Genomic DNA, 54,903 nt, shown 5'->3' with positions numbered 1-54,903 from the left:
GGGTAGCAGAACGCCAATGCCACCGCGCCGAACGACAGCCATACCGTGCGGGTATTGGTGCACAGCACGAGCAGGAAACTCACTCCCACCAGGATCGCGAACAGCATCAGCGCTTCGCGAGGCCTTACCCGGCCGCTGGCCAGCGGCCTGTCGGCGGTGCGTTTGACATGGCCATCGACCTTGCGGTCGGCGAAGTCGTTGATGCAGCAGCCGGCGGCACGCATCAGTACCACGCCCAGGCCGAAGATCAGCACATTGGCCAGCGTCGGCGAGCCGTTGCCGGCGATCCACACTGCAGAAAGGGTGGGCCACAGCAGCAGGTAGATGCCGATCGGGCGGTCCATGCGGCTGAGCTGGATGAAGTCCCAGGCCCGGGGATGCAGGCGGTTGAACGACTTGAGCAGTTGCAGGTACATCAGCGGATATCCTCCTTGGCCGCTTGCCACAGGGCCGGCAGGAACACCTCGGCCACCAGCAGGTCAAGGCCATCGCGGGCAAACCGCGAACGCCGCCCCCACAGGTTGGCATGGCGCGCTTCGGGCGGCAGCCAAGCCTGTGGATAACTGCACACTTCGATGGGGTGACGGGTGAAGGCCTGGTCGCAGAACAATAGCTCGCCCAGCGAGCGGCTGCCCAACGTCTCGAGGTCCAGGCCACCTCGCTCCAGGGCGCTGCGCCCGGCCACGCTGCGGGCGAACACCCAGGGTTGGTCATGGCCGCGCAAGTAGACTTCGCGCACCCAGCCTTCTTCGCCAGGAGCCAGGCCCAAGGCTTGGCATTCGTCATCGCGCAGGGGCTGCCAGCCCTCGAACAGGGGGGTGACGGCGAAATGGTCACGGGAGAGGTGGGTCAGGCGGCGGGTCAGGGAGCCTTGATCGAAGAGCCAGTCGAGAATCGACGGTTCGATGCCGGCAGCCAGCTGTGAATACGGCAGCCACGCGACAGCGGCTGCTTGCGGGGTTTCGTACGGCACGTCGGTATGCTTGTTACAGCCAGAGAGGCGGCGAGCTTAACATGTTTGCCGCTGTTGCTTGCATACTGCTGGAAGGGCCAGTACAAAGCCCCTGCGGTACCGCCGCGCCTGATCTAGATGAGGAAGAACGAGATGAAGAAGTGGCAATGCATTGTCTGTGGCCTGATCTACGACGAGGCCGAAGGCTGGCCGGATGACGGCATCGCCCCGGGCACCCGCTGGGAAGACGTGCCGGAAGACTGGCTGTGCCCCGACTGTGGTGTCGGCAAGAGTGATTTCGAAATGATCGCCATCGGCTGATCACACCTGTTCAACGAGAGGAGCATGACATGACGTCCCCCGTGGTGATCATCGGTACCGGCCTTGCGGGCTACAATCTGGCCCGGGAGTTTCGCAAGCTCGACAGCGATACGCCGCTGTTGCTGATCACTGCCGACGATGGCCGTTCCTACTCCAAGCCCATGCTTTCCACCGGCTTTGCCAAGCAGAAGGATGCCGACGGCCTGTGCATGGCCGAGCCGGGCGCCATGGCCGAACAGCTCAAGGCCGAAATCCGCACCCATACTCCCATCAGTGGCATCGATCCTGGCCACAAGCGTCTGTGGATCGGTGAAGAGGCGGTCGAGTACCGCGATCTCATCCTGGCGTGGGGTGCACAGACGGTCCAAGTGCCGATCGAGGGCGATGCGGCTGACCTGGTCTTCCCCATCAATGATCTTGAAGATTATGGGCGCTTTCGGGCCGCGGCGGCAGGCAAACACGGGGTGCTGATCCTCGGCGCTGGCCTGATCGGGTGCGAGTTCGCCAACGACATGAGCCTTGGCGGCTTCGAAGTCGATGTGGTCGCCCCTTGTGAGCAAGTGATGCCAACCCTACTGCACCCTGCTGCGGCCAGTGCGGTACAGGCGGGCCTGGAGGGGCTTGGGGTCCGCTTTCATCTGGGGCCGGTGCTGACCCGCCTGCAGCGCGATGAACAAGGCCTGGAGGCACACCTGTCCGATGGCCGCGTGATCGCCTGTGACCTGGTGGTCTCGGCCATCGGCCTGCGCCCGCGCACGGACCTTGCCGCTGCCGCGGGCTTGCAGACAAACCGGGGTGTGGTGGTGGACCGGCAGTTGCGCACCTCCCACGCCAATATCTTCGCCCTGGGCGATTGCGCCGAGGTCGATGGAATCAACCTGCTCTATGTCATGCCGCTGATGACCTGCGCCCGTGCTTTGGCCCAGACGCTCGCTGGCAACCCTACCGCTGTCGCCTATGGGCCGATGCCAGTGACCGTTAAAACCCCAGCGTGCCCGCTGGTGGTGTCCCCGCCCCCACTTGGGCGCGAAGGTGTCTGGCAGGTCGAGGGGCAGGGCGCCGACCTCAAGGTGCTCTGCCGCGATGCCTCTGGCCAGCTGCTGGGCTATGCGTTGACCGGCACGGCGGTGATGGAAAAGCTGGCGCTCAATCGGCAGTTGCCACCCCTGATGGCGTAAATAGCGGGCGCTCTGTCGGGTATGTCCTGTTCTTGAAGCGACAATGGCCACCCAAGTACTGGCGCGGCTTCGGTGAGCGTGCCATTCTCACTCCCGTCTGCCGCAGATTAGAGCCTGCGGTGCCTTGAACGCTGCTTCGCGAAGCAGCACGGCAATAACAACAAGAAATCCCGTATAAGAGGCTTCACTATGCGTAAACCAGAACTCGCCGCTGTTATCGCCGAAAAGGCCGACTTGACCAAGGAAAAGGCCAACCAGGTCTTGAATGCGATCCTCGACAGCATCACCGGTGCGCTGGACAAGGACACGGTCACCCTGGTCGGTTTCGGTACTTTTGAAAAACGTCATCGTGGCGCCCGCACCGGCAAGAACCCGCAGACCGGCCAGCCCGTCAAGATCAAAGCCAGCAACACTGTTGCCTTCAAGCCCGGCAAGAACCTGCGCGACAGCGTCAACCAACCCGCCAAGCCTGCGAAAAAAGGCAAATGACCCTTCATCGATAACAGTGGTTATCCAAACGGGCGCCCTGGGCGCCCGTTGTGCATTCAGGTACCTGTAAAATCATCGAAACAGCAGATTTGCATTGAGCGACCAATAAAAGGATAAACTGCGCCGCTCAGTCACTTTTTAGTCGAGGCGTGTTGATGAAGTTTCGCTTCCTGCTCTGGGCCATGGGCCTGTTGATGGCCAGGGCCAGCCGCAACAATCCGGCGTTCCAGCAACAATTGCGTGACAAGGATCTGGTGTTCCAGATGCAGACCCTCGATGGCCGGATTGGCCGGCATTTCATCGTCAGCGGCGAGCGCATCAGCAGTAAAGGGGGCCTGCACCCGCAGCCGGCCTTCGCCATTGCCTTCAAGGACGCAGCCTTTGGCTTCGCCACGCTCCAGGCCAGCAACAAGCAGCTGGCCTTCATGCAAGGCATTCAGGACAAGAGTATCCAGATCAAGGGCAATCCGGCGCTGGTGATCTGGTTCCAGGGCCTGATGAAATACCTCAAGCCCAAGAAGAAGGGTTGATACGGGGAGCGGCTTTTCCTGTTGTCTTCTCGGCGGGTAAGCCGCGACCCTCTAGGGGTCACGGGTTTACCTGAGCAGGCCGGTGCACAAGACGGTTGCTCCCACAGCTGCTCACCGCTTAATGCGGGGCATGGAACTGCGAGGCCAGTTCGCGCAGCAACGCCTCGGCCTCCAGCACCTTGTTCACGACATCGTCGGCCTTTTCCCGGGTCAGGCTCAGCCGTTCCAGCAAGGCCTCGGGAATCTCCTCCTGAGGCCCTGAGCCGATACCGCGGGCCCGCAACAGGCGAATCGCCAGGCACACCAGGTTGGGGAACGCCGAATTCTCCCCCTCATAGCTCGGGTCGTGCTGGAAGCGCAGCGCGGTGCACAGCTCTTCAGGCATGTCCCACAGCTTCATCAGCCAGGCGCCGATCTGTTCGCGGCTGATGCCCAGCAGGTGTTGCTCCACGTAGGTGTGACACAGGTGCGGATTGACCTCCAGATGGCGGCAGATCAGCGAGAAGTGCGGCGGAAACACGTGCGCCAGCAGCAAATACCCGAAATTGTGCAGAAGGCCCGCCAGGTAGGTCAGGCCGGCCTCAGGTCGCTCGGCTCGGGGCATGGCACGGGTCAGGCCTTCGATAACCGCAGCGGTGTAGATCGATTGCTGCCAGTAAGGCGTGGTTTGCTGAGGGTGGTCCTTGGGCAGGCTCAAGGTCTTGCCTAGCGCCAGACCCAAGGCCAGGTTGATCACCAGGTCGAAGCCCAGTACGCGCACGATGGCATCCTCCACCGAACGGATCTTGCCGGGCGAGGCGTAGTAAGGCGAGGCTGCCCAACTGACCACCTGAGCGGCCAGGGCCGGGTCGGTTTCCACGACACCGGTGATGTCATCGATGCTGGCATTGGGGTCGACGCGCAGTTTAATGATTTTCTGTGCGGTGTCCGCCAGCGGAGGAATCTCGATGGTCTGCTCGAGGCGTTGCTGGATGCGTCGTGCGGTGAAGGCCTGGACGGCGCGGGTGATTTCCTGGGGGTCATCGTGCGGGCGGTCGAGGTTGGGCCGGATGTCGTGGGTCTGTTCGCCGAAGTTACCCGCGCTGGCTTTGCTCAACATGCCTTTGAACGCTTCGCGTGGGATCTCAAGCAGCAAGCCGGGCTCACCGGACTGGATCAGCAGATTGTCGACTTTCAGCAGGCTGGCTTCGTAGAGGCAGGGGTAGCTGGTCAGTGCCGGGATCCCCGGCAGGGTCTTGAGGGCATGCTTGTCGAGCATGTGCGCAAGGCGTGCGACCGGCACGGCCACCAGCTTGCGACCGGTAAGCTCGGTCAGGCGGTTCAAGTCCAGCAATTGGCTCTGTGGGAACAGCACCATCAAAGCGCCGACTTCGTCGTCGAGAAGGATCGCCTGGACTCGAGCGTTGACCGGTAGCTGCGCATGCTCGGGCACTTCGCGGTAGGGCACGCCGAGCTTGTCGAGCAACAGCCGAATGACAGAGGGTGCGTGTGGGGTCGAAGTATCCAGGGCAACTTCAGTCATGGTCTGAGTCCAAGGTTTTCTTTTAAACGCGAAGTATAACCACCCGGCGCGATAACTGGATCCATTATGCTTCGATGGTGGCCCAGGCAGCGTGAGGCTGCAAAACAGGCCTCTAGGTTTGGGTGCATTTCGTGATCGGTATCACACCTGTCCGTACTGTTGGCCATGGCGCAGCCAGCGGTCCAACAGTGGGCTGACATGGTCGGGCCAACGGGCCAGCAGCGCCTGGGCTGCATCACGCACGGCAGGGAGCAGGTCTGCGTCACGCATCAGATCCGCTACCTTGAACTGCAGCAGACCGGTCTGGCGGGTGCCGAGCATTTCGCCGGGGCCGCGCAGCTCCAGGTCTTTCTCGGCGATGACGAAGCCGTCATTGGTTTCGCGCATGATACCCAGGCGTTCACGGCCGATCTGCGACAGGGGCGGATGATAGAGCAGCACGCAATGGCTGACCGCGCTGCCCCGGCCCACCCGACCGCGCAGCTGGTGCAACTGGGCAAGGCCCAGGCGCTCGGGGTTCTCGATGATCATCAGGCTGGCATTGGGCACATCCACGCCCACCTCGATCACGGTGGTCGCCACCAGCAACTGGAGATTGCCGGCCTTGAACTCGGCCATCACCGCGGCTTTTTCCGCCGGTTTCATGCGTCCGTGGATCAGGCCCACACGCAGTTCGCCCAGGGCGCTGCCCAGCTCTTCGAAGGTGCTTTCTGCCGCCTGGCAGGTCAGTTCTTCCGACTCTTCGATCAGGGTACAGACCCAATACGCCTGGCGCCCTTCGGCGCAGGCCGCGCGTACCCGCTCGACCACTTCGAAGCGCCGGCTGTCGGCCACCAGCACGGTGTTCACCGGGGTACGGCCAGGGGGCAACTCGTCGAGGATGGAGGTGTCCAGGTCGGCGTAGGCGCTCATCGCCAGCGTCCGCGGAATCGGGGTGGCGGTCATGATCAACTGGTGCGGGCACAGCGCGCCGTCCACGCCTTTCTGGCGTAAGGCCAAACGCTGCTGTACGCCAAACCGGTGCTGCTCGTCGATGATCGCCAGGGCCAGGCGGCGAAACTTCACTTCTTCCTGGAACAGCGCATGGGTGCCGACCACCATCGGCACACCGCTGGCGATCTGCTCCAAGGCGCTGGCGCGCGCCTTGCCTTTGAGCTTGCCCGCCAGCCAGGCCACCTCGATGCCTAAGGGCTCGAGCCAGCGTTTGAAGGTCAGGTAATGCTGTTCGGCGAGGATCTCGGTAGGCGCCATGAGGGCCACCTGGTAGCCGGCTTCCAAGGCCTGCAAGGCGGCAAGGGCCGCGACTACCGTCTTGCCTGCGCCGACATCGCCCTGCACCAGGCGCATCATCGGCTCGGGCTGGCTGAGGTCGTAGGCGATTTCGTTGCCGACTCGCTGCTGGGCGCCGGTGGGGCTGAAGCCCAGGTTGGCCAGGTATTGCGCTGGCAGGCGGCTGGCCTTGGGCAATACCGGGGCTCGCAGGGCGCGCAGGCTTTCGCGCAGGCGCTGTTGGGAGAGCTGATGGGTCAGCAGCTCTTCGAAGGCCAGGCGATGCTGGGCCCAGTGCTGGCCTTCGGCGAGTTCGTCGAGGTCGGCGTCGGCCGGTGGGTTGTGCAGGTAGCGGATCGCATCGTCCAGCGGCGCCAGGTGGTAATCCCGGGCCAGTTCTTCGGGCAGCCAGTCCGGCAGGCTGCGCGGGCCGAGCATGGCCAGGCTCTGCTGGCACAACAGGCGCAGGCGTTGCTGTGTCAGGCCTTCGGTACTCGGATAGATGGGCGTCAGGGTCTGTTCGACTGGTGGCGCCGGTTCGTTGCCATTGAGCGCCCGGTACTCCGGGTGATAGATCTCAAGCCCCGACGCACCGGGGCGGGCCTCGCCGTAGCAGCGCAAATGGGTGCCACGCTTGAGGCCTTCTTTCTGGGCATTGCTGAAATGATAGAAACGCAGGCTCAGCACGCCGGTTCCATCTCCCAGGCGCACCACCAGGCTGCGGCGCTTGCCCATGGTCACGTCGGCGCCGCTGACCACACCTTCGATCACCGCGTCCTGACCGGGACGCAAAGCCCCGATGGGCACCACGCGGGTGCGATCCTGATAGCGCAGCGGCAGGTGGAACAGCAGATCTTGCAGGTTCTCCAAGCCGACCTTGGCCAGTTTCTCGGCCATGGCTTCGCCAACACCCTTGAGGGCGGTCACCGGGACAGTCGACAGCTCGGTCATGGGTCAGGCCGATTTTTGCGCAGGCGGCTTGGCGACCGAGCAGAGGCGGATCGAGTCGGCGAGGATCTCGATGGCCTTGGGCCGCGGGAAGCTGGCGCGCCAGGCGATGGCGACGGTACGGAAAGGCGAAGGCGCCGTGAGTGGGCGCACCTCGATCACGCCTGGGGCGTAATGGTGGCTGTGTACGGCCGACAGCGGCAGGATCGACACGCCAAGGCCGGAGGCGACCATGTGGCGGATGGTTTCCAGCGAGCTGGATTCGACCGTGGTGTGCTTGGAGCCTTCGCCGCCCTTGTTGATGGTCGGGCAGGCCTCCAGCACTTGATCACGGAAGCAGTGGCCCTCGCCGAGCAGCAACAGGCTCTTGTCATTGAGCATGGCGGTGTCGATGGTCTTCTTGGCGGTCCAAGGGTGATCGGCGGGCATCAGCGCGTAGAAGGGCTCGTCGTACAGCGGCAGCGTCAGCACGTCCGCCTCGTTGAACGGCAGGGCGATGATCACCGCGTCCAGCTCGCCGTTGCGCAGTTTTTCGCGCAGTACGTGGGTGAAGTTCTCTTCGATGTACAGCGGCATCTGCGGGGCGACCCGGTGCAGCTGAGGAATGAGGTGCGGGAAGAGATAGGGGCCGACGGTATAGATGGCACCGACCTTGAGCGGCGCGGTGAGTTGGTTCTTGCCGGCCTGGGCCAGTTCGCGAATACCTTGGGCCTGCTCCAGAACCTTCTGCGCCTGGGCGACGATGCTTTCGCCGACCGGGGTCAGGCGCACCGCGCTCTTGCTGCGCTCGAAGATCAGCACGCCAAGCTCGTCCTCGAGTTTCTTCACACCGACCGACAGGGTCGGCTGGCTGACATGGCAACGCTCGGCGGCGTGGCCGAAATGCTGCTCCTGGGCGAGTGTGACGATGTAGCGTAATTCTGTGAGGGTCATAACGTGCGTCCATGAAGTTGCGGCCCCAGCATAGCGGCTGCAATCGATAGACGCACGTTATCAGACTTGCTGTTTTGTGACAGAAACAAAAGTATCAGCGACGGTCCAGCGAGTAGACGAACGGCGCCACGACTTCGATCTGGCCATTGTTCAGCAATTCCTTCGGCGGCTTGGGTACTGGCTGCGCCCGGCGGATCATTTCCAGGGTCGCTCGGTCCAGCGCCGCACTGCCCGAACCACCGGCCAGCGAGAACGACAACACCTTGCCTTCGGCGTCTACCACGAAGCGCAGCCTGTTGATGCCTTGCAGACCACGGCGGCGAGCGTCTTCCGGATACCGCTTGTACTTGGCCAGGTGGCGCAGCAAGTCGCTCTGCCACGTCGGCAGCGCATTGCTATTGGACGCGATGCTCGGCGCTGGTGCCGCCGATTTCTGCGGTGGCGTGTTGCTGGGCGGCGTGTCCGCGACCTGTTCCTTGGCCGGTGGCAAATCCTTCGGCGGCTCAGGTTTTTTCTCAGGCTTGGGCGGTTGAGGCTTGGCCTTGGGCTTGGGTGGTTTGGCGATGGCGATCTTCGGCTTGGGCGCCTCTACCAGCTTGGGTAGCGGAGGCTCTTCGACCGGTGCCGGAGGCTGCGGTGCGGCCTTGGGCGGTGGTGGCGGTGCCGGTGCGGGCAGCGGCGCCAGCTCGACCATCATGGCTGCCGGTGGTAGCTCGACGGCCTGGGGCACGGACCAGTTCAGGGTCAGTAGCACCGCCAGCACATGCACGCCCAGCACGATCGCCAGGCTGACGCCGTAGCGCGCCAGGTTGGACCGTGTCGTTGTCATTGCTTGGCTGCCGTTTCGAGACCGACCAGGCCGACCTTGAGGTAGCCGGCGGCGCGCATGGTGTTCATCACTTCCATCAGGTCGCCGTAATCAACCCCTTTGTCGGCCTGGAAGAAGATCGTGGTTTCCTTGTCACCCTTGGTCTTGGCATCGAGCATTGCGCCAAGCTGGTCGCGCTGGGCCACCTCGTCATCGCCGACATAGAGTTTCTTGTCGGTCTTGACGCTGACGAACACCGGCTTCTCGGGCCTCGGCGCCGGCTTGGCGGTCGAGGCTGGTAGGTCGACCTTGATGTCGACGGTAGCCAGCGGGGCGGCGACCATGAAGATGATCAGCAGCACCAGCATGACGTCGATGAAAGGCGTGACGTTGATTTCGTGGTTTTCGGCGAGGTCGTCGCCACCTTCGTTCAGATGCAGGCCCATGGCTTACCCCACTTTCACCATGTGCGGGGCAACGCGCTCGCCACCCTGGTGGTCCAGGTCGCGGCTCACCAGCAGCAGTACCTGGGCCGAGGCGTCGGAGACCTGGGCCTTGTAGCCGGCAATCGAGCGGGCGAAGACGTTATAGATGACCACGGCCGGAATGGCCGCGACCAGGCCCAGGGCGGTGGCCAGCAGGGCTTCGGCGATGCCGGGGGCGACTACGGCCAGGTTGGTGGTCTGGGTCTTGGCGATGCCGATGAAGCTGTTCATGATGCCCCAGACGGTACCGAACAGACCGACGAAAGGCGCAGTGGAACCGATGGTGGCAAGCATGCCGGTGCCGCTGCTCATGCTGCGGCCGCTGGCGGCGACCAGGCGCTCCAAGCGGAAGCTGACGCGCTCTTTGATGCCTTCCTTCTCACGGGCATTGACCGAGAGGCGCATTTCGTCCAGCGCATCATGGACCAAGGTGTGGGCCAGGGTGCCTGCCTTGTTGGCGGCGTCGCTCGCTTCCTTGAGGCTGGCTGCTTTCTTCAGCAAGGCGATTTCGCCACGCAGTCGGCGCTTGGCACCCATCAGCTCGAAGCCCTTGGCGATCCAGATGGTCCAGGTGATCAGCGAGGCGATGGCCAGGCCGATCATCACGGCTTTGACGACGACGTCGGCGTTCTTATACATGCCCCAGGGAGAAAGATCGTGTGCCATGCCCAGAGAGGTGTCTTCGACCAGGGCCTGGACGTTCTCGTCCGCAGGTGCCTGGGCATTGGGGGTAGCAGCGGGGGCCTGGGTTTCACCGGTTGGAGCCGGGGCGGCAGGTGCTGCAGCGGCAGCGGGGGCGCTGGTGGCTGCGGTGGTAGGCTCATCGGCCATGGCGGCCGGGGCCAGCACCAGGCTGAGGGTCAGCGCGGCGATGGCGCGCCATGCGCGCGACGTGGTTGGCGAAGCGGAGGATTGTGTACGTGTCATGCTGGCCGGACCTGATGAAGATAAAAAGGTGACGTTCTCCAAGGCCTCGAGGCGGGCCGAGAACAGATAGGGCGCCATTATTGCAAGTAATTCTTGTTAGCAGAAGTAATAAAGTTGCCTTTTTTAACCATCGTCTAGCCGCCTATCGATTAATCCGGTTAGCCTGAACCTTTGCCTGTGGAGCGATTGAAATGTCCGAACCCTGCGTGATGATCGTTGGCTGCGGTGATGTAGGCGGTCGTCTAGCTCGCCAGTTGCTGGCGCTGGGCTGGCAGGTCAGTGGCTTGCGACGCTCGGTCGAGCACCTGCCTGCGGGCGTCGTGCCGATCGCCGCCGACCTCTCCGAGCCCGCGATACCGGCAGCCTGGCCCCAGCGTTCGCCCGACTATTTGGTGTACTGCGTGGCCGCCAGCCAACACGATGAGGCGGGATACCAGGCCGCTTATGTCGACGGTCTGCGTCATGTACTCGATTGGCTAAAGGCGCGTGGACAGCAGCCCCGGCGGCTGCTGTTCGTGTCCAGCAGCAGTGTGTATGCGCAGGCGCAGGGCGAGTGGGTCGACGAAGACGCGGTGACCGAACCTCAAAGCTATTCGGGCCGCGTGATGCTGCAGGCCGAGCATTTGGCGCTGCACAGCGGGCTGCCCGCAACGCTCGTGCGCCTGACTGGCATCTATGGCCCGGGTCGGGAATGGCTGCTCAGCCAGGTGCGTCAGGGTTATCGGGTGGCCGAGGAGCCGCCGCTGTATGGCAACCGCATCCACGCCGAGGATGCGGCAGGTTTGCTGGCCTTCCTGCTCCAGGCCGACGCCCGGGACGTGGCGCTGGACGCATGCTATATCGGCGTTGATGACGACCCTGCACCCTTGGCCGAGGTAGTGGACTGGCTGCGCCAGTACATGGGCGTGAGCGAATGGTCGGACGAGCAACGCGTTCGGCGTACCGGCAGCAAGCGCTGCAGCAATGCACGAGCACGTGCGCTGGGATGGGCGCCACAGTATCCAAGCTACAGGGAAGGGTACACCGCGATCTTGAAAGGGTAGACCGCAATCAAGGCTGCTTCTTGCAGGACCGCCTCGGGTTTTCGCAGCTAAACCCGTCCCACAGGCACCGTGGCGTTATCGAGGGTGCCGCGGTGCCTGTGGGAGCGAGGGACTTGCGAGGTCGAATCAGTCGCGCTCAAGCACCCACTGCCGGGCGCCGGGGGCCAGCTGCGGCTTTTCGTCTGGCTGGGCACGATTGACCGCTTGATGGATCTCCAGCGTGTCGCCGTCGCGCTTGAATATCCACGGCGCGCCTCGTTGGTTGCGCTCCAACCACAGGCTGTCGTTGTCGCCGCCCATGTCGGCGCAATCACCCGCCAGGCAGAGTGCGTAGCGATCCAGATTCGGCAGGCCGGTCACGCTGCCGTTGTCGGCGAAGCGCACCGTCGCACCCTTGCCCGGGCCCTCGACGATCTTCCACTCGCCACCCAGATAGGCGGTATACAGGGCCTTTTCAAAACTGCCGCCAAGCGGTGTGTTGGCGGAGGCCGTCGGTACCTTCACGAAGGTCTGCTTGTTGCCGTTTTGCGAGGTGACGCGCAGTTTGTCGCCACTGAGGTCCAGTTGCTCGGTCTGGCCGCCGGTGAAGCTGGCCTGCCACTGGTCTTCCTTCGCGCTCAGGTAACCATCCACTGCCTCGAAGCCGTTGCTGTAGCTGGCTTGCTGGTTGGCGGTGTCGATTTTCCATTCGAGTACGGGCCCTTTTTTGCTCAGGGCCTGGTGCAGGCTGCTGCCGTCGGCGGCATCGATGGCGTCCTGGTTGATCCAGGTGCCGTTGTAGTCTTCAGGTTTGTGACTGGCACAGCCGCCCAGGAGCAGGGCTGCCAGTGCAAGGGGCAGGGCATGGCGCATGGCGTAAAACCTTGGGGCAGGAAAGGTGACGGGCAGGGCGCCCGCCACCGGAGGCATCACTCGATGACCAGGATCGCGTCCATCTCGACCTGGGAGCCTTTCGGCAGAGCGGCAACGCCGATAGCGGCGCGCGCTGGGTAAGGCTGCTCGAAGTAACGACCCATGATCTCGTTGACCTTGGCGAAGTGGCTCAGGTCGGTGAGGAAGATGTTCAGCTTGACGATGTCTTTGAACGAACCGCCAGCGGCCTCGGCAACGGCCTTGAGGTTTTCGAAGACCTGGACGGTCTGGGCTTCGAAGCCTTCGACCAGTTCCATGGTTTTCGGATCCAGCGGGATCTGGCCGGACATGTAGACGGTGTTGCCGGCCTTGATCGCCTGGGAGTAGGTGCCGATGGCGGCTGGGGCCTTGTCGCTGTTGATGACGGTCTTGGTCATGATGACTCCTTGGTTGACGGACTACGTACGCATGCGGGTGATGCGGACCACGCCGGTCAGGGTACGCAACTTCTTGATCACGCGGGCCAGGTGCACGCGATCATGCACGCTGACCACCAGTTGGACCACGCTGATACGGCCGTCGCGTTCGTCCATGCTGATTTTTTCGATATTGCCGTCGGCGGCATTGACGCTGCTGGCCAACAAGGCGATCAGGCCGCGCTGGTGCTCCAGCTCGACACGCAGTTCGACATTGAACTCACCGGTGATGTCCTTGGCCCAGGAGAGCTGCACGCATTTTTCCGGGTTGTGGCGGATTTCACTGATGTTGCGGCAGTTTTCCAGGTGCACGACCATGCCTTTGCCCGCCGACAGGTGCCCGACGATCGGGTCGCCGGGGATCGGGGTGCAGCACTTGGCGTAGCTGAGCACCAGGCCTTCGGTGCCGCGGATGGCCAGTGGGCCTTCCGGTGCGGGCAGTTGCTCGCCTTCGGCGGACAACAGGCGGCGAGCCACAACATAGGCCATGCGATTGCCCAGGCCGATGTCTTCGAGCAGATCCTCGAGCAGTTCCAGTCGGTATTCGCTGAGAATGGACTGGATGCGCTCCGGCGGGATTTTCTCCAGGCTGCTGTCGAAACCGGTGAGCACCTTGTTCAGCAGGCGTTCGCCCAGGCTGATCGACTCGGAGCGGCGTTGCTGCTTGAGTGCGTGACGAATGTGCGTACGCGCCTTGCCGGTGACCACGAAGTTGAGCCAGGCCGGATTGGGGCGTGCGCCCGGTGCGCTGACGATTTCCACTGTCGAGCCGCTTTGCAGCGGTTCGGACAACGGCGCCAGGCGGCGATTGATGCGGCAGGCGATGCAGCTGTTGCCGACGTCGGTGTGCACTGCGTAGGCGAAGTCGACGGCGGTGGAGCCTTTGGGTAGCTCCATGATCCGGCCCTTGGGCGTGAAGACGTAGACTTCGTCCGGGAACAGATCGATCTTGACGCTCTCGATGAATTCCAGCGAGTTGCCGGCACGCTGCTGCAGTTCGAGGATGCCCTTGACCCATTGCCGGGCGCGGGCATGGTTGCCCTTGGGCTGTTCGTCCTCGTTGGACTTGTACAGCCAGTGGGCGGCGATCCCGTTGTTGGCCATCTCTTCCATTTCGCGAGTGCGGATCTGGATCTCGATGGGTACGCCGTGCATGCCGAACAGCGTCGTGTGCAGCGACTGGTAGCCGTTGGCCTTGGGAATCGCGATGTAGTCCTTGAAGCGACCGGGCAGCGGCTTGTACAGGTTGTGTACGGCGCCGAGCACGCGATAGCAGGTATCGACCTTGTCGACGATGATGCGGAAGGCATATACGTCCATGATCTCGTTGAAGGCGCGGCGCTTGCCGCGCATCTTCTTGTAGATGCCATAGAGGTGTTTTTGCCGGCCGCTGACCTCGCCCTCGATGCCGTCCGCGGCCAGGCAATTGGCCAGCGACTGTTCGATCTTGGCGACGATTTCCTTGCGGTTGCCACGGGCGCTCTTGACGGCGCGATGGATGAGCGAGGAACGCATCGGGTGCATCGCTTTGAAGCCGAGGTCTTCGAATTCCACGCGCACATTGTGCATGCCCAGGCGATTGGCGATGGGGGCGTAGATTTCGAGGGTTTCCTTGGCGATGCGTCGGCGTTTTTCGCCAGAGAGCACTTCCAGGGTGCGCATGTTGTGCAGGCGGTCGGCCAGCTTGACCAGGATCACACGGATGTCCCGGGCCATGGCCATGGCCATCTTCTGGAAGTTTTCGGCCTGGGCCTCGGCCTTGGTCTCGAAGTTCATCTGGGTCAGCTTGCTGACCCCGTCGACCAGCTCGGCGACAGTTTCGCCAAATTGCTGGCAGAGGGCTTCCTTGGCGATGCCGGTGTCTTCGATCACATCGTGCAGCATGGCGGCCATCAGGCTTTGATGGTCCATGTGCATGTCGGCCAGGATGCTGGCCACGGCCAGCGGATGGGTCACGTAGGGCTCGCCGCTGCGGCGGCGTTGGCCATCGTGCGCCTGTTCGGCGTAGAAGTAGGCCCGGCGGACCAGATTGACCTGGTCGGGGCCGAGGTAGGTCGACAGCCGTTCGGCGAGGGCTTCTATACCCGGCATGGGTTCACCTCCTGCCGAGGGAGAGGGCCTTGTGCCGCACGATGTCGACCGGGCATGGATCAGACAGCCTCGTTGTTCTCGTCCTCGAACGCAGCGAAGACTGGATCTTCCGTTACGATCTCTTCGGCGGCGATGAACTCGGGAGTGACGATACCTTCGGCGATCTCGCGCAGGGCGACGACGGTCGGCTTGTCGTTTTCCCATGCAACGCGCGGCTCTTTGCCGCCGGTGGCCAGCTGACGGGCGCGCTTGGTCGAGAGCATGACCAGCTCAAAGCGGTTATCCACGTGTTCCAGGCAGTCTTCAACAGTTACGCGGGCCATGGTCTTCCTCAGTAGCAAATGCGTTAGCGTGCAGCCCAGAGTGGGCAGGCGGACTCGATAGTTTAAAAAATCACCAGCCAATAGGGAAGCGCTGTTTTGTCAGGTGCTGGTCTGTCGGGCCTGTATTGGCTGCTTCGCGGGTAAACCCACAGACACAGCGTTGTGCTTGTGGGAGCGGACTTATTCGCGAAAGCACCGGAACAGACACCGGCACGCTCTACCCTGACGATAACGGGATGCATAGACGGCAGACAACCCTCCTTGGCGCGTTATCACAACATGGCGTCGCGCAGGCGCGGGGTGAGCTCTTCGAACAAGGTCTGTACCGAGCGCAGCGCTCGGCAGTCCGGGCGGGTCAGCAGCCACAGCTGGGTATCGCAACCGGGCAGGGGGCCGCTCAGGGCTTCAACCTCGGGCAGGGCATCGACCATGTAGTCCGGTAATGCCGCGACGCCAAGCCCGGTGCTGACCAGCTGGGCGATGGTCGACATGCTGCTGCACTGGTAGCGTGGGTTCAAGCCAGGGTACTGCTGGTTGCGCCAGACGACTGTGGGATGGTCCTGCATCGAGTCGTCCGGGGCGATCCACGGTACGCTGTGGTGCGATTCGCCCAGCCGCTCGCGCCACTGCGCTTGGCCACAGACCACGTAGGACGTGGAGCCCAGGCAGCGGCCGACAAGGTGCTCGGGTGGTGTGTTGGTCAGGCGAAGCGCGATGTCGGCATCGCGTCGACTGAGGTTGGCGAAGGTGTTGGAGGTGCCCAGTTCCAGCGACAGGGCAGGGTAGTTCGACATGAAGTCAGCCAGCGCTGGCAGCAGCAGGCTGTGCATGACGGCTTCAGTACATGTCAGACGAACGGTACCGCTGACGACCTGTTCCCCGCTGGTCAGGGCGATGCGAGCGGCATCGAGCGCCTGCTCGGCGCGCTCGGCCTGCTCTGCCAGGGCCTGGGCGGTATCGGTGGGCAGGTAGCCTTTGCGACTCTTGACGAACAGTGCTGTGCCCAGTGCGGACTCCAGTCGGCGAATCGAGCGAAACACCGTCGAGACGTCTACTTTGAGCAGTTCGGCGGCTTTGGCCAGCGAGCGACCACGCTCCAGGGCCAGGACCAACGAAAGGTCGGCATGGGTAATCTGATATTGCATTGTTGCACGCTCTGCTTGCCGAAATGCCAATGTCTGTTGCGTTGAGGCCATTTTATAGTGGAACGGCCCCCGGGAATCAATGCACACCGGGTCGCACCCTATCCCCAACGATGGGACAGTGAAAAGAACAACAGTAGCAACCATCGCCGCCCGCGAGGCGCCAGCAGTATCCCTCCACATCGCCGCCCCGAATCAAAGGATGTACAGCCATGACGTCGGTAATCCCGTGCGCCAGTTCTTCCAGCGAGATGAATGAATTCCTAGAGGCTCATCCGGACACGCAGTTCGTCGATCTGCTGATTTCCGATATGAACGGTGTGGTACGCGGCAAGCGCATCGAGCGCGCCAGCCTGCACAAGGTATACGAGAAAGGCATCAACCTGCCGGCGTCGCTGTTCGCCCTGGATATCAACGGCTCGACCGTCGAGAGCACCGGCCTTGGCCTGGACATCGGCGATGCTGACCGCATCTGCTATCCGATCCCCGGCACTTTGTCCGACGAGCCTTGGCAGAAGCGCCCCACTGCTCAGTTGCTGATGACCATGCATGAGCTGGACGGCGCCCCATTCTTCGCCGACCCACGTGAAGTGCTGCGTCAAGTGGTCGCCAAATTCGACGAGCTGGGCCTGGATATCTGCGCAGCCTTCGAGCTCGAGTTCTACCTGATCGACCAGGACAACCTCAATGGCCGTCCGCAGCCACCGCGCTCCCCGATCTCCGGCAAGCGCCCGCAGTCGACCCAGGTGTACCTGATCGATGATCTGGACGAGTACGCCGACTGCCTGCAAGACATGCTGGAAGCGGCCAAGGAGCAAGGCATTCCTGCCGACGCCATCGTCAAGGAAAGCGCCCCGGCTCAGTTCGAAGTCAACCTGCACCACGTGGCCGATCCGCTCAAGGCGTGTGACTACGCGATCCTGCTCAAGCGCCTGATCAAGAACATCGCCTACGACCATGAGATGGATACCACCTTCATGGCCAAGCCCTACCCGGGCCAGGCAGGCAACGGCTTGCACGTGCACATCTCGCTGCTGGACAAGAAGACCGGCAAGAACATCTTCGCCAACGAAGACCCGCTCAAGAGCGATGCGCTGCGCCACGCGATTGGTGGTGTGCTGGAAACCATGCCGGCATCGATGGCGTTTCTGTGCCCGAACATCAATTCCTACCGTCGCTTCGGCGCACAGTTCTATGTGCCTAACGCGCCGAGCTGGGGCTTGGACAACCGCACCGTCGCCTTGCGCGTGCCCACCGACAGCAGCGAGAACGTGCGCATCGAGCACCGCGTGGCCGGCGCGGACGCCAACCCTTACCTGATGCTCGCCGCCATTCTGGCCGGCATCCATCACGGCCTGACCAACCAAGTCGAGCCGGGTGAGCCGATCGAAGGCAACTCGTACGAGCAGCTGGAGCAGAGCCTGCCGAACAACCTGCGTGACGCCCTGCGCGCGCTGGACGACAGCGAGGTGCTCAACCAATACATCAGCCCGGACTACATCGATATCTTCGTGGCCTGCAAGGAAAGCGAGCTGGCCGAGTTCGAAGTGTCGATCTCCGACCTCGAGTACAACTGGTACCTGCACACGGTATAAGCCCATGAGCGCAAATGCGGTCCCTCTGATCGGTGTCAGCGCCTGCCGCCAGCAGGTGGGGAAAAACTCGTCGCACACTGTGGGCGACAAGTACGTGGAGGCGGCCGGCTTTGCGGGGCTTCCGTTGATATTGCCGGCCCGCGACGGTGGCAGCGACACACAGGCGCTGCTCGCTCGGCTCGATGGCATTCTTTTTACCGGCTCACCTTCTAATGTCGAGCCGCATCATTACAATGGCGCCCCCAGCGCGGAAGGGACCCGGCACGACACCGCGCGTGACCGTCTCACCTTGCCGTTGCTGCAGGCAGCCATTGCCGCCGGTATACCGGTGTTCTGTATCTGCCGTGGTTTCCAGGAGTTGAACGTCGCCCTCGGCGGCACCCTGCACCAGCGCGTGCAGGAACTGCCCGGCTACCTGGATCACCGAGAACCTGAGGATGCACCGCTTGAGGTGCAATACAGCCCTCGACACCCCGTCGGCGTTGCGCCGGGAGGGCTGTTCGAGCGCTTGGGCCTGGCTGCGCAGTTCGAGGTCAACTCGCTGCACAGCCAGGGCATCGACCGTTTGGCCCCTGGCCTGCGCGTCGAGGCACGGGCCCCGGATGGCCTGATCGAAGCGGTGTCCATGCCTGATGCGCCGGGCTTCGTGCTCGGCGTGCAGTGGCACCCGGAATGGCGTTTCGCCGAAAACCCGGTCTCCCGGCGCCTGTTCCAGGCATTCCGCGAGGCCTGCATTGCCCATGCTGCACGGGAGGGTTCGCGCCAGAAAACACTCTGACGTTACCCGAAGGTCTTGGATGACCCGCTCCCTGCAACAGCTTTCAATGAGTGAAAGCGGGCCTTGTTCGCAAGGTCCGTGAAAACAATACCAATAGTTACGGCAAAGACTCATGAGCGAATACACCGAAGCCGGCCGCCCACCCGATGTGGCGACCGATGCAGGCAACACCCAGCGCGCCAGTAAAGGCCTTGCAAAAGGCCGTTTGGGCCTGCTGGCCAGCGTGGTGCTGGGCATCTCCACGATTGCACCTGTCTATACCCTGACCGGCGCCCTTGGCCCCACCGTGCGTGAGGTGGGCGCCCACCTTCCCGCTGTTTTCATCGTCGGCTTCCTGCCTATGCTGCTGGTCGCGCTGGGTTATCGCGAGCTCAATGCCGCGGAGCCGGACAGCGGCACTTCCTTTACGTGGTCGGCGCGGGCTTTCGGGCCAATGATCGGCTGGATCGGTGGCTGGGGGCTGGTCGTGGCCACAACCATCGTGTTGTCCAACCTGGCGGGTGTGGCCGTCGATTTCTTCTATCTGTTCATTGCACAGATCACCGGTCAGCAGGAGCTGGCGGCATTGGCGGACAACTTGTTGGTGAACATCACCACCTGTTGTGTGTTCATCGCCCTTGCGGTGTGGATCTGCTGCCGTGGCATGGGCACCACGATGACCGTGCAATACGGCCTGGTGGCCTTGCAGTTGCTGGTGTTGATCGGCTTTGCGTTCGCCGCCTTCAGCGAGACCACCGCACCGCCACCGCTGGCATTCGATCTGGCCTGGTTCAACCCGTTTGGCGTGGAGTCTTTCTCGGCGTTCGCCGCAGGTCTGTCGTTGTCGATCTTCATCTTCTGGGGCTGGGACGTGTGCCTGACCGTGAGCGAAGAGTCGATCGGCAGTGACGAAGTCCCGGGCAAGGCTGCCACCTGGACGGTATTGCTAATCCTTGGTCTCTATCTGGTCACCGCCATCGCCACCCTGCAGTTCGCCGGAATCAGTGATGTCGGCCTGGGTCTGGGTAACCCGCGTATCCAGGAGAACGTCTTTGCGCACCTGGCCGGTCCGGTCATGGGCCCACTGGCGATCCTGATGTCCATTGCCGTATTGGCTAGCACCGCTGCGTCCTTGCAGTCGACCTTCGTGTCGCCGGCGCGGACCCTGCTTGCAATGGGCTACTACGGTGCCGTGCCGCAGCGCTTTGCCAGCGTCTGCCCGCGTTCGCAGACCCCGCGCTACGCTACCATCTGCGCGGGCGTTGCTGCTGGTCTGTTCTACGTGACCATGCGCACCCTGAGTGAGAACGTGCTGGCCGATACCATCACTGCCTTGGGCATGATGATCTGCTTCTACTACTCGCTGACGGCCTATGCCTGTGTCTGGTACTTCCGCCACAGTCTGTTCGGCAGCCTGCGTCACTTCTTCATGCGCGGCCTGTGCCCGCTGGTGGGTGGTGTGATCCTGTCGATCATCTTCGTGCGCACGGCGATCGACAGCGCCTCGCCGGATTTCGGCAGCGGTTCTCACGTTGCCGGTCTTGGCTTGGTGTTCGTGATCGCGGCAATCATCTCGGCACTGGGGATCGTGTTGATGGTGCTGTCGCGCTGGCGCGCACCGGCCTACTTCCTGGGCGCAACGTTGCGCCAGCAGGCCAACCTGCAACTGCAGGAGTAATGAAAGAAAAGGGGCTGCGAACGCAGCCCCTTTTTGATTTCAGCCGATCAATTGCTTGAGCAGCGCTCCATGGCGTTGCTGTTGCTTGTGCAGCTTGAGCGCCTCGGCGCGTTCTGTGGCCAGCGAGTCACCATCGCGGTTCGCACGGAACACGGCCTTGAGGTCTTCCAATGCAACGGCGAAGTCATCGTTGATGATGACGTAGTCGTACTCGTCGTAGTGCACCATTTCGCTGACCGCTTCCTTCATGCGGCCTTCGATAATTTCTTCGCTGTCCTGGCCGCGGTTGTCCAGGCGCTGGCGCAGTGCCTGCTGGCTCGGCGGAAGGATGAACACCGAAAGCGCCTGTGGCATCAGCTTGCGTACCTGCTGGGCGCCTTGCCAGTCGATTTCCAGGATCAGGTCCTGGCCCTGGTCCAGGGCCTCTTGCAGCGCACTGCGCGATGTGCCGTAGAAGTTGCCGAACACTTCGGCATGCTCTAGGAAGTCGTTACGCTCGATCAGGGCCTTGAACTCGTCATGGCTGACGAAGTGGTAATTCACGCCGTGTTCTTCACCCGGGCGCTTGTTGCGCGTGGTGTGCGAAACCGAGACGCTGATGCGTGGGTCGTCCTTGATCAGTGCCGTGACCAGGCTGGTCTTGCCGGCGCCGGACGGGGCCGAGACGATGTAGAGAGTGCCGCTGCTGTGGTTCATGGTGGGGGTGGCCTTACTCGATGTTCTGTACTTGTTCACGCATCTGTTCGATCAACACCTTGAGGTTGACCGCCGCCTGGGTGCTGCGCGGGTCGAATGCCTTGGAGCCCAGGGTGTTGGCCTCGCGGTTGAGCTCCTGCATCAGGAAGTCCAGGCGCCGGCCGGCCGCGCCGCCGGACTTGAGTACGCGCCGGACTTCAGTGATGTGCGTGCTGAGGCGGTCCAGCTCTTCGGCCACATCGCTTTTCTGGGCCAGCAACACCATCTCCTGTTCCAGGCGCTGCGGGTCGAGTTCGGCCTGCAGGTCATTGAAGCGGTCGAGGATGCGCTGGCGTTGGGCCGCCAGCATTTGAGGCACCAGAGCGCGCAAGGTGGTGACCTCTGCGGTCATGCCGTCCAGACGCTCGTTGATCAGGCGGGCCAGCTCCAGGCCTTCACGCTGGCGGCCGGCCTTGAGCTCGGCGAGCGCCTCGTTGAACAGCGCCATGGCCTCGGCATTGAGCGCCTGAGGGTCGCTGGCGTCGGCCACCAGCACGCCGGGCCAGGCCAGGACTTCGAGCGGGTTCAGCGGTGCGGGCTGCTTGATCAGACCGGCGACGGTCTCGGCGGCGGCGACCAGTTGCGCGGCGCGCTCACGGTTGACTTGAAGGGGCTTGCCGGCGTTGTCTTCGCTCAGGCGCAGGGTGCATTCGACCTTGCCGCGCGAAAGGCCTTGGCGCAGGCCTTCGCGCACCGCGCCTTCCAGATCGCGCAGGGCCTCGGGCAAGCGCAGGTGAGGCTCCAGGTAGCGGTGGTTGACCGAGCGCAGTTCCCAGGCCAGGGTGCCTTGGCTGCCAGCGCGCTCGACGCGAGCAAAAGCGGTCATGCTGTGCACCATGGTGAGTACCTCGCGAAGTCTGAATGAACGGGAAAGCCTTTCGGCCAAGGCGTGGGATTGTAACGCAGTGCGGTGCGGGCGCCCAATCCACCCATGCTACAGAGCGCCTGCAAGGCCGGTGGGAAAAGACGACAGGCTGCCCCGGCGCGCGACAATAGGCATGTCCTCACAGGGCGACGGGCCTTATAATGCTCGCCAGATTCAAGTCCCGGTACAGGTATCCCAGATGAAACGTCCAAGTGGTCGCGCCGCCGATCAGCTCCGCTCGATCCGCATCACCCGCAACTACACCAAGCACGCCGAGGGGTCGGTACTGGTCGAGTTCGGCGACACCAAGGTCGTCTGCACGGTCAGCGTCGAAAATGGTGTTCCCCGCTTCCTCAAGGGCCAGGGCCAGGGTTGGCTGACCGCCGAGTACGGCATGCTGCCGCGTTCCACCGGCGAGCGTAATCAGCGCGAGGCGAGCCGTGGCAAGCAGGGTGGTCGTACCCTGGAGATCCAGCGTCTGATCGGTCGCTCCCTGCGCGCCGCGCTGGACATGAGCAAGCTGGGCGACGTCACCCTGTACGTCGACTGCGACGTGATCCAGGCCGATGGCGGCACCCGCACCGCGTCGATCACCGGTGCCATGGTCGCCCTGTGCGACGCCCTGGCCGTGATCAAGAAGCGTGGCGGTCTCAAGGGTGGCAACCCGCTCAAGCACATGATCGCCGCTGTGTCGGTGGGCATGTATCAGGGCGAGGCCGTGCTCGACCTGGACTATTTGGAAGACTCCGCCGCCGAGACCGACCTGAACGTGGTCATGACCAGCGCCGGTGGCTTCATCGAGGTCCAGGGCACCGCCGAAGGCGCTCCGTTCCAGCCTGAAGACTTCAACGCCATGCTGGCCCTGGCCCAAAAGGGCATGACCGAGATCTTCGAACTGCAGAACGCGTCGCTGGCCGACTGACCTGGCTGCCAAGGAGGTGTGGAACATGAACGAGCCTGACGACCTGCCGGTCGCCCCACCCAACGCCGAGATCCGGCAATGGGCGATGTTCTGTCATCTCTCGGCGCTGCTGGGCCTGGTGGTGCCCCTTGGGCACCTGCTGGGCCCGCTGGTGATGTGGATCTGGAAGCGTGAGCTGGATCCGTTCATCGACGCGCAGGGCAAGGAGGCACTGAACTTCCAGATCAGCGTGACCATCGCAGGGTTCATCTGCTTCCTGCTGATGTTCGTTTTGGTGGGGATCGTGCTCTTCGCCATCCTGACGGTAGCGGTGCTGGTCCTGGCCATCCTTGCGGGGGTCAGGGCCAACGAGGGCAAGCCTTATCGCTATCCGCTGATCTGGCGGCCTATCAAGTAGGTTTTTTGAGGCCCATTCGCGGGTAAACCCGCGAATGGGCGGCAGACTGACTTAGATCGTCAGTGTCCAGTCGTAGTCCACGATCAGTGGCGCATGCTGGGAGAAGCGCGGTTGGCGTGGCAGGCGTGCGTTGCGCACGAAACGGCGCAGGCCTGGGGTAAGGATCTGGTAATCGAACCGATAACCCAGGTTAAGCATCTCGGCCTGCTCGTTGTCCGGCCACCAGCTGTACTGGTCACCTTCGCGACTGACTTCGCGCAGGGCGTCGACGTAGCCCATGTCGCCAACGATTGCGTCCATCCACGCACGCTCCGGTGGCAGGAAGCCTGGCGACTGCTGGCTGTCGCGCCAGTTCTTGATGTCCAGCTTCTGTTGCGCCACGTACAGCGAGCCGCAGTAGATGTACTCGCGACGCTTGCGACGCTGCTTGTCCAGGTAGCGGGCGAAGTCGTCCATCAACTTGAACTTCTGGTTCAAGTCCTCGTCGCCGTTCATGCCCGAAGGCAGCAGCAGGGTGGCAATACTTACCTTGTCGAAATCCGCTTGCAGGTAACGCCCGTAACGGTCGGCTGTCTCGAAGCCCAGGCCGGTGATGACTGCCTTGGGCTGCATCCGCGAGTACAGTGCCACGCCACCTTGGGCTGGCACCTCCGCGTCGCAGGCGTAAAGGAAATAGCCATCGAGCTGGAAAGCTGGGTCGTCGAGTTCAAAGGCCGAGGCGCGGGTATCCTGAAGGCAGATGACGTCGGCATTCTGGGCTTGCAGCCAGCTGAGCAATCCACGCTCGGCCGCAGCCTGAATGCCATTCACGTTCACACTGATGATCCGCATAAATGGCCCCAAAAATCTCGTGCGTGTATGATACCCGAGCTCAACTCATTTAGCTAAATCCGTGGTGTCCGGGACTCTTCATGCAGCCGTATCAGCGCGACTTCATTCGTTTTGCCATCGATCGCGGGGTTCTGCGCTTCGGTGAGTTCACCCTGAAATCGGGGCGTACCAGCCCGTACTTCTTCAATGCCGGCCTGTTCAATACCGGTTCTGCACTGGCGCAACTGGGGCGTTGCTACGCGGCGGCCATCGTCGACAGCAAGATCCCGTTCGATGTGCTGTTCGGCCCCGCTTACAAGGGTATTCCCCTGGCCGCAGCCACTGCTGTGGCGCTGGCCGAGCAACACCAGCTCGATGTGCCATGGTGCTTCAACCGCAAGGAAGCCAAGGATCACGGCGAAGGCGGGAGCCTGGTCGGCGCCCCGCTGGCCGGTGACGTACTGATCATCGACGACGTGATCACCGCTGGCACCGCTATCCGCGAAGTGATGCAGATCATCAACGCGCAGAAGGCCAAGGCCGCTGGCGTTCTGATCGCGCTGAACCGCGAAGAGCGTGGCAATGGCGAGCTGTCGGCGATCCAGGAAGTCGAACGCGACTTCGGCATCCCGGTGGTCAGCATCGTTTCGCTGACCCAGGTGCTGGAGTTCCTGGCCGATGACCCACAGCTCAAGCAGCACCTGCCTGCTGTCGAAGCCTATCGGGCGCAATACGGGATCTGACGCCGCGTTGCAATGAAAAAGGCGACCTTCGTGAGAGGGTCGCCTTTTTTGTGCAGGCTATTCAGGCCTCGTTCGCGGCGAACCGCCGCAATAGCGGCTGCGCTCAGTCCGTGCCGTACTTCGGCGAGCGGGGGCCATAGAGGATTCCGCCGTTGGGCTGGGGCGTGAGCAAACGACTGCTGGTGATGCCCGCGATCGGGTAGCCCGCATCATCTTGTACGTTGCTGATGATCTGGTTGATCGCTGCGGTGACCAGCATGCCAATCAGGCCGCCTTGATTCTGCCGACCTTCTTCGCTCGAGGCGCTGGCGCTACCCGTCCACAAGGTGGTTCCGCTCTTGAGGTCCACCAGTTTGGCGCTGGCGGTGACGACAGTTGCGCTGCTGAGCACCATATAGCGCGTACCGTAATCGCTGACGGTGACATATAGGCCTGCATCCGCACCAAAAATCTCATGCAGCTTGTTGGGCGGCAGCTGATGGATATCGGCGGGTGTGCTCAGGCCGTTCTGGCGGAAGGTTTCGTCAACCAGTGCCACGGGCATTACGTAGTAGCCTGCCTCAGCCAGCGGATAGGTCACCTGGGACAGCATGCTGTAGGTGGCTTTGACATCCGGGGACTCGTTCAGTGGCGGCAGGATCAGGATCGATTTGGGGCGACTTTGTTTATAGGCCGTGTAATCGATGGTCTTGCGCTCGGCGCAGCCGGTGAGCAGCGCCAGCACGCAGACGCTCACGAGCAGTTGGGTGAGGCGACTGATCATTGCTTGGTTCCCTTGCTGGCATTGTTCATCAGAAAGTCCATGTACGGCGCCGATTCAGGGAACAGTGCCTTTTCGGTGCGCAACTGCTGGATCATCTGATCGTCCTTGCCCAGGCTGGAATAGAGCAGCCCAAGTTGGGCGTGATAGCCGGGCGGGACCGCGCCGTTCTTGGCTTTGATCTTTTCGAGGTCACGCTCAAGGGCGATGGCCTGTTCCTCTTTCGAGGACTCACCTTTGAAGTACTCATATACCTGGGGTTGGTAGCTCTCCCATTGGTACAAGGACTTTGGGCCGCTGCAACCTGCCAGCAGGGTGCAGCCAAGCAAGAGCGCGGCGACTGCGCGCCAGGCCGAGAGTGAGGTCGTCATGTAACTTCTTCCTTGTTCTATCCACTTACTGCGCTTGTGGCTTCCATTGGCCGCTTTCCACGGCATTGACCAGTTTGTTCACGGCTTCGCGCATGGCCAGGTCGAGGACTTTGCCATTGAGGGTGGAGTCATAGCTGGCGGTGCCGCCGAAGCCGATGATCTCGCGGTTGGAGAGTGCATATTCGCCTGCACCCTGGCTCGAATAGACCACCTCGGAGGTACTGATGTTGACGATGTTCAGTGCAACCTTGGCATAGGCAATCTGGGTCTTGCCGCGCCCCAGGATGCCGAACAGCTGGTGATCGCCGACCTCTTTGCGGCCGAACTCGGTTACATCGCCTGTCACCACGTAGTCGGCGCCTTTGAGACGCTGGGCTTGGCCCTTGATCGCCGCTTCTTGCTGGATCTCGCCCATATTGTCGCGGTCGAGCACATTGAAGCGATTGGTCTGCTGCAAATGGGTGATCAGGATGGTTTTGGCTTGGCCGCCCAAGCGGTCAACGCCGTCGGAGAAGATGCCGCGCATGTAGCTGGAGCGATTGTCGAATTTACCCACGGCGATCGGCGCCCGAAGGCCGCTGTAAGGACGATTGACGCTTTCTACCTGCTGCACGGCAACTGCCGTGGAGGTTTCGGTTGCGCAGCCGGAAAGGGACCCGATAGCCAGAGCGGCTACCAGAACGAGTCCTTGTGATGCGTATTTCACGCGATATCTCCATTAGAAAGTAAAACGATGGCGCTATGCTATTACCTTTTCGGCGCCAAGCAGAATAACTTTATGTGCGGCGGGAGCTTAAAGCGCGGGTGCGGTGAGGATGAATAAAAAAAGGCGACCCTAGAGGTCGCCTTTTTCCGTGAATCGACGCCAGATGGTAAGAGCCATCTGACAGACCAAGTGGTCAGTGACGCTTGGTGTTGGTGATCAATGTGCCCACGCCGCTGTCGGTGAAGATCTCCAGCAGCACGGCATTCGGTACGCGACCATCGATGATGTGCGAGCTGTTCACCCCACCTTGCACTGCCTCCAAAGCACATTTGATCTTCGGCAGCATGCCGCCGTAGATGGTGCCATCGGCGATCAGCTCGTTGACCTGCTCGGTGGTCAGTCCGGTCAGGACGGTGCCCTGCTTGTCCATCAGGCCTGCGATATTGGTCAGCAGCATCAGCTTCTCGGCCTTGAGCGCCTCGGCTACCTTGCCGGCCACCAAGTCGGCGTTGATGTTGTACGATTCGCCGTTCTCACCCACGCCGATCGGTGCGATCACTGGAATGAAGTCGCCTTTGACCAGCATGTTCAGCAGGTCGGTATTGACGCTCACCACTTCACCCACATGGCCGATGTCGATGATTTCCGGTTGGGTCATCTCCGGTGTCTGGCGGGTGACGGTGAGCTTCTTGGCGCGGATCAATTCAGCATCTTTGCCGGTCAGGCCGATGGCGCTGCCGCCGTGTCGGTTGATCAGGTTGACGATGTCTTTGTTTACCTGACCGCCCAGAACCATCTCCACCACATCCATGGTGGCCGAATCGGTGACTCGCATGCCGTCGATGAAGTGGCTCTCGATCGAGAGACGCTTGAGCAAATCACCAATCTGCGGGCCGCCGCCATGCACGACCACCGGGTTGATGCCCACGGCCTTCATCAACACGATGTCCCGGGCAAAGCCGGTCTTGAGCTCTTCGCTCTCCATCGCGTTGCCGCCGTACTTGATCACCAGGGTCTTGCCGACAAAGCGGCGAATGTAAGGCAGTGCTTCGGACAAAACCTCGGCTACATGGGAAGCGGCATCGCGATCGAGGGTCATGCAGGGCTCCAGGTAAGGAACGGATAGTCGGTCAGAACGGCAGTTGCAGGGCTGGATCGACACGCAGCAACTGCGTGCGCAAGACAGCCTGGATACGTTTGAGCTCGGCATCGCTTTCGGCCTCGAAGCGCAGCACCAGCACCGGGGTGGTGTTGGAAGCGCGAACCAGGCCCCAGCCTTGGGCGTAGTCGACCCGCACACCGTCGATGGTGGTGAGGTTGGCATCGCCCCAGTCGGCGTCGCGTTGCAGTGCATCAATGATGCTGAATTTACTCTCGTCGGTCACATCAATGTTGATTTCCGGCGTCGAAATATCGTTCGGGAACGCCGCGAACAGGCTTTCGGCGTCCTGGTCGGCCTTGCTGAGGATTTCCAGCAGGCGTGCGGCGCTGTAGATGCCGTCGTCGAAACCGTACCAGCGTTCCTTGATGAAGATGTGTCCGCTCATCTCGCCGGCCAGCAGAGAACCGGTCTGTTTCATCTTCTTCTTGATCAGCGAGTGCCCGGTCTTCCACATCAGGGCGCGACCGCCGTGCTGTTCGATCAGCGGTGTCAGGCGACGGGTGCATTTGACGTCGAAGATGATTTCGGCACCGGGGTTGCGCGACAGCACGTCCTGGGCGAAGAGCATCAGCAGGCGGTCTGGATAGACGATGGTGCCGGTATTGGTCACTACGCCCACGCGGTCGCCGTCACCGTCGAAGGCCAGGCCGATGTCGGCGCCGGTTTCCTTGACCTTGGCGATCAGATCCTCGAGGTTTTCTGGCTTGCCCGGGTCCGGGTGATGGTTGGGGAAGTTACCGTCGACGTCGCAGAACAGCGGGATGACGTCGCAGCCCAAGGCCTCGATCAGTTGCGGCGCGATGACGCCAGCGGCGCCATTGCCGCAGTCCACCACCACCTTGAGTTTCTTGGCCAGCTTCACATCGCCGACGATCTGCTGGAAGTAACGCTCCAGGATCTCGACACGTTCGACGCGGCCCTCGCCACGGCTCAGGTCGTTGGTTTTCAGGCGGGTCAGCAGGGCTTGGATCTGTTCGTTGGCCAAGGTGTCGCCAGCGATGACGATCTTGAAGCCGTTGTAGTCAGGCGGATTGTGGCTGCCGGTAAGCATCACACCGGACTTGCCGGCCAGCACATTGGCGGCGTAGTACAGCGCTGGAGTCGGGACCAGGCCGACGTCGCTGACCTGGCAACCGGCGTCGACCAGGCCCTTGATCAGCTGCTCGACCAGCATCGGTCCGGACAGGCGGCCATCGCGACCAACCGAGATCTGCGGCTCGCCCTGGGCGAGGGTTTGGGCGCCGATGGCACGGCCGATCCAATAGGCAGTCTCGCCGGTCAGTGTTTTGCCGACAACGCCACGGATGTCGTAGGCACGGAAGATGCTCTCGGGCAGTGCGGGTACCAGGTGGGCCATGTCGTTCATCTCTGGGTGCTCCAATAATCAAAGGCTTCTGGGCAGGCGCAAACTGAACGCTTGGACGATGCTTTGGCCAGAGAGTTCGCCATCCATGGCCCAACGGTCGTCAAGCGGTCTCAGTGGCTGCCGGAGTGACCGAAGCCGCCAGCCCCGCGCTGGCTCTCGTCGAAGGACTCGACGATCTCGAAATGCGCCTGCACCACAGGCACCAGCACCAGCTGCGCGATACGCTCGCCGATGGCGATGGTGAAGGGCGTCTGGCCGCGGTTCCAGCAGGAGACCATCAGCTCGCCCTGGTAGTCCGAGTCGATCAGGCCGACCAGGTTGCCCAGCACGATGCCGTGCTTGTGGCCCAGGCCTGAGCGCGGAAGGATCATTGCGGCCAGGCCCGGGTCGCCGATATATACCGACAGGCCAGTGGGAATCAGCAGGGTCTGGCCCGGCTCCAGGACAGTGTCTTCCTTGAGCATGGCGCGCAGGTCCAGGCCGGCGGAGCCGGGGGTGGCGTATTGCGGCAGAGGGAAATCATTGCCCAGGCGAGGGTCGAGGATCTTGGCTTGAAGAGCGTGCATGTAACTTATTGAACCTGGTTGAGCCGTTCGGCGATGAAGGCGACCAGTTGTCGGGCGATCTTGCCCTTGCTGGTCTGCGCGAAGAGGGTCTGGTGCTGCTGGCGGTCGATGACGGTCAGGGCATTTTCCTCGCTGTTGAAGCCGATGCTGGGGTTGGCCACATCATTGGCGACGATCAGGTCGAGGTTCTTGTCCTTGAGCTTGCGCGTGGCGTAATCGAGCAAGTGTTCGGTCTCGGCGGCGAAGCCGACGCTGAACGGACGATCGGTGCGGCCAGCGATGGTCGCAAGGATATCTGGATTGCGCACCATCTGCAGCAGCATGCCGTCGCCGGTCGTAGGGTCTTTCTTGAGCTTTTGCGGGGCAACGACTTCCGGGCGGTAGTCCGCGACCGCTGCCGAGGCGATGAACAAGTCGCAGGGCATGGCGGCCTCGCAGGCCGCGAGCATGTCCCGCGCGCTCACCACGTCGATCCGGTTGACGCGATCGGGCGTCGCTAGGTGCACGGGGCCTGTGACGAGGGTCACCCGAGCCCCGGCTTCGGCAGCCGCCTCGGCCAGGGCGAAGCCCATCTTCCCGGAGCTATGATTGGTGATGTAGCGCACCGGGTCGATGTTTTCCTGGGTGGGGCCGGCGGTGATCAGCACATGCTTGCCGGTCAGCGACTGGCGCTTGAAGCTTTCGGCTGCGCACCAGGCTAGATCCGTGGCTTCGAGCATGCGACCAAGGCCAACGTCGCCACAGGCCTGGCTGCCGGAGGCCGGGCCGAATACCTGGATGCCGCGGCTCTTGAGCAGTTCGAGGTTGGCCTGGGTGGCCGCGTCGCGCCACATGGCCTGGTTCATGGCTGGCGCCACGGCAACAGTGGCATCGGTAGCCAGTACCAGGGTGGTCAGCAGGTCATCGGCCATGCCTTGTGCCAGGCGTGCCATGAGGTCGGCGGTGGCCGGGGCGATCAATACCAGGTCGGCCCACTTGGCCAGTTCGATGTGCCCCATGGCCGCTTCGGCCGCGGGGTCGAGCAGATCCATGTGCACCGGGTGGCCGGACAGTGCCTGCAGGGTCAGCGGGGTGATGAACTCGGCACCACCTCGGGTCATGACGACGCGCACCTGCGCGCCGTGTTCCAGGAGTCGGCGAATCAGCTCGGCGCTCTTGTAGGCGGCGATGCCGCCACCCACGCCGAGAACGATGCGCTTGCGATACAGCCGCTGCATAGGCTTGCCTTTTTCCAGTGAAAGCGGGCGACGACGACTGCTGCCTGCGGCAGATCGTCGCATCTACGGAGCGGGATAGATTAACACAGGGCCTAAACGCACCGCAGTAACACGCAAGGAGGGGTATGAACATCAGGGAATGGCCAGCGGACGAGCGGCCACGGGAGAAGCTGTTGCAGCGCGGTGCGGCCGTGCTGTCGGACGCTGAATTACTCGCTGTGCTGCTGGGCTCGGGAGTTGCCGGGCGAAATGTGCTGGACCTGTCGCGGGGGCTTTTGATGCGCTTCGGCGGACTCAGGCAGTTTCTCGAGGCAGACCGCGATGCCGTGCTGCGCGAACCGGGCCTGGGGTTGGTGAAATATGCGCAGTTGCAAGCGTTGCTGGAGATCGGCAGACGTTATCTGGATGAATCCATCTCGCGTGAAGCCGTTCTGGAGAATCCGGCGTCTGTGCGGCGTTATCTGAAGTCCAGGCTGCGTCACGAAGCTAGCGAAGTGTTCGGCTGTCTGTTTCTGGATACCAAGCACAGGCCGCTGGCGTTCGAGGTCCTGTTCAGGGGGACGATCAACCGGGCGAGCGTCTACCCGCGTGAGGTGGTGCGGCGCTCGCTGTTGCACAACGCCGCCGCCCTGATCCTGTGCCATAACCATCCGTCAGGCCATAGCGAGCCCAGCGAGGATGACGTGCGCATGACGCTGGTGCTCAAACGGGCATTGGCGTTGATCGATGTGCGGGTGCTCGATCATGTCATCGTCGGGGACGGTGAGCCGCTGTCGATGATCGAGCAGGGGTGGTTCGAGGCCTAAGGCTGCTTTATGGCCAGCGATGGGGCGCAAAGCGCCCCGGCCAATGACTTAGCGCGTGACGGAAACCTTGCTGAAATCCAATCGCCCGAACGGGCTCACTTGGTAACCCTCCACACCCTGGCGCAGCAGCGTGGCTGCAGTCGGATGGGCCAGTGGCAACCACAGTGCCTGCTGCTGGATCAGCGTCTGCGCCTGTTGATACAAACGGCTGCGCACGCTCTGGTCGTTAGTGGTGCGGCCGGCGCTGATCAGCTGATCCAGGCGGTTATCGCAAAAACGCGCGAAGTTGGTACCGGACTTGACCGCCGCGCAGGAAAACTGCGGGGTGAGGAAGTTGTCCGGATCGCCGTTGTCGCCGGCCCAGCCCATGAACAGCAGATCATGCTCGCCAGCCTTGGCCCGGCGGATCAGCTCGCCCCATTCGATCACGCGGATCTCGGCCTTGATACCGATCTTCGCAAGATCCGCCTGGAGCATCTGTGCGCCCAGGCTCGGGTTTGGATTGAGCAGGCTGCCTGAGGGGCGGGTCCAGATCGTCGTGGCAAAACCGTCCGCAAGCCCTGCCTTGGCCAACAGTGCCTTGGCTTTTTTAAGGTCCATGGCGTAGCCAGGCAAGTCCTTGGCGTAGCTCCAGGTGTTGGGCGGGTAGGGGCCATTGGCCGCGATGGCGGTGCCTTCGAACACGGCCTTGAGATAGGCGGGCTTGTCGAAGGCCAGGTTGATGGCCTGGCGCACCTCGGATTTGTCCAGCGGTGGGTGCTGGCTGTTGATGGCGACGAACGCCGTCATGAACGCCGGGACACTTGCGGTCTTGAGATTACCGTCCTTGCCAGCTTCGGTGATATCCAACGGTTTGGGCGAGAGGGCCACCTGGCATTCGCCGCGTTTGAGTTTCTGCAGGCGTACGTTGGCGTCTGGGGTGATGGCGTAGATCAGCGGGTCGACGGCGGGCTTGCCCGCGAAATAGTCGGGGTTGGCGCGATAGCGCACCACCGCGTCCTTCTGGAAACGCTGGAACACGAACGGTCCGGTGCCGACCGGCTGGCTGTTGAGCTTTTCCGGGGTGCCGGCCTTGAGCAGCTTGTCGGCATACTCGGCGGAATAGATCGAGGCGAAACCCATGCTCAGGGTCGCCAGGAAGGTCGCGTCCGGGTGGGTCAGGGTGAAGCGTACCGTGTGCGGTTCCGGCGCTTCGATCAGCTTGATCAGGCTGGCCAGCTGCAGCGATTGGGCATGCGGGTACCCTCCAGGCGCTGTCTTGTGCCAGGCGTGGGCGGGGTAGAGCATGCGCTGGAAGCTGAACAGCACATCGTCGGCGTCCAAGTCACGGCTGGGTTTGAACCAGGATGTGGTATGGAATTTCACGCCATTGCGCAGCTTGAAGTCATAGATCAGGCCGTCATCGGACACTGTCCAGCTTTCAGCCAGGCTGGGCACCACCTTGCCCTGGCTGGCATCGAATTCCACCAGACGATTCATCAGCACATCGGCCGAGGCGTTGGTGGTCGTCAGCGAGTTGTACTGGACGACGTCGAAGCCTTCGGGGCTGGCCTCGGTGCAAACGGAGAGGGGCGCCGCCTGGGCGAGGCCTGCGGCGAACAGGGAGGTGAACAACAACGATAGGGCGGCGACACGCATGGTGACTCCTTGACTGATCCGGGGCCCATCTGACTGTGCAGCTGAGGAAAGGTCCTACCCTAGTGTGCGCATTGATAAATGGCCACCTTCTTTTTCGCCTGCCCGGCGACGAGCGGTCGACAGCACGCCAGCCTTGTCGCTATGCTGGCCGGGCGCGCTCGGCCCTATCAGGATGCGTATCTTCTGTTGTTGTGGTCGAGTCTTTCTGGTATAAAGCAGCGCTCTTTTCTAGGGGCACGGTCTGTCGCGCAAGCCGATTCGGTCGATAGGACCCCCGGAAACACGGCGCCTGGCGCCATAGACTGAGAGATTAAGCGGCCAACCCATGCCGGGTTGGGCATGTGGTTTTAGAGGGCTGAGGCATGTCGAGAGTCTGTCAAGTTACCGGTAAGGGTCCGGTAACCGGGAACAACATTTCCCACGCAAACAACAAAACCCGTCGTCGTTTCCTGCCAAACCTGCAGCACCACCGTTTCTGGGTTGAGTCCGAGAAGCGTTTCGTGCGTCTGCGCGTTTCCGCCAAGGGCATGCGTATCATCGACAAGCGCGGTATCGATGCCGTTCTGGCCGACATCCGTCGTGCTGGCGCCAAGGTTTAAGGGAGAACATCATGCGTGAATTGATCCGTCTGGTTTCGAGTGCCGGTACCGGCCACTTCTACACCACCGACAAGAACAAGCGCACCACTCCGGACAAGATCGAGATCAAGAAATACGATCCGGTCGTCCGCAAGCACGTGGTCTACAAGGAAGCCAAGATCAAGTAATTGATCGGCAACCTGAAAAAAACCCGCTTCCTCGGAAGCGGGTTTTTTTATGTCCGGCGTTCAGGGCGGAAGAGGAAACTTTCGATGATGCCCTTCACCTGCGACTCTTACTTCTGTTCGAACATGACGTAGATCTTGCGGCAGGGCTCCAGCACTTCCCAGGTGCCCTTGAAGCCGGCCGGGATGACGAACCGATCGCCGGCGCGCAGGGTCTTGGCATTGCCCTGTTGGTCGCGCAGTACCGAGACACCCTGGGTGATCTCGCAGTATTCGTGCTCGGTGTAGTTCACCGTCCACTGGCCCACCTCACCTTCCCACACGCCGGCGGCGAACTGGCCGCAGGGGCTGGAATAGTGGTTGTAGACCGCCTGGTCGGGCTCGCCCTTGAGGATTTTTTCCGCCGCTGGACGGTAGCGTTCGGCCTCGGTAAGTGCCTGAGCGAAGTCGATGATGGTGCCGATGCTCATGGTGATTCCCTTTTGTTGTTTAATAAAATGCACATCAGTAGGCGTTTAGGCCTTTCGTGTCAAATATATTGATAGTTTCCACCGGCTGGTTTAGGGTGTCGGGTGCCAGTGTGCGCTTGTCACCCGGCCAGAATTATTGACACGCCGTGATGTCCTCAGTACGGCGTTGCACCTTAACAAGAGGAGGAGTTTCGTATGACCACCCTGACTCGTGCGGATTGGGAACAGCGTGCCCAGCAACTGAAGATCGAAGGTCGCGCCTTCATCAACGGCGAATACACCGATGCCGCATCCGGTGAAACCTTCGACTGCCTGAGCCCGGTGGACGGACGCTTCCTGGCCAAGGTTGCCAGCTGCGATCTGGCCGACGCCAACCGCGCCGTCGAAAATGCCCGCGCCGTGTTCGAATCCGGCGTCTGGTCGCGCCAGGCTCCGGCCAAGCGTAAGGCTACCCTGATCCGCTTCGCCGACCTGCTGCGCAAGAACGTCGAAGAACTGGCCCTGCTGGAAACCCTGGACATGGGCAAGCCGATCGGTGACTCCTCCACCATCGACGTCCCAGGTGCCGCCAACGCCATCCATTGGACTGCCGAAGCCATCGACAAGGTCTACGACGAAGTCGCCCCGACTCCGCACGATCAGCTGGGTCTGGTGACCCGCGAGCCTGTGGGCGTGGTCGGCGCGATCGTGCCGTGGAACTTCCCACTGCTGATGGCCTGCTGGAAACTCGGCCCGGCCCTGGCCACTGGTAACTCCATCGTCCTCAAGCCATCGGAAAAGTCGCCGCTGACGGCCATTCGTATCGCCCAGCTGGCGATCGAAGCGGGCATCCCGGCAGGCGTGCTGAACGTGCTGCCAGGCTACGGCCACACCGTGGGCAAGGCCCTGGCCCTGCACATGGACGTCGACACCCTGGTGTTCACCGGCTCGACCAAGATTGCCAAGCAGCTGATGGTCTACGCGGGCGAGTCGAACATGAAGCGCGTCTGGCTGGAAGCCGGCGGCAAGAGCCCGAACATCGTCTTCGCCGACGCCCCTGACCTCAAGGCCGCCGCCGAAGCCGCTGCCAGCGCCATCGCCTTCAACCAGGGCGAAGTCTGCACCGCAGGTTCGCGCCTGCTGGTCGAGCGCTCGATCAAGGACAAGTTCTTGCCGATGGTGGTCGAGGCCCTGAAGGCCTGGAAGCCGGGCAACCCGCTGGATCCGTCGACCACCGTCGGTGCTCTGGTGGACACCCAGCAAATGAACACCGTGCTGTCGTACATCGACGCCGGTCACCAGGATGGTGCCAAGCTGCTCGCGGGCGGCAAGCGTATTCTGGAAGAAACCGGCGGTACTTACGTCGAGCCGACCATCTTCGACGGCGTGACCAACGCCATGAAGATCGCCAAGGAAGAGATCTTCGGCCCTGTGCTGTCGGTCATCACCTTCGACACCGCCGAGGAAGCCGTGGCGATTGCCAACGACACCCCGTACGGCCTGGCGGCTGGCATCTGGACTGCCGACATCTCCAAGGCCCACAACACCGCTCGTGCCGTGCGCGCCGGCAGCGTGTGGGTCAACCAGTACGATGGTGGTGACATGACCGCACCGTTCGGTGGCTTCAAGCAATCGGGCAACGGTCGTGACAAGTCGCTGCACGCACTTGAGAAGTACACCGAGCTGAAAGCGACCTGGATCAAGCTGTAATCCAGCGGGCCGCTGGGCGGCCCTTTTCGTGGGTGACCGCTCCCACAGGATTCGTAGGAGCGGTTACCCACGATGGGCTGCGCAGCAGCCCTGAAAGCAACTAGCCGGGCCGGCCCATGCCGTCCCGGCTTTGTCGTCTTTGCTGTTCAAGATCTGCCTGGGAGGCTGTCATGCGTTGGGGAACCTATTTTGCCGTGCTGGCGTCGGTGCTCAGTGTCGGGCTCGCGCTCGGCGTGAGCATGCCGCTGGTGTCCTTGCGCCTGGAGGGCTGGGGCTACGGTGGGTTCGCCATCGGCGTGATGGCCGCGATGCCCGCGCTCGGTGTGCTACTCGGGGCCAGCCTGGCCAGCCGCCTGGCGGGTTGGGTCGGTGTGCCAGCGGCGATGCGCCTGTGCCTGTGGGGCGGTGCGTTATCGATCGGCCTTGTAGCCGTGCTGCCCAGTTATGCGCTGTGGCTGGCATTGCGCCTGGTGATCGGCATGGCCCTGACGGTGGTGTTCATCCTGGGTGAAAGCTGGATCAACCAACTGGTGGTCGAGCAGTGGCGCGGTCGGTTGGTGGCGCTGTATGGCAGCAGCTATGCCCTGAGCCAGCTTGCCGGCCCCTTGGTGCTGGGGTTCTTGGGCTCGGACGATGACTTTGGATTCTGGGCCGCCACAGCGCTGCTGCTGTTCGCACCCTTGCTGCTGCTGGGCCGCGGCGGTGCACCCAGCACCGAGGCATGCAGCGTCACCTTCGGCGACCTGTTCGGGTTTTGCCGGCGTCTGCCGGTGATCGCCTGGGCCATTGCGCTGTTCGCTGCCTTCGAGGCGATGATCCTGACCTTGCTGCCGGTGTACTGCCTGCAGCAAGGGTTCACCGCCGAGATCGCATTGTTCATGGTCAGCACCGTGGTGGTGGGCGATGCCGTGCTGCAGCTGCCGATCGGGGCCCTGGCCGACTACATGTCGCGGCGGACGCTGTTCAGTGGTTGCGCCTTGACCCTGCTCGTTTCGAGTCTGGCCATTCCGCTGACCTTGCACACACCTGCGATCTGGCCGGTCTGGGTGTTGTTCGGGGCCAGTGCCGGCGGGCTTTTCACCCTGTCGCTGGTGCTGATCGGTGAGCGCTACCGGGACGATGAACTGGTGCGCGCCAACGCGCATGTGGCGCAGCTGTGGGGCATCGGTTGCCTGCTAGGGCCGCTGATCGCTGGCGCCGGCAGTCAATGGATCAGTGGCCATGCATTGCCGTGGCTGATGGCGGCAGGGGCGGCGGGGTTGGTCGTGTTGACTCGCAGGCGCGATGCCTTCGAGCCTGCTTCGGCCTGATAGCGAGTTTGTAGCCGATTCGCGGGCCACAGGTGCGGCGCTATAGCGCTGCTTGAATTGTGGGCAGGGTTCACCTGCGAACGGGGCGGCGGCTCACAGCATCTTCTCCAGCCCCACCGCCTTGCTGATCCAGGCATTGAATCGCCGCCACAGCCCGCCTGGCTCGGAGGTGAGCAGGCGGCGTTTGCCGTTGTCCTCGGTCACCCACACCAGTTTGTCCCCCACCAGCTTGGCCTGATAGCTCAGCGCTGGCGCCATGCCCTGCACCGCAAGATCACGGGTGTATTCGGCCAGCTCGGGGCTGTCGACCAGCACGCCGACCTCGGTGTTCCACAACACCGAGCGTGGGTCGAAGTTGAACGATCCGATGAAGGTCTTGCGTCGGTCGAAGACGATGGCTTTGCTGTGCAGACTGGAATCCGAGCTGCCATACAGGCGCAGGCTGCGGTAAGCGCTCGGGTCACCGGGTTGGCGGCGCAGTTCGTACAGCTGCACGCCGTGCTCGAGCAGGGCGCGGCGATAGGGGGCATAGCCGCCATGTACCGCTGGGACGTCGGTGGCTTCCAGGGAGTTGGTCAGCAGCTTGACTGACGTACCGGCATCGGCGCGGCCGGTCAGGTACAGCAAGCCCGATTCGCCCGGTACGAAGTAGGCCGATACCAGGATCAGCTCGCGGTGCACATTGGCAAGCTCCGGTGCCAACTGCTGGGTCATCAGCAGGTGTGGATCCGGCTCGCCTTGGGCCAGTACCTTGCTAGGTGAATCCCAGAGGGCCTTGCTGTGGGCCCAGATCAGCTCGTTGCGCCACGCGTCCAGCCGTGGATTGGACTGGTAGGCCATCAAGCGGTCGTACAAGGCTTTGTGCTTGACCCGCGCTTGCGCCAGTGAAATCTCCAGGCGCTTGCGGCTGGCCCGCAGGTCGTTGGCATCCGGCTGGCGCCAGAGAAAGTCGCCGATCGGCAAGCTCAGGGCGCTGTTCCAGTACTGGTCGAAGCTGTGGCCGAGCTGGTCGGCCACCGGGCCTACGCCGAGCAGATCGATGTCGGTGAAGTTGAGGTTCGGCTCGGCGTCGAAGTATTCATCGCCCAGGTTGCGACCGCCGACGATGGCCATGCTGTTGTCCACCAAAAACAGCTTGTTGTGCATGCGCCGATGCTGGCGCGACAGGTTGAACAGCCGGCCTACAGCGCGGGTGGCGCCGGTGCTGCGCCCCAGGTGCAAGGGGTTGAATACGCGGATCTGGATGTTGGGATGGGCAGCGAGGGTGCCCATCATGGTGTCGAGGCCGTCGCTGGTGGTGTCGTCGAGCAGCACGCGCACGCGCACGCCGCGGTCGGCGGCGCGCAGCAGCTCGTGGACCAGGGCTCGAGTGCTCAAGCCATCATGGACGATGTAGTACTGCAGGTCGATGCTCGCCTGGGCGTTGCGGATCAGCTCGGCGCGGGCGCGAAAGGCCTCGTTGCTGTTGGGCAGCAGGCGAAAGCCCGAGCGCCCGTCATAGGGCGCGGCCTGGCGCTGGACGGAGCGGCCGAACGCCGATTCGCTGGCCGGCAGCGTCTGGCTGACCTGGCGGGGCGTACTGACGCTGGCGCAGCCCGACAGGCCAAGCAGCAGCGCCAGCAACAGTGGCAGAGCTCGCTGGAGTCTCAAGTGAAGAACGTCCTGTACAGCAAAGGCTTTATGGTTTGGACCGTGGAGGGCGGCGCAAAGTTACGCCGGGTCTTCGTCCGCTTCCAGTAGACGAAGGGCGGTTTCACCCACTTTGCGTACCGCAGCTTCGATCTGGGGCGTGGGCCGCGCGGCGAAGTTCATGCGCAGGCAATGCCGGTACTTGCCCGACGCCGAGAAGATACTGCCGACGGCGATCTGCACCCCCTGCTCCAGTAAAGCGCGATTCAGGCGCAGCGTATCGAAACTTTCCGGCAATTCAACCCACAGCATGAACCCGCCTTGGGGCCGACTGGCGCGCGTGCCGGGCGGAAAGTACCGTGTCACCCAGTCGCTCATCTGGTCGCGGCCGCGTTGGTACTGGCTGCGCATGCGGCGCACGTGGGGCTGATAGTGGCCGGCTTCGATGAAATCGGCGATGGCCAGTTGCGGCTGGCTGGCGGTACTGCCGGTGCTGATGTACTTCATGTGCAGCACGCGCTCCAGGTAGCGTCCGGGCGCCACCCAGCCGACCCGCAGGCCCGGAGCCAGGGTCTTGGAGAAAGAGCTGCACAGCAACACGCGGCCGTCTTCATCGAACGACTTGATGGTCCGCGGCCGCGGGTAGGTGTAGGCCAGGTCGCCGTACACATCGTCTTCGAGAATTGCCACGTCGTAGCGCTGGGCGAGGTTCAGCAGGGCCTTCTTGCGCGCCTCGGGCATGATGTAGCCCAGTGGGTTGTTACAGCTGGGGGTGAGCTGGATGAGCTTGATGGGCCACTGCTCCAGCGCCAGTTCCAAGGCCTCCAGGCTGATGCCGGTGAGTGGATCGGTGGGAATCTCCAGGGCCTTCATGCCCAGGCCTTTGAGGGTCTGCATGGCGCCGTGGAAGCTGGGCGCTTCGACGGCCACGATATCCCCCGGTTCGCACACGGCGCGGATGCTGGTGGACAACGCCTCATGGCAGCCAGTGGTCACCACCAGGTCGGCCGGGCCCAGGCGGCAGCCGGAGTCGAGCATCAGCCGGGCGATTTGCTCGCGCAGGGCCAGGTTGCCATGAATGTTGTCGTAATACAGACCTGGCATGTCCTGGCGCCGACTGAGCTGGGCCAGGCTTCGCAGCAGGGGCTTGAGGGTCGGGCTGTCGATGTCGGGCATGCCGCGACCGAGCTGGATCACGCCTTTTTGCGGCGTGCTGCGCACCAGTTCCAGCACTTGGTCCCACTGCGAAATATCCACCGGACGTTGGGCGGTGCGGCTCATGGCGGGCAGCGCAGGAAGGCTGCGGTCCTCGGCGACGAAATAGCCGGACTTGGGCCGCGGCGAGACCAGGCCGTTGTCTTCGAGCAGACGATAGGCCTGCTGCACCGTGCTCAGGCTGACCCCATGCTCAAGGCTCAGGGCACGCACCGATGGCAGGCGCTGGCCGGGGCGGTACAGGCCTTGTTCGATGCGTGCGCCAAGCAGTTCGGCAAGGTTGAGGTAAAGGGTCACGGCATACTCCTTGGAACCGTCTGCGACTAGGACCGGTACAGATGGGTGGAAAATACGCCATTCAGTCCTGTTTCTGCCAATTCTGTATGGGAATAATAAGCCGGTATTGGATCTGTATTGTCGAGGGCGCGAAACGGCATGCTTTTTCCAGGGTTCGATCAGAGCAGGAGAGCGTGGCGATGGACGGCGTGAGCGACGTACGTTTGCAATTATTGGCTAAAGAACTGGAAGAAGGCCTGCGGCCGAAGGTCTACAACGCCCCGGCCGGGCTGGGACGCTGGGGGTTGATGCTGCACCGCTGGCGCACTCGCCGGGTCTTGTTGCAGTTGGATGATAGCCAACTGAAGGATGTGGGACTGAGCTGGGAGCAGGCTCGCGAAGAAGGGCGTAAACCCTTCTGGAAGGACTAACCGCAATTGTTGTGGGAGCGGGGGTAGTGCCTGGAGTCAGACCAACTCCTTGAGCCGATGCCAGAGCATGCCCAAGGCCAGCAGCGGCGAACGCAGCAGCCTTCCGCCGGGGAAGGTGATATGCGGGACCTGGGCGAACAGGTCGAAGCGACCGCTCTGCTGGCCGCTGATGGCCTCACCCAGCAGGCGCCCGGCCAGGTGGGTGGCGTTCACGCCGTGGCCGGAGTACGCCTGGGCGTAATAGACGTTCGGCTGGCTGGCCAGGCGCCCGATCTGCGGCAGGCGGTTGGCGCCGATGCCGATCATGCCGCCCCATTGATAGTCGATGCGCACATCGGCCAGTTGCGCAAATACCTTGAGCATCTTGGGGCGCATGTAGGCGGCGATGTCCTTCGGGTCGCGCCCGGAGTAATGACAGGCTCCGCCAAACAGCAGGCGGTGGTCGGCCGACAGGCGATAGTAGTCCAGCGCCACTCGCTGATCGCAGACCGCCATGTTCTGTGGCAACAGTTCGCGGGCACGTTCCTCGCCCAGTGGCTCGGTGGCAATGATATAGCTACCGGCAGGCAGCACCTTGCCGCCCAGCTCGCGATTCAGGTCGTTGTGGTAGGCATTGCAGCACAGCACCAGGGTGCCGGCACGCACACGCCCTTTGGCGGTATGGACCTGCACCTGCGAGCCATAGTCGATGCGCGTCACCTCAGACTGTTCGTGCAGCTTCACGCCCAGGCTGGCGGCGACCCGTGCTTCGCCCAAGGCCAGGTTGAGCGGGTGCAGATGGCCCGAACCCATGTCGATCAGTCCGCCCACGTAGCGATCCGAGCCCACCACACTGTGCATGTCCAAGGCCGGTACCAGGCGCAGTTCGTGACGATAACCGAGGCTGCGCAGTTCCTCGGCGTCTTCGGCGAAGCCTTCCAGCTCACCTGGCTTGTTGGCCAGGTCGCAGTAGCCCCAGGTCAGGTCGCAGGCGATGGCATGGCGCTCGACACGCTCGCGGACGATATCCACTGCTTCCAGGCCCATGAGTTTCAAGTTGCGTACGCCTTGCTCGCCGAGGATGGGCAGGAATTGCTCCAGACCATGGCCAACGCCGCGGATCAATTGCCCGCCGTTGCGTCCGCTGGCACCCCAGCCGATCTTGCGCGCTTCCAGCAGAATGACGGACAAACCACGCTCGGCCAGCTCAATGGCAGTATTGAGGCCCGAATAGCCGCCGCCGACGATGCACACATCAGCGCTGTGCTCACCTTCGAGCGCCGGGTAGTCGGGGTGCGGCACGCTGCTGGCGGCGTAATAAGAGGCGGCGTGCTGCGCGCTGTGGATCATCTGTCGTTTCCCGGTGCTAAGGCCAAAGGGCGAGGATAAGTCGCAGGTGCAAGGTGGGCAACTGCGAGGCCTGCGCCGTCGTTCGTGGATAAACCGCGCTTACCGGTTCGATGCGCGGGAGCAGATTTGCCTGCGAACAGGCCTATAATTTCCTCACTTTTTCCTGCTGCTTATCTCGCCATGTCCTGCAACAGCCACAAGATCCACTTTTTGCGCGAACTGATTCCATCCTTCGAGTGCGAGCCGGGTTGTCACGACTGCTGCGGCCCGGTCACGACCTCAGCCGAGGAGATGGCACGCCTGCCGCGCAAATCCCGCGCCGAGCAGGACGCCGCGCTCGAGCGCCTCGACTGTGTGCACCTGGGTCCCAATGGCTGCACGGTCTATCAAGAGCGCCCGATGATCTGCCGACTGTTCGGCACCACGCCACGGCTGGCCTGCCCGCGAGGGCGGGGGCCTGAGCAGATGATCGAGCCGCAGGCCGAGGAACTGGTGCATCAGTTCATTGCCACCACCCGCCAGGTATTGGTCTGAGCCTCACTCCGGAATCGGCAGGCAGAGGCTCTCTTTGACTTCTTCCATCACGATGTAGCTCTTGGACTCGCGCACGTGTGGCAGCTTGAGCAGAATGTCGCCGAGCAGCTTGCGGTAGGAGGCCATCTCCGAAATGCGCGCCTTCACCAGGTAGTCAAAATCGCCGGAAACCAGGTGGCACTCCAGCACGTGAGGCAGCTTGAGCACGGCGCGGCGGAACTCCTCGAAGGTGTCGCCGGACTTGTAGTCCAGGCTGATCTCCACGAACACCAGCAGGCTGCCCTTCAGGTGCTGCGGATTGAGCCGGGCGTTGTAGCCCATGATGATCCCCTCGCGTTCCAGGCGGCGAACCCGCTCGGTGCAAGGGGTAGTGGAAAGGCCGACCTTTTCGCCCAGTTCAGTGAACGAGATACGGCCATCGTTCTGCAGGATACGCAGAATATTGCGGTCGATCTTGTCCAGTTCACGCTTGGTCTGGTGCTGGGTTCTCATAGGGGATGCCCCTCCGTGAAAGGCGATTTTGCCGAGAATTCTCGCCAAATATAGGCTTTTATATAGTGAAATGCACTGGCTATTCCTCCCTATACTGCGCCCAATCCAGCCATTTCAACAAAAGTCTGCGGTGCGCCGCGTGCGAGGAATAAACAATGCGAGTTCTGGTACTTGGTAGCGGTGTGATCGGAACCGCCAGTGCCTACTATCTGGCCCGGCAAGGTTTCGAAGTGACGGTGGTCGACCGCCAGCCAGCGGTGGCCATGGAAACCAGCTTTGCCAACGCAGGCCAGATCTCGCCCGGCTATGCCTCTCCATGGGCTGCCCCAGGTGTGCCGCTCAAGGCCATCAAGTGGCTGCTCGAGCGCCACGCCCCTTTGGCTATCAAGCTCACCGGTGATGTCGACCAGTACCTGTGGATGGCGCAGATGCTGCGCAACTGCACCGCCAACCGCTATGCGGTGAACAAGGAGCGCATGGTGCGTCTGTCCGAGTACAGCCGCGACTGCCTCGATGAACTGCGCGCCGAAACCGGCATTGCCTACGAAAACCGCTCCCTGGGCACCACCCAGCTGTTCCGCACCCAGGCCCAGGTGGACGCTGCCGCCAAGGACATCGCTGTCCTCGAACAATCCGGCGTGCCTTACGAGCTGCTCGACCGCGACGGCATCGCCCGCGTAGAACCTGCCCTGGCCGGCGTGAAGGACATCCTGGCCGGCGCCCTGCGCCTGCCGAACGACCAGACCGGCGACTGCCAACTGTTCACTACCAAGCTCGCCGAGATGGCGGTCAAGCTGGGCGTCGAGTTCCGCTTCGACCAGAACATCCAGCGCCTGGACTTCGCGGGTGACCGCATCAATGGTGTATGGATCGACGGCAAGCTGGAAACGGCCGACCGCTACGTCCTCGCCCTGGGTAGCTATTCTCCGCAGATGCTCAAGCCGCTGGGCATCAAGGCGCCGGTCTACCCGCTCAAGGGCTACTCGCTGACCGTACCGATCACCAACGCGGACATGGCCCCGACCTCGACCATTCTCGACGAAACCTACAAGGTCGCCATCACCCGTTTCGACAACCGCATTCGTGTGGGCGGCATGGCCGAAATCGCAGGCTTCGACCTTTCGCTGAACCCGCGTCGGCGCGAAACCCTGGAGATGATCGTCAACGATCTTTATCCTCGCGGCGGCGACCTGAGCCAGGCCAGCTTCTGGACCGGCCTGCGCCCGGCCACCCCGGACGGGACCCCGATCGTGGGCGCCACCCCGTACCGCAACCTGTTCCTGAACACCGGTCACGGTACCTTGGGCTGGACCATGGCCTGTGGTTCCGGTCGCTTGCTGGCCGACCTGATCGCGCGCAAGAAGCCACAGATCAGCGCCGAAGGCCTCGATATTTCGCGTTACGGCAACAACCAGGAGATTTCCAAGCATGGCAATCCAGCGCCAGCTCACCAATGAGCGCATGAGCCAGATCGTCACCCATAACGGCACTGTCTACTTGGCGGGCCAGGTGGGGGACGATCTGGACGCCGGGATCGAACAGCAGACCCGCGAGGTGCTGGCCAACATCGAGCGCCTGCTGGAGCTGGCCGGCACCGACAAGACCCGTTTGCTCTCGGTGACCATCTACCTCAAGGACATCGACGCGCATTTCCTGGGCATGAACGCGGTGTGGGATCAGTGGCTGCCCCAAGGCGTCGCTCCGGCCCGCGCGACGGTCGAGGCCAAGCTGTGCGAGCCGGAAATCCTCGTCGAGATGTCGGTAGTCGCCGCGCTGCCGTAAACCGTTCCCTCACCCTGGCTCGGCGGGCACTACCCCACGCCTGTCGCGCCAGGGACTTAATTCATAACCAGACTGCCAGAAGGCTGCCGCCATGCGTCCCGCCCGTGCCCTGATCGACCTTCAAGCCCTTCGCCACAATTACCGCCTGGCCCGTGAGCTGTCCGGCGCCAAAGCCCTTGCCGTGATCAAGGCCGATGCCTACGGCCATGGCGCGGTGCGTTGCGCTTTGGCCCTGGAAACCGAGGCCGATGGTTTCGCCGTGGCCTGCATCGAGGAAGCGCTGGAGCTGCGCGCCGCCGGGATCAAAGCCCCGGTGCTGTTGCTCGAAGGTTTCTTCGAGGCGAGCGAGCTGGCGCTGATCGCCGAACATGACCTGTGGTGCGTGGTGCAATCGCTGTGGCAGCTCGAAGCGATCGAGAAGACGCCAGTACACAAGCCATTGACGGTCTGGTTGAAGATGGACACCGGCATGCACCGGGTCGGCCTGCACCCGAAGGATTACCAAGAAAGCTACCAGCGCCTGCTGGCCAGCGGGAAAGTGGCGCGTATCGTGCTGATGAGCCACTTCGCTCGCGCCGACGAACTGGATGTCGACGCCACAGCCCAACAGGTCGCAGTGTTCGAAGCCGCCCGCCAGGGCCTGGCGGCCGAGTGCAGCCTGCGCAATTCGCCTGCGGTGCTGGGCTGGCCCCAGGTGCCGAGCGACTGGGTGCGCCCCGGCATCATGCTGTACGGCGCCACCCCGTTCGAAGTGTCCCAGCCCCAGGCCGAGCGCCTGCAGCCGGTGATGACCTTGCAATCGCGGATCATCAGCGTGCGCGAACTGCCGGCCGGTGAGCCGGTAGGCTACGGCGCCAAGTTCATCACCCCACGCCCGACCCGCGTCGGCGTGGTCGCCATGGGCTATGCCGACGGCTATCCGCGTCAGGCACCGACCGGCACGCCCGTGATGGTCGCCGGCAAACGCACCCAACTGATCGGCCGGGTGTCGATGGACATGCTCTGCGTCGATCTGACCGACGTACCCGAAGCCACGGTCGGCAGTCCGGTAGAATTGTGGGGCAAGCAGGTGCTGGCCAGCGACGTGGCTGCCCAGGCCGGGATGATCCCGTACCAGATCTTCTGCAACCTCAAGCGTGTACCGCTGGACTATATCGGCGAATGAGGCGCTGAAGCGGACAGGCTGCGGGGCGAAGTGTTGTAAATACTGAACGGCGTTGCCATCATATCGTTCACACTTCGCTCCCACCTCGACCGTTTCAGGAGGCTCCAGCTTTGGACGTCGGTGAACGACTGCAAGCCATCCGCAAGCTCAAGGGCCTGTCCCAGCGTGAACTCGCCAAACGCGCGGGCGTCACCAACAGCACCATCTCGATGATCGAGAAGAACAGCGTGAGCCCCTCGATCAGCTCCCTGCGCAAGGTGCTCAGCGGCATCCCCATGTCCATGGTCGAGTTCTTCTCCGTGGAGCTGGCGCCTGAAAGCCCTACCCAGGTCGTCTACAAGGCTCACGAACTGATCGACATCTCCGACGGTGCAGTGACCATGAAGCTGGTGGGCAAATCGCACCCCAACCGGGCGATCGCCTTCCTCAACGAGGTGTATCCGCCCGGGGCCGATACCGGCGAAGAAATGCTAACCCACGACGGCGAAGAGACCGGCATCCTGCTCGAAGGCCGGCTCGAGCTGGTGGTCGGTACCGAGACGTTCATCCTCGAGGCCGGCGACAGCTACTACTTCGAAAGCACCCGTCCACACCGTTTTCGCAACCCCTTCGAAGAGCCTGCCCGGCTGATCAGCGCGGCGACACCCTCGAACTTTTGATCCAGCGCAGTGCATTGTTTCGGCAATACCCCTTTCCCTTGTGGGGTCGTTCCACGGTTTCGGGGTTCCCGCTATACTTTCAAACGCTCGCAGATCCGTGGCCGCGGGCGTGATTAGCCACCATGAGGGTGTTCGCGTGAACCAAATCAAGAAGATGCTGGCCGTACCAGCAGCCGTATTCGCCCTTTGGGCAATGAGCGCAACCGCTGCGACCAACGACGAAATTGCCAAGCGCCTTGAGCCGGTCGGCCAGGTGTGTGTCCAGGGCCAGGAGTGCAAAGGCATGGCAGTGGCTGCTACCGCAGGTGGCGGTGGTGCCAAGACCCCAGATGAAATCATCGCCAAGCATTGCAACGCTTGCCATGGCAGCGGCTTGCTCGGCGCGCCGAAGATCGGCGATACCGCCGCCTGGAAGGAGCGTGCTGACCACCAGGGTGGTCTGGACGGCATCCTGGCCAAGGCCATTACCGGTATCAACGCCATGCCGCCCAAAGGCACCTGTGCCGACTGCTCGGATGACGAGCTCAAGGGCGCCATCAAGAAGATGTCGGGGCTGTAATCCCTGCCTGATTCCCCCAAGCCCGCCTCCCATGGCGGGCTTTGTGTTTCTGGGCTACGAAATGGGGTGGCTTTTTCACGGGTAATAACGGTCCAACCCCTGCGCATGGATGTTCACAGGAGGCCCCATGACCCAATGCTGTTCCCTCGACCAGGCGGTAGAACAGGTCCTGGCCCGTCTACCCGCCCACATCCACATGGGCCTGCCCTTGGGCCTGGGCAAACCTAATGCCTTCGTCAACGCGTTGTATGCCAGGGTGCGCCAGCTACCCGAGCGCCAACTGACGATCTACACCGCTTTGAGCCTCGGGCGGCCGCCGCTTGGCGATGGCTTGCAACGTCGTTTTCTGGAGCCCTTCGTCGAGCGGGTTTTTGCCGATTATGAAGAGCTCGACTACCTCGCCGACCTGCGCAACGACAGCCTGCCCGGCAACATCCGCGTCGAGCAGTTCTTCCTGCAGCCTGGCAGCCTGCTGCACAGCGAGAGCGCCCAGCAGGACTATGTCAGCAGCAACTACACCCATGCGGCGCGGGACATCAACGCCAAGGGCCTGAACCTGATCGCCCAGTTGGTAGCCGCCACGCCCGAGCGCCCCGATCACCTGAGCCTTGCCTGTAACCCGGACATCACCCTCGACCTGTTGCCGATGATCGCCCGTCGTCGCGCCGCCGGTGAGACCATCCTGCTGCTCGGCCAGGTGCACACCGAGCTGCCCTACATGCCTGCAGGGGCCGAACTTGGCCGGGAAGCCTTCGACCTGTTGATCGACGAGCCTGAGCGGCGCCGGTTGTTTTGTACCCCGAACATGCCGGTCACCACCCAGGACCACTGCATTGGGCTTCACGCCAGTGCCCTGGTGCGCGATGGCGGTACCCTGCAGATCGGCATCGGCGCCATGGGCGATGCGGTGACCGCGGCCTTGTTGGCGCGCCAGGGTGACAACGCCGGCTACCGGGCACTGCTCGATGCTCTGGACCTCACGCCCTGGCAGGGATTGATCGAGCGCGAGGGTGGGCGCGATGCCTTTGCCCAGGGGCTGTATGGCTGCAGCGAGATGTTCGTCAACGGTTTGCTGGTGCTGGCCGAGGCGGGGGTAGTACGGCGCCCGGCCGACGAGGACGGGGCTTTGGTGCACGGCGGATTCTTCCTGGGCCCCGAGGCGTTCTACCGGCGTCTGCGGGAGATGCCTCTTGAGCAACGCGACCGTTTCGTCATGACCGCGATCAGCTACATCAACGAGCTGTACGGGCAGGAGTCGCTCAAGCGTCGCCAGCGCCGCGACGCTCGTTTCATCAACACAGCATTCGGCATGACCTTGCTCGGTGCCGGCGTGGCCGACCAGCTTGAGGATGGACGGGTGCTCAGCGGGGTAGGCGGGCAATACAACTTTGTCGCGCAAGCGCATGCCCTGGAGGGCGGGCGCTCCCTGCTGCTCCTGCGCAGCTGGCGCGAGTCCGGGGGCGAGGTGACTTCCAACCTGTTCTGGAACTACGGTCACTGCACCATTCCCCGGCATCTGCGTGACATCGTGGTGACCGAATACGGTATCGCCGATCTGCGTGGACAGACCGATAGCGAAGTCATCGCCAGGTTGCTGGCGATCAGCGATTCACGTTTCCAGCAGCCGTTGATGGAGCAGGCGAAGGCGGTGGGCAAGCTGCCCAAAGGCTTCACGCTGGCCACGCGCTTTACCGACAACACGCCCGAGCGTCTGGAGGCGATACGCGAGCGGCATGCGCGGCTGTTCCCGGAGTATCCATTGGGGTGTGATTTCACGGCCGAGGAGCGGGATTTGCTTCGGGCACTCAACTGGCTCAAGAGCAAATTCAAATTGAGTGAAGTGCTGGCGTTGGGCAAGGCAGCGCTGGATGCGCCCGCGCCCGAGGCCTATCCGGCGCAGTTGGCGCGGATGGGGTTGGCGCAGCCGCAGGGGCTTAAGGAAGAGCTGTACCAGCGATTGCTGCTGGCAGGGTTGGCCGCCACCCGGAGGTAGCAGGGGCCGCAAGGCGGCCCCAGGAGGCATCAGTCGATGAACGTGACCACGCCGCCTTCGAGCGACTTGACCCGAGCCAGCGACTCGACGCGGTAGCCCTGGCTGTCCAGTTCGGCGCGGCCGCCCTGGAACGATTTTTCGATCACGATGCCCAGGCCTGCAACGGTGGCACCGGCCTGCTTGATGATCGAGATCAGCGCCTGGGATGCCTTGCCGTTGGCCAGGAAGTCATCGATCACCAGCACGCGGTCGCTGCTGTTGAGGTGACGCGGCGAGATGGCCACGGTGTTCTCGGTCTGCTTGGTGAAGGAGTACACCGAGGCGGTCAGCAGGTTCTCGGTCAGGGTCAGCGACTGGTGCTTGCGGGCGAAGATCACCGGCACGCCCAGCTTCAGGCCGGTCATCACCGCCGGGGCTATCCCTGAGGCTTCGATGGTGACGATCTTGGTCACACCGGAGTCGGCGAACAAACGGGCGAACTCGTCACCGATCAGCTGCATCAGCGCCGGATCGATCTGGTGGTTGAGAAACGCGTCGACTTTGAGAACCTGATCGGAAAGCACGATGCCTTCTTCGCGAATCTTCTGCTTCAGTGCTTCCACTGTGGTATTCCTCGATGTAGCAAAGGTGGCCACGGACCAGGCCGCGGCAAAGGTTGAATAATAAGGGTTGATCAGCGTCTGAGCATGGCCCGGATGTCGGCCAGCGCATTGTTGCCGCGCGCGGCCTTCACTTCGACAGGCGCGTCGTCCAGGCCCTCCCAGGCCAGGTCGTCCGGCGGCAGTTCGTCCAGGAACCGGCTGGGGGTGCAGTCGATGATTTCGCCGTACTGCTTGCGCTTGGCGGCAAAGGTGAAGGCCAGGGTCTGGCGGGCGCGGGTAATGCCCACGTAGGCCAGACGCCGCTCTTCCTCGATGGTGTCGGCCTCGATGCTGGAGCGGTGCGGAAGGATTTCCTCCTCCATGCCCATGATGAACACGTAAGGGAATTCCAGGCCCTTGGAGGCGTGCAAGGTCATCATCTGCACACCTTCGGCGTTCTCTTCCTCTTCCTGCTGGCGCTCGAGCATGTCGCGCAGCACCAGCTTGCCGATGGCGTCCTCGATGGTCATGTCACCCTCTTCGTCCTTCTCGAGGGTGTTCTTCAAGGCATCGATCAGGAACCAGACGTTGCTGATACGGAACTCCGCCGCCTTGTCGCTGGCGGTGTTCTGGCGGATCCAGTTCTCGTAGTCGATGTCGCGGATCATGTCGTGCAGGGCCGCGATCGGGTCTTCCAGGGCCACGCGCTGGCGCACCCCGTCGAGCCAGTGCTTGAAGCGCTGCAGGCGCTCGGTGTAACGGGCATCCAGGTGCTCGCCCAGGCCCAGCTCCTCGCTGGCAGCGTACATCGACACGCCACGCTCGGTGGCGTAGTTGCCGAGTTTTTCCAGGGTGGTGGAGCCGATTTCCCGGCGCGGCACATTGATCACGCGTAGGTAGGCGTTGTCGTCGTCCGGGTTTACCAGCAGGCGCAGGTAGGCCATGAGGTCCTTGACCTCCTGGCGTCCGAAGAAGCTGTTGCCGCCGGAAAGGCGGTACGGCACCTGGTGGTGCTGGAGCTTGAGCTCGATCAGCTTGGCCTGGTAGTTACCCCGGTAGAGGATGGCGAAGTCGCTGTAGGGCCGGTTGGTGCGCAGGTGCAAGGTGAGGATTTCCATGGCCACGCGCTCGGCCTCGGCTTCCTCGTTCTTGCAGCGGATCACACGGATCTCGTCACCCACGCCCATCTCGCTCCACAGCTGCTTCTCGAAAGCATGTGGGTTGTTGGCGATCAGCACGTTGGCGCAGCGCAGGATGCGGCTGGTGGAGCGGTAGTTCTGCTCCAGCATCACCACTTTCAGGGAGGGGTAGTCCTCCTTGAGCAACATGAGGTTTTCAGGACGTGCGCCCCGCCAGGCGTAGATTGACTGGTCGTCGTCGCCCACCACGGTGAACTGGTTGCGCATCCCGATCAGCATTTTCACCAGCAGGTACTGGCTGGCGTTGGTGTCTTGGTATTCGTCCACCAGCAGGTAGCGCACACGGTTCTGCCAACGTTCGAGTACATCCTTGTGTTCTTCGAACAGCTTCACCGGCAGCAGGATCAGGTCGTCGAAGTCCACTGCATTGAACGCCTTGAGCGTACGCTGGTAGTGGGTGTAGACGATGGCGGCGGTCTGCTCGCGGGGATTGCGGGCTTTTTCCAGGGCCTCGGCGGGCAGGATCAGGTCGTTCTTCCAGGCACCGATCATGTTCTTGATCTCGTCGATGCCGTCGTCGCCTGAGTATTCCTTTTGCATGATGTCCGACAGCAAGGCCTTGATGTCGGTCTCGTCGAAGATCGAGAAGCCCGGCTTGTAGCCCAGGCGCTCATGCTCCTTGCGGATGATGTTCAGCCCCAGGTTGTGGAAGGTGCACACGGTCAAGCCGCGGCCTTCACCTGGACGCAGGAGGGTGCCGACCCGCTCCTTCATCTCGCGCGCGGCCTTGTTGGTGAAGGTCATGGCCACGATGTACTGGGCACGGATGCCGCAGTTCTGGATGAGGTGGGCGATCTTGCGTGTGATCACGCTGGTCTTGCCGGAGCCTGCACCGGCGAGCACCAATAGAGGGCCGCCGACGTAGTCACAGGCTTCTTGTTGCCGGGGATTGAGTCGGGACATGCTAGAAACCGGGGGTCACCAGAAAATAGCCGCGCATTCTAGCAGGCATGGGGCGGTTGTGGCGTTACCGTCTGACAGTGTGATGCAAGGCGCGAATCGGATTTGCCGCTTTTGTTACTTTCGCGCAGGATGCACGACAAAATGCGTCGGGATACTGGCTATGGAGTGGCACTTTAAGTGAAAATTATTTTCATTCGTGAGGGCTGGATGCTCCGCGCCCGTCGTCCTACTGTTCAAGCCTAAGGAGCTCGCTTGTCCACGCCTGTCGAACCGTTGCGTTTGCTGCTGTTGGCTGATGAGCCGGAATGGGCCACCCTGCTGCGCGAGTGCCTGCAGCCGCTGGCCGGGAGCGCGGTCTTGTTGACCGCACCGAATTGGGAATCGGTGGACAGTCTGTTCGCCAATGACCGCCAAGCCGTCGTTTTGGCGAGGCCGGCATTGCAGCCGGCCCCCGGTCGTTGTGACCTGCCCACCATCCTGTTGCTCGATGAAGAGCCTGACACGCCACCCAGCGCGGTCAGCGACTGGCTGGTGCGCGAGCAGTTGAGTGGCGATGCGCTGCGTCGTTCCCTGCGCCACGTGCGCGAGCGGGGCGTGCTGGTGGCCACCTTGCAGCGCCTGGCCGAGCAGGACCCCTTGACCGGCATCGCCAATCGCCAGGGCTTCCAGGCGCTGCTGACGGCGCGTCTGGCGGAAAACGAAGGCCGTGGCGTCGCGCTGGGTCACCTGGACCTGGACAACTTCCGCCACGTCAACGATGCCTTGGGCCATCAGGGCGGCGACCGCCTCATCCTGCAAGTGGTGGCGCGGTTGAAGCAGCAACTGGAGGCCGGGGACCAGCTGGCCCGCCTGGGAAGCGACGAATTCGCCCTGCTGATCGACACCCGGCGTGACGCCAACCGCGCCGAGTGGATGGCCGAGCGCATCGTCGAGGCTCTCGCCGAACCCTATTGGGTCGATGGCGAGAGCCTGTTGCTCGGTGCCAGCCTGGGCGTGGCCCACGCCCGGGCCCAGGCCGGCGCCGATCCGCTGATGTGGCACGCCCATATCGCCATGCGCCAGGCCAAGGGCAGCCAGGGCTGCACCTTCCATGTGTTCAACGAGCGTATCAACCGCAACGCCCGCAGCCTGGCCGATCTGGAAAGCGAGCTGCGCCGGGCCCTGCGTCGCGACGAGCTGGAGCTGCACTACCAGCCCCGGCTGAGCCTGGGCGATGGACGCATCGTCGGCCTCGAGGCCCTGGTGCGGTGGCGTCATGCCGAGCGAGGCCTGCTGCCACCGAGCGAATTCGTGCCCCTGGCCGAGCAGAGCGGCTTGATCGTGCCCTTGGGCTACTGGGTGATCTCCCGGGCCCTGCGCGACATGCAGGCCTTGCGAGAGCGCGGGCTCGAACCCTTGCACATGGCGGTTAACCTGAGCTTCCGCCAATTCCAGGACAGCCAGTTGCTGGCCACGCTCAGCCGCTTGATCATCGAGCATGGTGTCGATGCCCGCTGGCTGGAATTCGAGCTCACCGAGACTGCCGTCATGCGCCGCAACGAGCTGGTCCGCCAGACGATGGACGCCTTGGGGCGCCTGGGCGTGCGCTTTTCCCTGGATGACTTCGGCACAGGTTTTTCGTCGTTCGTGCACCTGAACAGCCTGCCGATCACTCTGCTCAAGGTGGATCGCAGCTTCGTGGGCGGCATGGAGCTACGCGAGGAGAACCGCAAGCTGGTGCACGCCATGATCAACCTGGCGCACAACCTCAACCTGGAGGTGGTGGCCGAAGGGGTGGAGACCGAAGAGCAGTTAGCGCTGCTGCGTGGGTTCGGCTGCGACCAAGTGCAGGGATACCTGGTGAGCAAACCCCTTCCGGTGGAGGCGTTGATGGATTACCTGCAGCAGGCGGCGCAGGCGCAGGTAGTGAGTCTATAGCTGCGGCGGTATTTTCGCGGGGGGAACCCGCTCCCACAGGGCTTCGCCAGCCCTGTGGGATCACACCGACATCGGTGCAGCTTCAGCCTTGTGCGCCTTGCCCAACATCCGCTTGGTCCGCCACTCGAAGCCAAGGGTCAGCGCCACCGCTGCGCAGGCCAGCCCCAAGGCCAGGCCCCACCACACACCCACCGCGCCACCGCCGAGGGTGAAGGTGAACAGCCAGGCGCTGGGTGCCCCCACCAGCCAATAGCAGCACAGGCCGATGAGGAAGGTGGTCTTGGCGTCTTTCAGCCCGCGGATAGAGCCCATGGCGATGGTCTGCATGCCATCGAACAATTCGAACCAGGCCGCGACCATCACCAGGCTCACGGCCAATTGGAAGATCGCCGCGAAAGCTGGGTCGTCACGGTCGATGAACAACCCGACCAGCGTATCGGGCAGTAACCAGAACAATGCCGCGAAAGCGAACATGATCATCGCCCCGAAACCGATCCCCACCCGCCCGGCGCTGCGTGCGGCCAGCAGATTCCCACCACCGTAGTACAACCCCACGCGCATGGTCACCGCATACGACAGGCCCGTCGGCACCATGAACGCGGTGGAGACGATCTGCAGGGCGAT

The 54,903-nt window shown here is 62.8% G+C and carries 56 protein-coding genes and 1 pseudogene (2 of these 57 running past the window's edge); 25 read left to right on the top strand and 32 right to left on the bottom strand.

The window, feature by feature from the left end; genetic code table 11:
* Positions 1–416, bottom strand: partial view of a 4-hydroxybenzoate octaprenyltransferase gene (ubiA, locus tag AB1N67_RS24235; protein ID WP_367863449.1) — the 5' end (the start) only. It extends 475 nt beyond the left edge of the window; only the first 416 of its 891 coding nucleotides appear in the window; it begins with the start codon at positions 414–416; its stop codon lies off the left edge, out of view.
* Positions 416–973, bottom strand: a complete 558-nt coding sequence (locus AB1N67_RS24230) for a chorismate lyase (RefSeq protein WP_367863448.1) — start codon at positions 971–973, stop codon at positions 416–418. The genes ubiA and AB1N67_RS24230 overlap by 1 nt, the downstream gene beginning before the upstream one ends.
* A gap of 132 nt (positions 974–1,105) precedes the next feature.
* On the opposite strand from AB1N67_RS24230, the gene AB1N67_RS24225 reads away from it, so the two are divergent.
* The 4 genes from AB1N67_RS24225 (at position 1,106) to AB1N67_RS24210 (ending at position 3,470) form a co-directional block, all read left to right on the top strand.
* On the top strand, positions 1,106–1,273 hold the full coding sequence (locus tag AB1N67_RS24225) for a rubredoxin (RefSeq protein ID WP_011536423.1): 168 nt from the start codon (positions 1,106–1,108) through the stop codon (positions 1,271–1,273).
* A 29-nt stretch (positions 1,274–1,302) separates the two neighbouring features.
* Complete coding sequence (locus tag AB1N67_RS24220; protein WP_367863447.1) at positions 1,303–2,451, top strand: NAD(P)/FAD-dependent oxidoreductase; 1,149 nt, start codon at positions 1,303–1,305, stop codon at positions 2,449–2,451.
* A 189-nt stretch (positions 2,452–2,640) separates the two neighbouring features.
* Positions 2,641–2,940 (top strand): HU family DNA-binding protein, encoded by a 300-nt coding sequence (locus AB1N67_RS24215; RefSeq protein ID WP_043209915.1) that lies wholly within the window; start codon positions 2,641–2,643, stop codon positions 2,938–2,940.
* A 155-nt stretch (positions 2,941–3,095) separates the two neighbouring features.
* Positions 3,096–3,470, top strand: coding sequence for a hypothetical protein (locus tag AB1N67_RS24210; protein ID WP_043209913.1), 375 nt, complete (start codon positions 3,096–3,098; stop codon positions 3,468–3,470).
* 118 nt (positions 3,471–3,588) lie between these two features.
* On the opposite strand, the gene AB1N67_RS24205 is transcribed toward AB1N67_RS24210, so the two are convergent.
* The 6 genes from AB1N67_RS24205 to exbB form a co-directional block, all read right to left on the bottom strand.
* Positions 3,589–4,992: an aminoacyl-tRNA deacylase and HDOD domain-containing protein gene (locus AB1N67_RS24205; protein WP_043209911.1), complete on the bottom strand. Its 1,404-nt coding sequence runs from the start codon at positions 4,990–4,992 to the stop codon at positions 3,589–3,591.
* Between the two features lie 141 nt (positions 4,993–5,133).
* A complete protein-coding gene (recG, locus tag AB1N67_RS24200) occupies positions 5,134–7,212 on the bottom strand; it encodes an ATP-dependent DNA helicase RecG (RefSeq protein WP_090344197.1) in 2,079 nt (692 codons plus the stop codon).
* Between the two features lie 3 nt (positions 7,213–7,215).
* The gene (locus AB1N67_RS24195) at positions 7,216–8,142 is read right to left on the bottom strand and encodes a LysR substrate-binding domain-containing protein (RefSeq protein ID WP_367863446.1); all 927 of its coding nucleotides are present in this window, start codon (positions 8,140–8,142) and stop codon (positions 7,216–7,218) included.
* A gap of 94 nt (positions 8,143–8,236) precedes the next feature.
* Positions 8,237–8,971: an energy transducer TonB gene (locus AB1N67_RS24190; RefSeq protein WP_043209905.1), complete on the bottom strand. Its 735-nt coding sequence runs from the start codon at positions 8,969–8,971 to the stop codon at positions 8,237–8,239.
* Positions 8,968–9,396, bottom strand: a complete 429-nt coding sequence (gene exbD / locus AB1N67_RS24185; protein WP_043209902.1) for a TonB system transport protein ExbD — start codon at positions 9,394–9,396, stop codon at positions 8,968–8,970. The genes AB1N67_RS24190 and exbD overlap by 4 nt, the downstream gene beginning before the upstream one ends.
* A 3-nt stretch (positions 9,397–9,399) precedes the next feature.
* Positions 9,400–10,362: a tonB-system energizer ExbB gene (gene exbB / locus AB1N67_RS24180; protein WP_253131357.1), complete on the bottom strand. Its 963-nt coding sequence runs from the start codon at positions 10,360–10,362 to the stop codon at positions 9,400–9,402.
* A 191-nt stretch (positions 10,363–10,553) separates the two neighbouring features.
* On the opposite strand from exbB, the gene AB1N67_RS24175 reads away from it, so the two are divergent.
* Positions 10,554–11,405: an SDR family oxidoreductase gene (locus AB1N67_RS24175; RefSeq protein ID WP_102081152.1), complete on the top strand. Its 852-nt coding sequence runs from the start codon at positions 10,554–10,556 to the stop codon at positions 11,403–11,405.
* A gap of 126 nt (positions 11,406–11,531) precedes the next feature.
* On the opposite strand, the gene AB1N67_RS24170 is transcribed toward AB1N67_RS24175, so the two are convergent.
* From AB1N67_RS24170 to AB1N67_RS24150, 5 genes are all read right to left on the bottom strand, one after another.
* A complete protein-coding gene (locus tag AB1N67_RS24170; RefSeq protein ID WP_090344200.1) occupies positions 11,532–12,257 on the bottom strand; it encodes a hypothetical protein in 726 nt (241 codons plus the stop codon).
* Between the two features lie 56 nt (positions 12,258–12,313).
* Positions 12,314–12,694 carry a RidA family protein gene (locus AB1N67_RS24165; RefSeq protein ID WP_043209898.1) on the bottom strand — a complete coding sequence of 127 codons (381 nt, stop codon included), beginning with the start codon at positions 12,692–12,694 and terminating at the stop codon, positions 12,314–12,316.
* Positions 12,695–12,715: 21 nt separating this feature from the next.
* On the bottom strand, positions 12,716–14,824 hold the full coding sequence (gene spoT, locus AB1N67_RS24160; RefSeq protein WP_043209897.1) for a bifunctional GTP diphosphokinase/guanosine-3',5'-bis pyrophosphate 3'-pyrophosphohydrolase: 2,109 nt from the start codon (positions 14,822–14,824) through the stop codon (positions 12,716–12,718).
* Positions 14,825–14,883: 59 nt separating this feature from the next.
* Positions 14,884–15,147 (bottom strand): DNA-directed RNA polymerase subunit omega, encoded by a 264-nt coding sequence (gene rpoZ, locus AB1N67_RS24155; RefSeq protein ID WP_008091595.1) that lies wholly within the window; start codon positions 15,145–15,147, stop codon positions 14,884–14,886.
* A 272-nt stretch (positions 15,148–15,419) separates the two neighbouring features.
* Positions 15,420–16,292, bottom strand: coding sequence for a LysR family transcriptional regulator (locus AB1N67_RS24150; protein WP_043209893.1), 873 nt, complete (start codon positions 16,290–16,292; stop codon positions 15,420–15,422).
* A gap of 209 nt (positions 16,293–16,501) precedes the next feature.
* Between AB1N67_RS24150 and AB1N67_RS24145 the strand changes: the two genes are divergently transcribed.
* From AB1N67_RS24145 to AB1N67_RS24135, 3 genes are all read left to right on the top strand, one after another.
* Positions 16,502–17,884, top strand: coding sequence for a glutamine synthetase family protein (locus tag AB1N67_RS24145; protein ID WP_043209890.1), 1,383 nt, complete (start codon positions 16,502–16,504; stop codon positions 17,882–17,884).
* A gap of 4 nt (positions 17,885–17,888) precedes the next feature.
* On the top strand, positions 17,889–18,662 hold the full coding sequence (locus AB1N67_RS24140; RefSeq protein WP_043209888.1) for a gamma-glutamyl-gamma-aminobutyrate hydrolase family protein: 774 nt from the start codon (positions 17,889–17,891) through the stop codon (positions 18,660–18,662).
* A gap of 112 nt (positions 18,663–18,774) precedes the next feature.
* Positions 18,775–20,319: an APC family permease gene (locus AB1N67_RS24135; RefSeq protein ID WP_070572153.1), complete on the top strand. Its 1,545-nt coding sequence runs from the start codon at positions 18,775–18,777 to the stop codon at positions 20,317–20,319.
* 39 nt (positions 20,320–20,358) lie between these two features.
* Here the strand turns inward: AB1N67_RS24135 and gmk are convergent, their stop codons facing one another.
* Positions 20,359–21,015 (bottom strand): guanylate kinase, encoded by a 657-nt coding sequence (gene gmk, locus AB1N67_RS24130; protein WP_070572152.1) that lies wholly within the window; start codon positions 21,013–21,015, stop codon positions 20,359–20,361.
* Between the two features lie 13 nt (positions 21,016–21,028).
* Positions 21,029–21,892 carry a YicC/YloC family endoribonuclease gene (locus AB1N67_RS24125; protein ID WP_367863445.1) on the bottom strand — a complete coding sequence of 288 codons (864 nt, stop codon included), beginning with the start codon at positions 21,890–21,892 and terminating at the stop codon, positions 21,029–21,031.
* Between the two features lie 226 nt (positions 21,893–22,118).
* Here AB1N67_RS24125 and rph point away from each other — a divergent pair, with 226 nt between their 5' ends.
* Both rph and AB1N67_RS24115 read left to right on the top strand, forming a co-directional pair.
* Positions 22,119–22,841, top strand: coding sequence for a ribonuclease PH (rph, locus tag AB1N67_RS24120; protein ID WP_043212958.1), 723 nt, complete (start codon positions 22,119–22,121; stop codon positions 22,839–22,841).
* A 25-nt stretch (positions 22,842–22,866) separates the two neighbouring features.
* The gene (locus AB1N67_RS24115; RefSeq protein WP_043212961.1) at positions 22,867–23,238 is read left to right on the top strand and encodes a DUF4870 domain-containing protein; all 372 of its coding nucleotides are present in this window, start codon (positions 22,867–22,869) and stop codon (positions 23,236–23,238) included.
* 51 nt (positions 23,239–23,289) lie between these two features.
* Here the strand turns inward: AB1N67_RS24115 and AB1N67_RS24110 are convergent, their stop codons facing one another.
* On the bottom strand, positions 23,290–24,069 hold the full coding sequence (locus tag AB1N67_RS24110; protein ID WP_043212963.1) for an exodeoxyribonuclease III: 780 nt from the start codon (positions 24,067–24,069) through the stop codon (positions 23,290–23,292).
* Positions 24,070–24,149: 80 nt separating this feature from the next.
* Here AB1N67_RS24110 and pyrE point away from each other — a divergent pair, with 80 nt between their 5' ends.
* Entirely contained in the window at positions 24,150–24,791 is a 642-nt protein-coding gene (gene pyrE / locus AB1N67_RS24105; protein ID WP_043212965.1) for an orotate phosphoribosyltransferase, read from the top strand.
* 103 nt (positions 24,792–24,894) lie between these two features.
* Here pyrE and AB1N67_RS24100 read toward each other — a convergent pair whose 3' ends face one another.
* From AB1N67_RS24100 to coaBC, 7 genes and pseudogenes are all read right to left on the bottom strand, one after another.
* Positions 24,895–25,554 carry a DUF799 domain-containing protein gene (locus AB1N67_RS24100; protein WP_043212967.1) on the bottom strand — a complete coding sequence of 220 codons (660 nt, stop codon included), beginning with the start codon at positions 25,552–25,554 and terminating at the stop codon, positions 24,895–24,897.
* Complete coding sequence (locus AB1N67_RS24095) at positions 25,551–25,922, bottom strand: DUF4810 domain-containing protein (RefSeq protein ID WP_090344208.1); 372 nt, start codon at positions 25,920–25,922, stop codon at positions 25,551–25,553. Before AB1N67_RS24095 ends, AB1N67_RS24100 begins: the two co-directional genes overlap by 4 nt.
* 25 nt (positions 25,923–25,947) lie before the next feature.
* Complete coding sequence (locus AB1N67_RS24090) at positions 25,948–26,628, bottom strand: CsgG/HfaB family protein (RefSeq protein WP_043212971.1); 681 nt, start codon at positions 26,626–26,628, stop codon at positions 25,948–25,950.
* 193 nt (positions 26,629–26,821) lie between these two features.
* Positions 26,822–27,727 carry an acetylglutamate kinase gene (gene argB / locus AB1N67_RS24085; protein WP_043212973.1) on the bottom strand — a complete coding sequence of 302 codons (906 nt, stop codon included), beginning with the start codon at positions 27,725–27,727 and terminating at the stop codon, positions 26,822–26,824.
* Positions 27,728–27,758: 31 nt separating this feature from the next.
* A pseudogene (locus AB1N67_RS24080) lies at positions 27,759–29,126 on the bottom strand (phosphomannomutase/phosphoglucomutase); the annotation flags it as partial.
* Between the two features lie 140 nt (positions 29,127–29,266).
* Positions 29,267–29,722, bottom strand: coding sequence for a dUTP diphosphatase (gene dut / locus AB1N67_RS24075; protein ID WP_043212979.1), 456 nt, complete (start codon positions 29,720–29,722; stop codon positions 29,267–29,269).
* Between the two features lie 5 nt (positions 29,723–29,727).
* On the bottom strand, positions 29,728–30,939 hold the full coding sequence (gene coaBC, locus AB1N67_RS24070; protein ID WP_043212982.1) for a bifunctional phosphopantothenoylcysteine decarboxylase/phosphopantothenate--cysteine ligase CoaBC: 1,212 nt from the start codon (positions 30,937–30,939) through the stop codon (positions 29,728–29,730).
* A gap of 125 nt (positions 30,940–31,064) precedes the next feature.
* Here coaBC and radC point away from each other — a divergent pair, with 125 nt between their 5' ends.
* Complete coding sequence (radC, locus tag AB1N67_RS24065) at positions 31,065–31,745, top strand: DNA repair protein RadC (RefSeq protein WP_102081150.1); 681 nt, start codon at positions 31,065–31,067, stop codon at positions 31,743–31,745.
* A gap of 48 nt (positions 31,746–31,793) precedes the next feature.
* Here radC and AB1N67_RS24060 read toward each other — a convergent pair whose 3' ends face one another.
* On the bottom strand, positions 31,794–33,383 hold the full coding sequence (locus AB1N67_RS24060) for an ABC transporter substrate-binding protein (protein WP_043212986.1): 1,590 nt from the start codon (positions 33,381–33,383) through the stop codon (positions 31,794–31,796).
* 362 nt (positions 33,384–33,745) lie between these two features.
* On the opposite strand from AB1N67_RS24060, the gene rpmB reads away from it, so the two are divergent.
* Together rpmB and rpmG are read left to right on the top strand one after the other, a co-directional pair.
* Positions 33,746–33,982 carry a 50S ribosomal protein L28 gene (gene rpmB / locus AB1N67_RS24055; RefSeq protein WP_043212989.1) on the top strand — a complete coding sequence of 79 codons (237 nt, stop codon included), beginning with the start codon at positions 33,746–33,748 and terminating at the stop codon, positions 33,980–33,982.
* Between the two features lie 11 nt (positions 33,983–33,993).
* The gene (gene rpmG / locus AB1N67_RS24050; RefSeq protein WP_003253507.1) at positions 33,994–34,149 is read left to right on the top strand and encodes a 50S ribosomal protein L33; all 156 of its coding nucleotides are present in this window, start codon (positions 33,994–33,996) and stop codon (positions 34,147–34,149) included.
* A 107-nt stretch (positions 34,150–34,256) separates the two neighbouring features.
* On the opposite strand, the gene AB1N67_RS24045 is transcribed toward rpmG, so the two are convergent.
* Complete coding sequence (locus AB1N67_RS24045; protein ID WP_043212991.1) at positions 34,257–34,616, bottom strand: cupin domain-containing protein; 360 nt, start codon at positions 34,614–34,616, stop codon at positions 34,257–34,259.
* Between the two features lie 195 nt (positions 34,617–34,811).
* Between AB1N67_RS24045 and AB1N67_RS24040 the strand changes: the two genes are divergently transcribed.
* A complete protein-coding gene (locus tag AB1N67_RS24040) occupies positions 34,812–36,305 on the top strand; it encodes an aldehyde dehydrogenase (protein WP_043212993.1) in 1,494 nt (497 codons plus the stop codon).
* Between the two features lie 170 nt (positions 36,306–36,475).
* Positions 36,476–37,615, top strand: a complete 1,140-nt coding sequence (locus tag AB1N67_RS24035; RefSeq protein ID WP_043212996.1) for an MFS transporter — start codon at positions 36,476–36,478, stop codon at positions 37,613–37,615.
* A gap of 93 nt (positions 37,616–37,708) precedes the next feature.
* Here AB1N67_RS24035 and AB1N67_RS24030 read toward each other — a convergent pair whose 3' ends face one another.
* Together AB1N67_RS24030 and AB1N67_RS24025 are read right to left on the bottom strand one after the other, a co-directional pair.
* Positions 37,709–39,265 (bottom strand): phospholipase D family protein, encoded by a 1,557-nt coding sequence (locus tag AB1N67_RS24030; RefSeq protein ID WP_070572138.1) that lies wholly within the window; start codon positions 39,263–39,265, stop codon positions 37,709–37,711.
* A gap of 60 nt (positions 39,266–39,325) precedes the next feature.
* Positions 39,326–40,756 (bottom strand): PLP-dependent aminotransferase family protein, encoded by a 1,431-nt coding sequence (locus AB1N67_RS24025; protein WP_043212999.1) that lies wholly within the window; start codon positions 40,754–40,756, stop codon positions 39,326–39,328.
* Positions 40,757–40,935: 179 nt separating this feature from the next.
* On the opposite strand from AB1N67_RS24025, the gene AB1N67_RS24020 reads away from it, so the two are divergent.
* Entirely contained in the window at positions 40,936–41,166 is a 231-nt protein-coding gene (locus AB1N67_RS24020) for a DUF1127 domain-containing protein (protein WP_043213001.1), read from the top strand.
* Between the two features lie 36 nt (positions 41,167–41,202).
* Here the strand turns inward: AB1N67_RS24020 and AB1N67_RS24015 are convergent, their stop codons facing one another.
* Positions 41,203–42,495 (bottom strand): NAD(P)/FAD-dependent oxidoreductase, encoded by a 1,293-nt coding sequence (locus tag AB1N67_RS24015; protein WP_367863444.1) that lies wholly within the window; start codon positions 42,493–42,495, stop codon positions 41,203–41,205.
* A 180-nt stretch (positions 42,496–42,675) separates the two neighbouring features.
* On the opposite strand from AB1N67_RS24015, the gene AB1N67_RS24010 reads away from it, so the two are divergent.
* The gene (locus AB1N67_RS24010; protein ID WP_070572132.1) at positions 42,676–43,029 is read left to right on the top strand and encodes a YkgJ family cysteine cluster protein; all 354 of its coding nucleotides are present in this window, start codon (positions 42,676–42,678) and stop codon (positions 43,027–43,029) included.
* 3 nt (positions 43,030–43,032) lie between these two features.
* Here AB1N67_RS24010 and AB1N67_RS24005 read toward each other — a convergent pair whose 3' ends face one another.
* Entirely contained in the window at positions 43,033–43,521 is a 489-nt protein-coding gene (locus tag AB1N67_RS24005; RefSeq protein ID WP_043213006.1) for an Lrp/AsnC ligand binding domain-containing protein, read from the bottom strand.
* A 155-nt stretch (positions 43,522–43,676) separates the two neighbouring features.
* Between AB1N67_RS24005 and dadA the strand changes: the two genes are divergently transcribed.
* The 6 genes from dadA (at position 43,677) to AB1N67_RS23975 (ending at position 49,679) form a co-directional block, all read left to right on the top strand.
* Positions 43,677–44,978: a D-amino acid dehydrogenase gene (dadA, locus tag AB1N67_RS24000; protein WP_043213007.1), complete on the top strand. Its 1,302-nt coding sequence runs from the start codon at positions 43,677–43,679 to the stop codon at positions 44,976–44,978.
* On the top strand, positions 44,950–45,303 hold the full coding sequence (locus AB1N67_RS23995; RefSeq protein ID WP_043213010.1) for a RidA family protein: 354 nt from the start codon (positions 44,950–44,952) through the stop codon (positions 45,301–45,303). Before dadA ends, AB1N67_RS23995 begins: the two co-directional genes overlap by 29 nt.
* Positions 45,304–45,394: 91 nt before the next feature.
* A complete protein-coding gene (gene alr / locus AB1N67_RS23990; protein WP_043213012.1) occupies positions 45,395–46,468 on the top strand; it encodes an alanine racemase in 1,074 nt (357 codons plus the stop codon).
* A gap of 110 nt (positions 46,469–46,578) precedes the next feature.
* Positions 46,579–47,127 (top strand): cupin domain-containing protein, encoded by a 549-nt coding sequence (locus AB1N67_RS23985; RefSeq protein ID WP_043213014.1) that lies wholly within the window; start codon positions 46,579–46,581, stop codon positions 47,125–47,127.
* Between the two features lie 154 nt (positions 47,128–47,281).
* Positions 47,282–47,686: a cytochrome c5 family protein gene (locus AB1N67_RS23980; RefSeq protein ID WP_043213033.1), complete on the top strand. Its 405-nt coding sequence runs from the start codon at positions 47,282–47,284 to the stop codon at positions 47,684–47,686.
* A gap of 127 nt (positions 47,687–47,813) precedes the next feature.
* Positions 47,814–49,679, top strand: a complete 1,866-nt coding sequence (locus AB1N67_RS23975; protein WP_367863443.1) for an acetyl-CoA hydrolase/transferase C-terminal domain-containing protein — start codon at positions 47,814–47,816, stop codon at positions 49,677–49,679.
* Positions 49,680–49,708: 29 nt separating this feature from the next.
* Here AB1N67_RS23975 and xpt read toward each other — a convergent pair whose 3' ends face one another.
* Both xpt and rep read right to left on the bottom strand, forming a co-directional pair.
* Positions 49,709–50,281 (bottom strand): xanthine phosphoribosyltransferase, encoded by a 573-nt coding sequence (gene xpt / locus AB1N67_RS23970; protein ID WP_043213018.1) that lies wholly within the window; start codon positions 50,279–50,281, stop codon positions 49,709–49,711.
* Positions 50,282–50,352: 71 nt separating this feature from the next.
* On the bottom strand, positions 50,353–52,362 hold the full coding sequence (rep, locus tag AB1N67_RS23965; protein WP_043213020.1) for a DNA helicase Rep: 2,010 nt from the start codon (positions 52,360–52,362) through the stop codon (positions 50,353–50,355).
* 252 nt (positions 52,363–52,614) lie between these two features.
* On the opposite strand from rep, the gene AB1N67_RS23960 reads away from it, so the two are divergent.
* Complete coding sequence (locus AB1N67_RS23960) at positions 52,615–54,279, top strand: bifunctional diguanylate cyclase/phosphodiesterase (protein WP_043213023.1); 1,665 nt, start codon at positions 52,615–52,617, stop codon at positions 54,277–54,279.
* Between the two features lie 60 nt (positions 54,280–54,339).
* Here the strand turns inward: AB1N67_RS23960 and AB1N67_RS23955 are convergent, their stop codons facing one another.
* Positions 54,340–54,903, bottom strand: the 3' portion of a protein-coding gene (locus AB1N67_RS23955; protein WP_090344226.1) for a NorM family multidrug efflux MATE transporter. 825 nt of this gene lie beyond the right edge of the window; 564 of the gene's 1,389 nt are visible here — the last part of the coding sequence; its start codon lies beyond the right edge, outside the window — the gene reads right to left on this strand; the stop codon is at positions 54,340–54,342.

This window comes from Pseudomonas guariconensis, assembly GCF_040822035.1.
Taxonomy (GTDB): domain Bacteria; phylum Pseudomonadota; class Gammaproteobacteria; order Pseudomonadales; family Pseudomonadaceae; genus Aquipseudomonas; species Aquipseudomonas guariconensis.
This window is presented reverse-complemented; position numbering and strand designations above follow the sequence as displayed.

Coding starts and splice junctions, on each gene's coding strand:
- rph (WP_043212958.1), top strand. CDS start 22,119: ATGAAACGTCCAAGTGGTCGCGCCGCCGATCAGCTCCGCTCGATCCGC.
- AB1N67_RS23980 (WP_043213033.1), top strand. CDS start 47,282: ATGCTGGCCGTACCAGCAGCCGTATTCGCCCTTTGGGCAATGAGCGCA.
- dut (WP_043212979.1), bottom strand. CDS start 29,722: ATGCACGCTCTTCAAGCCAAGATCCTCGACCCTCGCCTGGGCAATGAT.
- gmk (WP_070572152.1), bottom strand. CDS start 21,015: ATGAACCACAGCAGCGGCACTCTCTACATCGTCTCGGCCCCGTCCGGC.
- AB1N67_RS24110 (WP_043212963.1), bottom strand. CDS start 24,069: ATGCGGATCATCAGTGTGAACGTGAATGGCATTCAGGCTGCGGCCGAG.
- AB1N67_RS24215 (WP_043209915.1), top strand. CDS start 2,641: ATGCGTAAACCAGAACTCGCCGCTGTTATCGCCGAAAAGGCCGACTTG.
- AB1N67_RS24115 (WP_043212961.1), top strand. CDS start 22,867: ATGAACGAGCCTGACGACCTGCCGGTCGCCCCACCCAACGCCGAGATC.
- exbD (WP_043209902.1), bottom strand. CDS start 9,396: ATGGGCCTGCATCTGAACGAAGGTGGCGACGACCTCGCCGAAAACCAC.
- rep (WP_043213020.1), bottom strand. CDS start 52,362: ATGTCCCGACTCAATCCCCGGCAACAAGAAGCCTGTGACTACGTCGGC.
- AB1N67_RS24175 (WP_102081152.1), top strand. CDS start 10,554: ATGTCCGAACCCTGCGTGATGATCGTTGGCTGCGGTGATGTAGGCGGT.
- AB1N67_RS24170 (WP_090344200.1), bottom strand. CDS start 12,257: ATGCGCCATGCCCTGCCCCTTGCACTGGCAGCCCTGCTCCTGGGCGGC.
- AB1N67_RS24205 (WP_043209911.1), bottom strand. CDS start 4,992: ATGACTGAAGTTGCCCTGGATACTTCGACCCCACACGCACCCTCTGTC.
- pyrE (WP_043212965.1), top strand. CDS start 24,150: ATGCAGCCGTATCAGCGCGACTTCATTCGTTTTGCCATCGATCGCGGG.
- AB1N67_RS24150 (WP_043209893.1), bottom strand. CDS start 16,292: ATGCAATATCAGATTACCCATGCCGACCTTTCGTTGGTCCTGGCCCTG.
- exbB (WP_253131357.1), bottom strand. CDS start 10,362: ATGACACGTACACAATCCTCCGCTTCGCCAACCACGTCGCGCGCATGG.
- AB1N67_RS24165 (WP_043209898.1), bottom strand. CDS start 12,694: ATGACCAAGACCGTCATCAACAGCGACAAGGCCCCAGCCGCCATCGGC.
- AB1N67_RS24015 (WP_367863444.1), bottom strand. CDS start 42,495: ATGATCCACAGCGCGCAGCACGCCGCCTCTTATTACGCCGCCAGCAGC.
- AB1N67_RS23995 (WP_043213010.1), top strand. CDS start 44,950: ATGGCAATCCAGCGCCAGCTCACCAATGAGCGCATGAGCCAGATCGTC.
- AB1N67_RS24225 (WP_011536423.1), top strand. CDS start 1,106: ATGAAGAAGTGGCAATGCATTGTCTGTGGCCTGATCTACGACGAGGCC.
- AB1N67_RS23975 (WP_367863443.1), top strand. CDS start 47,814: ATGACCCAATGCTGTTCCCTCGACCAGGCGGTAGAACAGGTCCTGGCC.
- rpmG (WP_003253507.1), top strand. CDS start 33,994: ATGCGTGAATTGATCCGTCTGGTTTCGAGTGCCGGTACCGGCCACTTC.
- spoT (WP_043209897.1), bottom strand. CDS start 14,824: ATGCCGGGTATAGAAGCCCTCGCCGAACGGCTGTCGACCTACCTCGGC.
- AB1N67_RS24125 (WP_367863445.1), bottom strand. CDS start 21,892: ATGGTGCACAGCATGACCGCTTTTGCTCGCGTCGAGCGCGCTGGCAGC.
- AB1N67_RS24020 (WP_043213001.1), top strand. CDS start 40,936: ATGGACGGCGTGAGCGACGTACGTTTGCAATTATTGGCTAAAGAACTG.
- rpmB (WP_043212989.1), top strand. CDS start 33,746: ATGTCGAGAGTCTGTCAAGTTACCGGTAAGGGTCCGGTAACCGGGAAC.
- AB1N67_RS24005 (WP_043213006.1), bottom strand. CDS start 43,521: ATGAGAACCCAGCACCAGACCAAGCGTGAACTGGACAAGATCGACCGC.
- alr (WP_043213012.1), top strand. CDS start 45,395: ATGCGTCCCGCCCGTGCCCTGATCGACCTTCAAGCCCTTCGCCACAAT.
- AB1N67_RS24100 (WP_043212967.1), bottom strand. CDS start 25,554: ATGATCAGTCGCCTCACCCAACTGCTCGTGAGCGTCTGCGTGCTGGCG.
- AB1N67_RS24145 (WP_043209890.1), top strand. CDS start 16,502: ATGACGTCGGTAATCCCGTGCGCCAGTTCTTCCAGCGAGATGAATGAA.
- AB1N67_RS24190 (WP_043209905.1), bottom strand. CDS start 8,971: ATGACAACGACACGGTCCAACCTGGCGCGCTACGGCGTCAGCCTGGCG.
- rpoZ (WP_008091595.1), bottom strand. CDS start 15,147: ATGGCCCGCGTAACTGTTGAAGACTGCCTGGAACACGTGGATAACCGC.
- AB1N67_RS24010 (WP_070572132.1), top strand. CDS start 42,676: ATGTCCTGCAACAGCCACAAGATCCACTTTTTGCGCGAACTGATTCCA.
- AB1N67_RS24140 (WP_043209888.1), top strand. CDS start 17,889: ATGAGCGCAAATGCGGTCCCTCTGATCGGTGTCAGCGCCTGCCGCCAG.
- AB1N67_RS24220 (WP_367863447.1), top strand. CDS start 1,303: ATGACGTCCCCCGTGGTGATCATCGGTACCGGCCTTGCGGGCTACAAT.
- AB1N67_RS24210 (WP_043209913.1), top strand. CDS start 3,096: ATGAAGTTTCGCTTCCTGCTCTGGGCCATGGGCCTGTTGATGGCCAGG.
- AB1N67_RS24195 (WP_367863446.1), bottom strand. CDS start 8,142: ATGACCCTCACAGAATTACGCTACATCGTCACACTCGCCCAGGAGCAG.
- radC (WP_102081150.1), top strand. CDS start 31,065: ATGAACATCAGGGAATGGCCAGCGGACGAGCGGCCACGGGAGAAGCTG.
- AB1N67_RS24135 (WP_070572153.1), top strand. CDS start 18,775: ATGAGCGAATACACCGAAGCCGGCCGCCCACCCGATGTGGCGACCGAT.
- AB1N67_RS24095 (WP_090344208.1), bottom strand. CDS start 25,922: ATGACGACCTCACTCTCGGCCTGGCGCGCAGTCGCCGCGCTCTTGCTT.
- AB1N67_RS24035 (WP_043212996.1), top strand. CDS start 36,476: ATGCGTTGGGGAACCTATTTTGCCGTGCTGGCGTCGGTGCTCAGTGTC.
- dadA (WP_043213007.1), top strand. CDS start 43,677: ATGCGAGTTCTGGTACTTGGTAGCGGTGTGATCGGAACCGCCAGTGCC.
- AB1N67_RS24045 (WP_043212991.1), bottom strand. CDS start 34,616: ATGAGCATCGGCACCATCATCGACTTCGCTCAGGCACTTACCGAGGCC.
- argB (WP_043212973.1), bottom strand. CDS start 27,727: ATGACCCTCGATCGCGATGCCGCTTCCCATGTAGCCGAGGTTTTGTCC.
- recG (WP_090344197.1), bottom strand. CDS start 7,212: ATGACCGAGCTGTCGACTGTCCCGGTGACCGCCCTCAAGGGTGTTGGC.
- AB1N67_RS24060 (WP_043212986.1), bottom strand. CDS start 33,383: ATGCGTGTCGCCGCCCTATCGTTGTTGTTCACCTCCCTGTTCGCCGCA.
- AB1N67_RS24040 (WP_043212993.1), top strand. CDS start 34,812: ATGACCACCCTGACTCGTGCGGATTGGGAACAGCGTGCCCAGCAACTG.
- coaBC (WP_043212982.1), bottom strand. CDS start 30,939: ATGCAGCGGCTGTATCGCAAGCGCATCGTTCTCGGCGTGGGTGGCGGC.